Genomic DNA, 57671 nt, shown 5'->3' with positions numbered 1-57671 from the left:
AGACGCACATTATTTTCGATTGCAGTGGAAGACGGGGACTCTTGCGGGAACAGCATGAGCTGAAAAGCCATTTTTGATTAGTACTACAGGCTTGTGATAATAGTATAGAATTAGAGATTGATAATCATGAATTTGTGAATGAACAAGTTTTGGTTTGAGATGCTTATAACATTAACATTCCAATTGCAACAACTAAGCACATTAAAAATATGTATGTGGATTCACTAAATGGTAATAACACAGAGAATTGAATGAAGTACCTGACCCTCAGTGCGTTGCAACTTCACCGTATTGGGGGCTAGGTACTTTTCTTTAAAAGGACAACAAGCAGTTAAATTCCGCTGGTTGTCCTTTGTTTTGCACAAAACCCTTTTTAAAACTGTCCCTACGAATTCATGAATAGATTGCATGAATATCCGCAAACTACTAAAAATGAATCGTATGGGATTGGAGTTAGCTTATATGGATAACAATGAATATCGGGATCAGATCTATCAGAAAACGGAAGAAATGAACCAAATAATATCAACATATTGGAATGATTATTCTCATATGGGTACATGGCAGTTCTGGTCGGTTGTTCTGATCTTGGTACTTCCGCTTATCCTTCTTATAATCTTGGTTGACAGAGAACGTATATTTGAAATTTTTTTCTACGGATACACGATTCATATACTGTGGACATACGCTGCTAACTTTTTAGAAGGCTACAATTTTTTAATCCACAATTATTTCTTGACACCATTTTTGCCAACATCGCTGAATATGACAGCATCGGCACTACCAGTTGGTTTCCTGTTGGTCTACCAGTACAGTACGAATCGCGGGAAAAACTTTTATCTCTATGCGGTTATCATGTCTGCTCTGTTTGGAATTGTTTTTGCCACTGTATCCGATTGGATCGGATTAATAACATTCAGTAAAGGAATGAATCAACTTTACCTCTTCTCCATTGATATTGCCATTGCCTTTGTAGCGTACTGGTTCACTCGTTTTATTAAGAGAGTGCGGGAGAATGCAGGATAGAGAGTAGAGGGGATCTGAGAATTTATGTTTATAATAATGATAATGAGTTTTTGAATTACCTTTGTGAATTGATAATAGCAAACTAAATAGTAGAGAATCAATAAATGAAGGTTACCTTTTGAATTTTTCAAGGTATCCTTTTTTATGTTCATGAAGTTAATGTTTAATTTTGTTGAGTCTCAATGGTTTTGAAAAAATCATTAGAACCGTCCCTGTGAATCCTGTGAATCCTGCGATTTTCTCTATCCTTCATCATCGTCATCATCGTCTTCTTCTATCAAATCTATTACTTCTTCTAATTTAAATAATAATATCATCTCTTTTTTTATGACATTTTTTAAAGTTTTATTCATCTCCTTGTTGAGCTCCAATAGCTCCTCATATGATACATCCTTTACTTTTAAATTTGGGAGTGTGCCTAAGGATGATTGAATTTTTTCCGCTTCTGCATGGAGAATGTGAGCCAAGCCCAATTCTTCATAAGCGATGGATAATAATAAAAGGTTGATTGTATCATCCCTGTCCACACGAATCTCTGGTTTGATATCCGGTACTCTTGAAAAATCCATAAGAAAACCTCCTAATACATTTGCGTTATTTTATGCTATTCGTTGTCAATTGATTGGGCAAAACACTTAATTTTTCTATTCCCCTTCGATCAAGGTGGAATGTCTAATCTGTTTTTTTAGATAAGCATAAAATATTAGAAAAGTTCGTACAGGAGTTGGTTGGAATATGGTTCGTATACAGTTAAATAATAAGAAACTGGGCAACAACTGTTATTTATCATCTGAAAAAATGGAAGAACTTCAGTTAAAGGAAAATGGGAAATATACTCTTTCTCTAGGGAAAGATAGTAGGGAAGTGATTTTTTATGAACTCAAAAGTGAGCAAAGTACTTTAATTATCTCAAAAGAGTTATTCAGGGATGTTAGTTTGGACAGTGCTGAACTGAATATATGGAAGCAGGGGAATACAATTAAGTTAGGTCCAGTAGTAGCCGTTTTTATGAATGAAGGCTACACGACAGCTATAGGTCGGGGAAAAGTACCAATGTTTATTCATAACCATGAGAAAGCTTCTATGGAATCGAAATGTATGAGCTACTATTTCAGTATTCATGATGTGGATTGGACAAGAGAAAAAATCTACGGATACAGATGGATAAAGGATGAATGGAAAAAGGAATGGATGCCTCTTCCCGATGTCCTTTATGATTATGGTGCCTCCTTTATGCCATGGGAAAAGGAATTAGTGAAAGAAATTCGGACAAAACTGAAGTCACAAATTGATATTCGTACGATTAACAGCAAAGACTATTTAGGGAAATGGAATTTATATAAAGCACTGGCAGCGCTTCCTGAAGTACAGGATTATTTGCCTGAGACTAAAAGATATCAAACCTTTCAAGACCTTGTTTCTATGCTAGAAGAGCATAACTATATTTTTCTTAAATCCTATTACGGAAGCAGGGGACTTGAGGTCATGTCAATTGAGAAAGTGCAGAATAAATATATAGTGAACTTTCTAAAGCAACAATTGGAAATAGAAAAACTGGAAACTCTTGATGAGCTAAAAAAATGTATTGATAACTTCTTAAAAGAAGATAAGCGATATATTATTCAGCAAGGCATTAAGGTTCTTAAATACAAGGATAGGAGATTTGATATTCGCGTTTTAATGGAAAAGGACAGGAAGGGACAATGGGTTGTGGGCTATGACTCTGTGAATCTTGCATTACCTGAATCCACCATCACCACCTTTAGGGGGGACGGAAGGAACAGCTATTGTGATATTTACGATGGGCTACTAGAACAAGAGAAGGATATTCCTATACCTTCTGAAAAGCAAATTCACGACCTAGCGACATCGTTGTGCTTAGCTATTGAAGAACAAATAGGCTACTTTGGAGAACTAGGATTAGATATGGCTATTGATGAAACTGGTAAGTTGTGGTTTATTGAAGCGAATACAAAGCCAGATAAGTTTCCTTATCCTGGTCAGGCGATCCATGCTGACGTAGGGACCCGCCCCTTTTTGTGTACCTTAGAGTATGCGAAATATTTAAGTATGGGGATGCCTAAGAATCGGAAGGCTAAGTATGATAAATTAACGATCAAAAAAAGGGAGAACGATGGTGATGTGAAGAGAACCATTGGGTTACCAAAGGAATGGCACCGTTACCTTTCACCAACGAAAGCGTGCTTATTAAAGATTGGTATGTTCAAAACAGAGGTACAGTGGGAAGAAAGCTCATCGGAGGATGTTTTAGAGTTTTCCAACGATATCATTGAGGAATTTGACGGATTGTTAGATAAAAAGGTCAACGTAGAACTAGTGGGGACTACCCTACGTATAGGACCGGTAATCGGTGTTTTTATTAGCAATGGTAATGTTCGGAGAATGAAGAGACAACGACCAAAGTTTCGTCAGATAGAATTTATGAAGGCGAATAAAGATAGTAATACGATCCTGTATTTTTTTTCCATCAAGGATGTCAATTTCATTCATAGAAAGATTTATGGAATGTATTATAGTGAAAAGGATAAAAGGTGGCAGCGCCTCTCATATCCCTTACCGGATGTACTATATGATCGAGGAGGTGGTGTTTTAAGTAAGCAGATTATTAAGTCAGATTATATAAGAGAACAATTAAGGCTTGAGAAAAAGATGAAGAAGTTTAATCCTCAATACTTCTTTGATAAATGGGATACTTACAAAAAATTAGTGAATCAGCCTGAAATGGCCCCTTATTTACCGGAGACTGAGATTTATAACGGTATTGATTCTTTAAAAAAGATGCTTGGAAAACATTCCACAGTGTATATTAAGGATTGTCATGGCAGCAATGGAAAAGGGATCCTTCGAATATCAGAAACGGCGGAAGGATACAAGTACAGTTTCGTGAAGGACAAAGAGACTTACACCGAGTCTGTAAAGAGAATAGAAGACTTAATACCAAAAATAAACCTAAATCTATATGATAAAAAAGTAATCATCCAACAGGCAATCGATCTCTTAACCCACAAAGGAAGGATTATTGATTTAAGGTCAACGGTACAGAGAAATGGCGCAGGGGAACTAGAAATGATATCTTTTCCAGTCCGAATTGGTAAGAAAGGATCACCAATAACTAGTTCTCAATCGGGTTCGGAAATTTATGAAATCGACTACTTTTTCCTTAACTATTTAAACTATTCTCCTATAGAACTTAAGGCCTTTAAAAAAAGAATAGAGGAATTTATTAAAACGAGCTATGTATCTATTGAAAGGGAATATGGGGTGTTCGGTGAAATCGGGATCGATTTTGCCTTCGACAAGGATAAACAAATTTGGTTTATTGAATGCAATGCAAAGCCTGGTTATGATTGTATGTACAAATCATATGATGAAGACACCATTCGCAGGACGTTTAGTAACCCACTTGAATATGCTAAAAATATTACTAACTTTCAAAGCTAAAAGGGATAAAAAAACAGCCGTAAGGCTCCTTATTGTCTAGGGGAGCGATTACGGCTTTTCTTTTTGTTGAATGACATTTGTTGATGGATATTTATTAGTGGGGGTGCAGGCTCTGGATAATTTTCTTGTAGTCGGAGTGCTATTTTCCTTTTCATATCATAAAAATTTTCCATTTCCACAAGTTGGGAAGTTAACAGTATCACTTCTCCATCATAAAAGTAGTGAGAGGATAGGATATTTTTATACTTGGTAATGGTATCTTTTAGTAATGTTTCGAGCTCCTTATCCTCTTTTTCAATTCCTGTTTTTGAATGGAGATAAAGCATAGTGAAATGTTTGTTTAAGAGTAGCTTCTGAAGATAGAGAATATTGTTATGGAACGCGGAATGCAAATAAAAGCTGTCCTTAAAGTCATCTTGGATCATTTTTTTCTCACGAAAAATCGTAATCCATAATTGATGATAAAGGTGCACGCAGTTCACTATGGTTTTCTCCAGGTTGACACTTGATTCAGAATGTTTTACTAATACATTCTCAATCCTATTTGTCATTTTTTCTTTTCCTTTCTGCACTCGTCGCAAGCACAGCCAGGTGGACAAAGAGGCGGGCACTTCTTCTTCTTAGGCTCCTTTGGTTCACTTTTTGGTCTTCTCTTTACATCCTTTAATTGGAGTGTTGTTTCGAGCTTCCTTAATAATAGAAATTCCTTCATAACGATAGAACTTAATGTGCTATTTATCGTCTGATTGAAGGTAATCAGATCCTGAAAATCAATATTATCAGAATGAACGTATTTATAAAGGAAAGCTTGAACTTTTTCTGCCTCTGCATTAAGTAAGTGAGATAACGCAGTTTCCTCTAAAGCAATGGACTCCAACAAATCAATCAATGTTTCATCTAGATCAGGGCGGTATGGTTGTTTTGGAATACTTGGCATACTCATGTGCTTTAATCACCTCCGCAATATAGTATGGGTGAATATGTAAAAAGGTTCATTAAATTATTTATACCTATAATCAAGTAATAGAAATAATACGACCTAATTCTTAAGACATAAGGAATGGTATTGCTAATATATACCTAGATTTAGTGAAAAAAGAGAGAAACGTCTATACAACCCATGCTAAAAAGAATAATTTATAGAAGGATAAACATCAGCAAGAATAGCTATATTCTGTGCGAGAGGTGGATAGTATGGATGTGAAAATTGAAGAGGTATCTTTCTATGAGGTTTCTACCCTCAAGAGTGCCTACAGGAAAGAACGGATGAGGTTAACTAGTGACGAAGGGGCGATCTGGTTAGGTGCTAAATTACATGGGGAATTAGTAGGGGTTTGTGCGTATTTACCTACGAGGTTGGGAGTCATGTGTAAAAGTGATTTAGTGCTAGAACAATATAGAGGGTTAGGAATATATCGTAAATTATTTAAGGAACGGATGAATCGCCTGAAGCCCCTAAACCCAAAGAAAATCTATGCGTATTGTACTCCGAACAGTGTTCAGATGTTTTTTAGAAATGGATTTAAGGAAAAAAGAAAGATTTATAGTATTACCTTAGTGGAAATGAAGTACCCCTTTCGGAACGAAAAAATAGAATTTTACGACTTTTGCAAGTGTATCAATGGAAAGGTTGTCCATGGACCTAAGGAAATGATAATACATCAATTCTCTTATTATATGAAAGCTATAAATAATCCTGGAACCGTTTTATTTCTTCTAGGAAAAAGTGGTGAAAAGTTGCAGAGTCATAAGGGTAATGGAAATTGCGCTATTGTTTTTCAAAAGGGTCATGTAAAGGAGTACTTACCAGATGTGACGTATATTGAAGTGGAAAATGTAAATAATGCATATCGAGAGTTTATTAATTTTTACCGTAATAGGTTTGATATCCCCGTTTACGCCATTACAGGAACCTGTGGTAAAACAACAGTGAAGGAAATGATTGCCCATATATTACATGAATATAGTGTCGTATCAACGATGAGAAGTAGAAATACGCCCCACAGTAACCTTCATTATTTAACGGAAATAACAGAAGAGACGGATGTGGCCGTCTATGAGACCCCGGTAAACGGTCCGAGATTATTGGAAAAAACGTGCGACTTTTTTCAACCAACTATAGGTATTATTACGAATATTGGTGTCGATCATCTGAATCTATGTGGAACGGTGGATAATTATATTCAAGCAAAGGGTAAAATGTTGAAAGGACTTGGCCACTCTGGAACACTCATCATAAATGCAGATGATGAAAACACAAAGAAAATATCGTTAGATAAATTTAAAGGGAAGGTAGTCACCTTTGGTATTGATTCTCCAGCCGACTACAAAGCATCCCACATCAAGTATGAGAAGGATGGAATGAGTTTCACGCTTCATCTTCAACATATGAAGTATGATGGATTTGTACCGGGATATGGGGTGCATGAGGTGTATAATGCATTAACGGCTATTGCAGCGGCCCATCAAATTGGATTCGGTGTACGTGAAGCGATCGAACAGCTCAGGTCATTTAAAAATATTGAGAAACATATGGAAACATTCGTAGGATACAATGAAGCAACGATAATTGATGATACTTGGAATTCCAACCCTACATCCGTGGAAGCAGCGGTAAAAACATTTCATGAGATGGGAGTAGGGAAAAAGAAAATTTGTGTGATTGGTAGCATGTCCTTTTTAGGCGAAAAGGAAGCTAAGATTCATGAATATGTAGGAAAATCCGTTGCTAACTATCCGGTGGATACATTCATTGCCTATGGGAAATACGCTTACGAAATTGCCAAGGGTGCAAAGGATGTAGATGCTGTAGGTAACGTTATAGTCTGTCATTCCGTTGACGAGTTAGAGGAAATCCTTTTACCTCAGTTAAATAAAGAAACAGCATTGCTTTTTAAGACATCCATGAAAGACAGGTCCTTAGGTCCTTTATTAGCGAAATTGCGAAAAAGATAAGGTTGTGATGAGACGGGGGAACAGTCCCTCGCCTCTTTTTATCTTCTAAAAAAAACTGAGGGACAAGGAGGGGGCCACGGTACGTTGGAGCAATAGGATTAGGGTTAGCTGTTTCATTTATAGCTGGTCAAAATATAGGAGTAGGAAATGGGAACGTATACCTCAAATTACTCGTTCAAGCATCGTCATGACTACGCTTATTATAGATTATTTATGTCTTATGATATTTCCCGGATTTATTAATTGTCTGGACGATGGAAAAAAAGTATCTATAGTAAATGACAAGAAAGAAAAGGCAATGTGAAAGATGTACCATGGTTCAGTTACTTCTACAATAGAAAGGGTCGTTATAAAGGATTAGATTAAGCACATAATAGAACATAGCACCGTTGAAACAGGAAGAGTTTATTCCGGCAAACGAAAACCGTCCACTTTTGCCGTATAAAGGGAGTGAGAAAATGGCTTATTCACTAGAATCAATAGCACATCTTGATCATACAAGAGAATTCGAGCAGCTGAATCAGAAATTTAAGCGTTTTAATCCATTTAAAGTATTAAAGGTGGAACGTTTCGAGATTAGACACTCTAATTTCCTTGGTTGGCTGTTAGACCCGAATGAAAATCATCAGTTAGGTGATTTTTTTGTGAAAAAAATATTATCTCGATTGGTAACAAAACCTGAAAATGATGAGAAAATAGCAAATGCTGATGTGTTACTGCATATGTACCGTTCATTTTGGGATACTCAAGTTATGCGAGAGGTCAAAACAAGTATGAACCGATCTATAGATCTTTTATTAAAAATACCATCTCAAAATTTAATTGTTATTATAGAGAATAAATTCTACTCAGGGGAATCCAAGGGACAGCTTGAAGATTATCTAGCATATGCAAGAGAAGAGTATTCAGGTTATGAGATTATACCTATATTCCTTACTCTTTCTACTGATGAACCTTCATATGAAGATTACTTTGTATTAGATTATAAAGATATTTTAGAAATTATAACGCAATACATTGAACTACATAAAGATGCTATTTCCCATAACGTTTATCATTTTTTAAGATATTACACAGCAATTTTACAGGAAGAGTTAGTTGATGATGAGGAAGCTATTGAGCTTGCTTTGGATGTCTATCAGATGAACCGATATGCTATTGATTTATTGTACGTTAGTCAACATCTTGAATATCATACAAAACCAAGATACATGGAATTGAGTAAGCAATTAGAAAGCTTCCAAAAAACAGAAAAGGACTTACTAAATCAACTTTATGAAAAAAATAAAGAAACAATCGATTACGTGTTCAAAATAGGAAGCAATGTTATTAGAGAGGCTTTCCTGGATTTTGTCAAAAATGAAGAGATGCCTGAAGAAGTATACAAAGCACATGTCTCTACACCTAATTTTATTTTACCCGACTGGTCTGACTTTGAAGAGGTTATTGGTAAGCCAGAGGAAGACTACTGGCTTGGTCAAGGGTTAATCATCTGGTTTAAACGAACATGGGATGAACGTTTGAAAATAAATGTTGAAGTGGGTCCAATTCCATATGAAAGTAGATATAGGTTATTAACTGAATTGGAAAAACAAGGAGTTTCTTTCCAATCTAGTGGCAAGCTAGAAGGAAAAAAGTATACAAAAGTTTATACAAATACTATTAATATTGTGGATTGGGCAAATAAACAAGAAATAGTAAACGGTATGGAATCTCTCTATCATGATCCTGATATAAATAACGTATTTAAACAAATTGCGGTGGCCATTGAAAAAATGGAAGAAAGTGAGGAAATACATATTTCACAGACTCGAACACATATACAACAAAGGGAAGGAGAGTTTCCAAAGGCTCCTTTTAAAAAATTTAGTAAGGCATATAACATTCATGACGATGACTACCGTTTTAAAAAATATAACGTATCATTTCTTGTTGCGGCATTTAGGGAGTTGGAAGAGATTTATGGAAAAACACGAGAAAAATGGTGGTGGCATGATAGTACGTTTACCTATTGGTTTGAAAGATTAAAGGATGACCGATTGAAGTTAACTTTAGAATTAGGTCCATTACAACCTGAACAACGACAAAAAATTATCGAAATGTTAGAGGAGCATCATAACGCTTTTCAAAGTAGGGCAAAGCTTCCTACTGCTAAGTACACTCGTTTATTCTCAGATTCAAAGGTTATCACAAATTGGGAGGATTCAGAAGAAGTATTCCAGGCAATGAAAACTTTATATGAAGATTCGATCAATAGGAAACTGTTAGCTGATATCTCAAGTTTAAAGGATTAAAATAGTAAGCGGCATCTTTGATTGAAGTGAATTTTAGCTGAACAGAACTAATGGACAATCAAAAACAGACTATGGACAAACATGTATAGCCATGCGTAACACAACCCCAAATAGACAAGGCATAGTCATCATTTTCCGAACCAAGTCAATATTCTTGAATAGATTAGTACAAACTAAGAGTTTACTTGGAAAGGAGAATGTGAAATGAAAAATAAAACAGAGACAACCCTTAAAGAACTATTAGAACTACCTGAGATAAAATCCGATTCAGGATTATGTGATTTAATTGAATCACTATTAAAAGACACTAGTAAGATTAATTTAATAAAACCAGTGCTAGAGAAACACCTTGACATAGAATCATTATTAAATATCAATAAGGACGACATTTCACCAGATCTAGATAATCTAAGAAGGTTTCTAAGAAGAATAGAAGAAAAAATTGAAGCCGTATTAGAAAAACTATTGTCTTTGCTAAAGGAACTTAAAAAGAAACATAAAAAATCGAAGAAACTCGATCCGCAATTAAGAAAGCTATTGCTGAAATTGATATTTTCTTTAATAAATCTCATAAGCCTAAAGAATCTGATTGAAAGATTGATAGGTGAAAATGAAGAACAAGAACAAGCATAATGATTCATCGAGGTTCGTGGGGACGGTTCTCGCGATGCGATTTGCTTCTTATCGGATTGCATTTGCATCGTGAGGACCCACCCGGTTGGGATTTAGCTTACTGAAATGGTGAGAGTAATCTGGTTTATTCCTTTAATAAATTATACATATAGTTGCTTTATATCGAAGAGGGAGAGTGCGTTTGACTCAAGAGAACCGTCCCCACGATGCAATGAAAAATGCAACGGCTAAATATAGGCACAGGGGACTGTAAATGAATGTATCGTATTTGGCGAAGGTGGAATGTTTTATCCTTTTAAAGAAGCCAAGATACTGAAAATCACCGATGGATCTTATTCCAAATACGAAAGTAAATACTATACAAACCCATTTCGTAAATGTGTTTGGTTCCATAAATGGTATTAGATTATATTGAACTAATAAAATAAAGGCTACAACTAATAACCCAACTGCAACAAATAGAGTAGCAAATTTACTTGGTGTGAACGTTGCACCTCCACTTGCTTTTTCAGGTACTGCTGTTTGGATCCCCACTTTCCCACCTAGAACCCAATAAAAATGCATTAAACTAACAAAACTTAATAGCAGAGCAGAGGAATAAATAAGAAATAAAAACATTTACTTACCTCCTAGTAGATACAGTTTGTATCTATTTTTTCTCGATCCCTTCCCAAACAACTTCAAATTGTGAGTTAAAAATAATTTCTAAGTCTTCATCAGGTGATTCTGATAAAGACCAGGTAATAAGTGAATTAAAATAGATTCCAACTAGTACAGAGGAAATGGTTTTCGGGTCAAAAGCACTTTGGAATAACCCTGTGTTCTTTGCATCAATGAACATGTCAGTAAGAGTATCAGTTAAGGTAAGGATGTTAGCTGATTCTGCTTTTAAAGCAGATCGTATCGTTTCTGATATGGTAAGTTTTAGTAGGTCAGCGTGTTGGGAGTAGGTGGCTAGCAGCTCTCGAAAAATATGGTGTACTTTACTTTTGATATTAGAACATTGATGTGTTTGTATTATCTCTTTAACCAGGACAATTTGAGAACTTCCAAGATGTAATAGGACATGCTCTTTTTTAGGGAAATAATTAAAGAACGTTCCTTTGGCTATTCCACACGCCGACGCAATCTTTTCTACACTAACATTTTCATATCCATATTCTTTAAATAATTCTATGGATTTTAAAAATATGTCCTTTTTTAATTCTTTTTTTCGTTCTTCTCTTAACACCGCAGTTATCCCTCCTTAGTTTATAAAAATGACCTAAGTCAACTAGTGACTGTGGTCATTTTAACATCAAATCCGTTTGTTTACAACTTATTAAACCCTGATATAACAAGCTTGATGGTAGTAATTAATGATTATATATAAACTTTGCCTCTTTGAGCAAAGAAGAAATAAATTTAAACAATAAACCAATAATAAAATGTATGAAATTTTCGGGAGGTAAAAAAATGAAAAGATATGATTTTCCTAACGTTTTTTTATGGGGTGGTGCAACGGCAGCTAACCAAATTGAAGGTGGATTTCATGAGGGGAATAAAGGTTTGAACATTGCAGATGTTCTTCCAGGGGGTAAAGAACGATATAACATCCTATTGAAGCCAGGCTTTAATTTTGAAATTGATCGATCGAAATATTACTATCCAAACCATGAAGCTATTGATTTCTATCATCGATATAAAGAGGATATTGCATTGTTTGCTGAGATGGGCTTTAAAGTTTTTCGCATGTCTATTGCTTGGACAAGGATATTCCCAAAGGGTGATGAGTTAGAGGCAAATGAAAAGGGCTTGGCATTCTATGATCGTGTGTTTGATGAACTGCTTAAATATGGGATAGAACCTGTGGTAACGATTTCTCACTATGAGATGCCATTAAATCTGGTGAAGGAATACGGAGGCTGGAGAAATCGTGAAGTGGTTACCTTTTTTGAAAGGTATGTAAATGTCCTATTTCATCGTTATAAAAATAAAGTGAAATATTGGATGACGTTTAATGAAATTAATAGTGGATTTGTGATGCCGATCCAAGGCCTTGGTTTTTCCATTCAAAAAGAGGAGGATAAATTCCAGCCAACCTTTCAGGCGTTCCATCATCAGTTTGTCGCAAGTAGCATTGCAGTAAAAGCGTGTCATGACATTATTCCTAAGGCAAAGATAGGATGTATGATTCTATATGCACCAGTGTATTCCTATGATTCCAATCCGGAAAATATCATGTATGCCCTTCAAGAGGAAAGTCTTTTTAATAATTTTTGTGCGGATGTTCAGGTGAGAGGGGAGTACCCTTCTTTTATAAAAAGATATTTCAAGGAAAACAAGATTGATTTGGATATGGAAGAGGGAGACTTACAGTTATTAAAAGAGGGGACTGTTGATTATATAGGTTTTAGTTATTATATGTCTCGGACGGAAAAGAAAGAAAAGACTGATGAAGAAGCTTCCCAAGGAAATATTATTGGTGGCATTAAAAATCCATTTTTAAAGGCAAGTGATTGGGGCTGGGAAATTGATCCGACAGGTCTACGTATTAGCTTAAACCAATTGTATGAACGCTATCAGGTTCCTCTTTTCGTTGTGGAAAATGGACTAGGTGCTTATGATAAAGTGGAGGAAGACGGATCCATTAACGATGACTATCGGATTGATTATTTACGTGAACATATTAAAGCAATGGGAGAAGCCGTTGAAGATGGAGTTGAATTAATGGGCTATACAAGCTGGGGCTGTATTGACTTAGTTAGTGCATCTTCAGGGGAGTTCTCTAAACGGTACGGGTATATTTACGTAGATAAGCATGATGACGGCAGCGGTACATTAGAACGGAAAAAGAAAAAGTCCTTTTACTGGTATAAAGACGTGATAGCCTCCAATGGAAGGAACCTGTAATGGATTGTGGTGGTTCAGGGGTTCGTGGGGACGGTTCTTTTGACCCAAAAGAACCGTCCCCTAGGTCTTCCTCATAAGAAGAATCAATGATAAAAATGAAAAAATCTTATTTCTCTATTCATACCATGTAGTTGTAGCTTTATTATTTGTATTCATCTATACACACTTCCTTTTAGAACTACAGTTAGGACAAAAAGTAGGAGATGGTATTTTTTATATGACGAGGTATAACAGCATCTATGAAGAGTATGGTAGAGAAATGAGTCATGGGTATACAGAGCAAACTGGACTAGGCATCATTACCGTACCACTATTAATAGGTGTGTTTCCAACAACAATATATGTCTACGTAAAAGCTATCATCAAAAAGAATAGAAAAACAATCACTACAGATTAAGAAACAATATGTTGAGAGTCTACAAGTACATTCTATGAAATGAATTAACTTTTCCAATTACATCCATAAACATTCCCCATCATACAGAGAACAAAAATTTTGAATCTCGTTTGGTTGCTAGAGTATTTTCACTTATAATGTATGTGTAAAGGTAGGTGAGAGATATGACTGATACGAATGATAAAGAACTAGAAGAAACGATGTTAAAAGCACTTAATGGACTGAAAGAACTAAGAAGAGAGAAGGAAGAAAAACGGGATAAGCGCAACTGGAGTGAAATAGAAGTTCCTTTTACCCTACATGATGGACTCAGTAGTTTTACGAAATACGAGCTTGATACTATTAGAAAAAACTTAGGGATTAGAAATGCCAGTAATCTGAAAAAAGCAGAGCTCACGGAGTTGTTACAGGAGAGAATACCAGAGTACCTTGACCAACTTTACCTTCTTTGGGATACAGATCGATTTAAATTACTAACACAAATAGCTAGTAGGGGTGGTCAAATTCCTTCACCAAATAATATAGAAGCTGATCAAATTGATTATTTTAGAGGAAATGGCTTAATTTACACTGGGGTTTTTGAAGGGAAGAAGGTATTGATTATACCTAATGAATTAATCGAACCAATTAATGCCTTAAAAAACAATTTTAGTGTAAAGAAAGCAATAAATAGAAATACAGAATGGATAAAGCTTACACGTGGACTATTGTATTATTACGGAACGTTGAGTGCAGAAGAGCTTATTAATATGATAGAAAAATACACTGAGGAATCCGTAAATTTCTCTGAGTTCAGAAAAGTAATAGTAGATGCAAATTCTTATCATAAGGAAATTTATATTAATGAAGATGGATTCTCTAATGTTCGAGTTTTTGATTCAAAAAGAGTGAAGCAGGAACATAGAACTAGAGAAAGCATAGATTTCTATTCTTTTAAAAAACAACAGCTCCTTACTGCTGGAGAGCCAGATTTTGTGGAAAAAAATGAAAGCTATAGACAATTAGTTCGTTTCCTTACAGATCACTTTGATATGGACAAGGTAGAAGCAGATAGTATTGTAGAAGAGTGTGTCTTTGCAACGAGGATTGGTCATGGACCTAATGAAGTGCTTCATTTTTTAAGTGAGACTTTAGTATTTGACTCTGAAGACATTATTTCACTTTTGATGGAGAAAGTTATTTACTTGATGAATAACACGAGAGAATGGTTCTTGAAAGGCCATACGGCGAACGAGTTACATGCAGAAGAGAAAGATTTTTTTCAACCATTTCCTACACCAGTTTCCACCGCAAATAAAAATCAAAGTAAAAAAGTTGTAAAAATAGGTAGAAATGAACCGTGTCCTTGCGGAAGTGGGAAAAAGTATAAGAAGTGTTGCGGTCGATAAAGACGGGTTAGAGCTGTGGGAGATTGGTCATTACCTTTTGCAGTCGATACAACTAATTTAGATAAAACAATGATCACGGATGGCTTTCATTCGAGAGAAGATGTTTATGGGGACGTAGATAGATAGAAGCTTAAATCATAGAATAGTGTATGCAACTTGCAGGACTTAATGCCGTTAAAACAGCTAGGATGTCCCCATAGTGTATTGAGATTAAGGTTTACAGAAACAAAGGGTTCTAAGCGGAACGAATATCCCTTTAGAAAAGTTATTTCATAGAGTTAGTGGGACGGTATTTTCTAACGAAAAAGAACCGTCTCTTTCGTTTGTCTGTATACCGATTAGTCAAGAGGATGCACTTTAATATTAAGGTAAATGGTTAACAGGAAACATACAATATAAAATAGTACGCCAGTAATCGAGGTTGCCGAGAAATATTCGAGAATACCCATTGTTTACCTCCTTTCATATTTTGAAAGATGGACCTTGGTTAATTACATCGTATTACGATATAAGTGGACAGGGAAATAGACAAAAAAACGTAAATTTGTATTTAAATTATATCGTAGTATGATATAAAGTTCAACGACATTTAACTGAAAAGTCAGATAATATAGTTCTTGTATATTATGTGCTTATTTTTACATTCCAGTAATGTATTCTAGATATCCATTAATTTTTTGATATTAAGTAACTAAGTACTAACCTTTTTGATCTTCTGTTTTAATGATAATATTGATAAAAATATGGACTTTAGGAGATTGATTGAAATGAAAAATCATATGGATAAGGAAGTCTATGAATCACTTGCAGAATTTCGGTATCAGTTAAAAAAATTCCTCCATTTTAGTGATTTAGAAGCACGGAAAGTAGGGGTTACTCCACAGCAACATCAATTACTCTTAGCCATAAAAGGCTTTCCTGGCCGTGAATATGCAACTCCAAGGGAATTAGGAGAACGATTATTTATTTCACATCATGCTTGTGTAGGACTTATTGATAGGTGTGAACAACTAAATCTTGTGACTCGAAGGAAAAATCCTGATGATGGCCGAAGTGTGCTAATTGAAGTTACAGAAAAGGGAGAGGAATTATTAGAAAAATTGTCTGAGATACATTTAAATGAAATAAAGAGAATACACGTGTTCCAAGATGTACTCATAAGGAGTGAATGGAATTGAAGGAGAAAGTAGGACATTGTAAAATTTGTGAAAAGGAGATTTTTTGTCTAGATGGTTTCTTTAATGGAATCATTGATTCAGATGGGGTAGTCACCTGTTTTTCATGTAATGAATCCACTGAAAATAGTTTGAGTTAATAGAATTACGAAATGGATTCATAATAGAATTTATTTGGGAACATGGTGTAAAGTGACCATGTTCCCAAGTTGTCGTGACACTAATTAATATTAATAGGCGTTGGAAATGACAAAGGCGCTGACAGTGTGTGGAGTGCTCTTAGCCACATTTTCCCTTAAGACCAATAGAAATAGAGGAAAAACCAGTAAGGAGGACGAGATGAAATCTAAGCTGTTCTGTATGTGAAATTTATCCTCTGCCCCTCTTCGATTAAAAGTACTAGAAAAACTTGATTTTGTACTCACATTCTTGATCACCATTCACATTACATTTTACTTCTCGAACATTAATTCTACCTTTATAGATGGTAGATAAAGCGCCTTCAAGAATAGCTCCTTCCAAGTCACAAACCATATTCCCCTCATGTACAGGAAGACCTTCACAGAAGCAATCTTCAATTGCTATATGCATTTCAGCATCTTTTTTTTCTATTACTCTCGGTATTCCAATCTTTAAATCTTTAAATAACTGTAGTGCTTCTTCTACAGATTTCACTGCTAAACTTTCACCAATTTTTTTCCCTACAACTAACGTAGTGCTTTTTCCATGCATTGGCAAACCTTGATACATTCCAATTAGTCGAACGGAACGAAAAAGCTCTAAAGGAACATCATTACCTAAGGTAGGGCGTTGTATTTTTTTCATATCATCGAATTTGAATAAGTTCATTGTTCATGACCTCCATTTTTTCTCTATCATGACAGAAAAAAAATTCCGTTACCTTGATTTAAGTCAATTACACTTACAACTTTTGTGTTTATGCTAAATTCATACAAACGAAAAATCGGAGGAAAAGATCATGAATGTAGCTATAGCAGCAGACATATATAAGGAAGCATTAATACAATCTCATGATGGTATCGTTCTCATAAACAAACTAGGGGAAATTGAGTTTGCCAATCCCACTTTTCTACAGTGGATTGGTCTTGAGGAAAAGGAAGTTATTAAAGGAAATATAAATCGTTTTATCACATTACCAACTTCTAAAAACTGGAAAGGTGTAATGGAAGTTACTTCGATGAAACGGGAAAAGCAATCTGTGTGGCTTGTTGTAAACTCCATTGAAAGGAAAGGAGAAGGAGAGATTGATCTTCAAATACTAACGTTTCGCTTTTTTCAAAAAAGTGGATTAGACCCCCTGACGAAATTACCTAATCGCTATATGCTGCAGAGCAGGTTGGACGAAATGATTGCATGTTCCTTTTATCATGATACTTGTTTTGCTGTACTTTTTATTGATCTAGATCGATTTAAATTTGTGAATGATACGTTAGGGCATTCTTATGGTGATTTACTTCTCCAGCAGGTAGCGAAAAGGCTTGTGCATTCTATAGGAGAAAAGAACATGCTATTTCGAACAGGTGGAGATGAATTTATTTGCTTATTGGATAATGTAACCGGAGAAGCGAATGTAGTGGAAAAAATAAATAAGATCTTAAAGGCATTCACCATTCCATTTCGCCTTGCTCAAATGGAGATTCATGTTACGATCAGCGTTGGAATGAGCATGTATCCATATGATGGTAATGATGCAGAAGTGCTAATTTCTACTGCTGACTCAGCTATGTATAGGGCAAAAAAGAAAGGAAGGAATCAATTTGAAAAGGCGAATGTAGAAGTGAATGCCGGTGCATTTGAGAGGTTAGTGATTGAAAATTATTTGCGTAAAGCCTTACCTAATGGAGAATTTTTAATAGACTACCAGCCACAGGTTGATTTGAAGGAAGATAAAATTATTGGATTTGAAGCATTGTTACGGTGGAATCAGCCTGATCTTGGAAGGATACCTCCTTCTGAATTTATTCCTATAGCGGAAGAAACAGGTTTGATTTTGCCAATAGGACAGTGGGTATTAGAGAGGGCGTGCTTTCAGATTAAGGAATGGGAACAAGCTGGTGTCTATTCGGTGAAGGTTGCTGTCAATATTTCCACGCAACAATTTCTTCAACGAAATTTTGTAGATACGATTAAAAGTGTTATTAATAAGACGAGGATTAATCCAAAAAAACTAGAGTTAGAAATTACCGAGGGAATGATAATTCATGATATTGATGCTGCGATCTCTATACTGCAGCAATTGACGGATGTTGGTGTGAAAATTTCAATTGATGACTTTGGAACAGGATATTCTTCTTTAAGTTATTTAAAGAATTTACCGGTAAATACCGTAAAGATAGATCGATCCTTTGTTTTTGATATTGATACAAACCCTAGTAGTAAAGCATTAACCTCCGCTATTACTACATTGGCTCATGATTTAAACTTACACGTTGTTGCAGAAGGGGTGGAATCCTATCAACAACTGTCATATATAAAAAGGTCTTCCTGTGATGTTGTTCAAGGATTCTATTTTAGTAAGCCTATTCCTTCTACAAAAGTAGTTGATTTTCTCAAAAAAATGAAACAGGTGGTGTAGTGAAGTGTTAAAGGTAAAAAATGAAGGTAACAAAGCAATCATAGATGTACGTGAACAAATTAAAAACGGCGAACATCCTCGAAAAGAAATTGTTCAATTTGTTAAACAATCGCCATGTGGAACGATATTTGAAATACATTTACCAGTACGAGCAGAGCCGTTACTAACTGTTCTTTCTTCCTTAGGGATGTCAGCTGTAATTAATGAACTGGCACCTGATCATTTTAAGATATTGGCTGTAAAACTAGATAGCCATTCTTAAACGATTGGAACATTAAATTTCAGCAATAGCTGTCAGTTTCGTAGAATCAACTACTCTAATATCTCTACGGTTTTTTAATTGTATTAGTTGACGATCTGCAAAGGAAAATAATTTTCTACTAACAGTTTCAGGGGTTGTGCCTAACATGGAAGCTAAATCCCGTTTACTAATTGGGAGGGTAAAATAATCGTCTTCTGTTTCAATCTTATGAAAGAATAATAAGATAATTTTTGCTAAACGTTTCTCCACATCCATTAGTGATAGGGCAGTCATCCATTCATCTGCCGTCATTAATAAGGTGTTGAGAGTAGTAATTAATTGCAAGGACATTTTAGGATTTTCTTCTAAAATTTCGATGAACGTATCCTTTGCAATAATGCAGATTACCGTTTCTTCTAATACTTCTGCATTGGCGTAGTGGACGTCATTTTGGAGAAGGGCAAACTGTCCTAAGAAATCACCTGGAAAAAGTAGTCGGATAATTTGTTCTTTTCCATCTGCAGACAGTTTGAATAGCTTTACCAATCCTTTTTTTACAACAAAAAGTCCGTTTGAAATATCTCCTTCTTGAAAGATGTAATTTCCCTTGTGAAACGTATGACTTTCCGTTGCAGATTGTAGAGTGTGGATAGCCTTTAGGTCTAAGCCTTTAAATAAAGGTACACGGGACAAGCAAGATTGTTTTATGTCACAATTATTTGAGCATCCCAAAATTGATTCACCTTCTTATCACTTCTTTTTCTATTACTATAATGGAAGAAAAGGCGACGGGATGTGATATAAGTCATGACGAGAGAAGTTTTGAGAAAATAACAACGTGGTGACTATCATTATTGTTCACCTACGTTTCTTGCGGATATAAACGTAATATGGTGATATAGATCATAGTCCTAGATCTGATAAACATTATAATGGAGGTGAATATAATAGAAAGGTGTGGTGAAATTGGAAAATAACAGGGGATACCTTTATACAGAAATTGGTGGGCAAGATACGATTGAAAAATTGGTGGATGCATTTTATCCAAGAGTGTATGCTGATCCAGAACTAAGGCCGCTGTTTGAAGGAGACATAGAGGAAATTAAGAGAAAGCAACGGATGTTTTTACCACAATTTTTAGGAGGACCTGCCCTATATAGTCAGGAATTCGGACCCCCAGCCATGCGAGAACGTCATCTTCCTTTTGAAATCACGCCAAAAAGAGCAAAATGTTGGCTTAGTTGTATGAAAGAGGCATTTAAGGAAGTAGGGATCCATGATACACCTGCTGGAAAAGCTTTTTATTATCGACTGGAACAAGTGGCGGAAATAATGGTTAATAGTCCAGATAAAGGATAATTTTTTTAGGTGTGAAGGCTAGTTTATTCCTAAAGCCATAATACAATTACTAATTGGAAGTATTGGAACCGTGATGATAGATGCATCAATGAATAGTTTATTTGGAATAGAACAGGTTAAAAAAACTATGCAGATTGTATCATTTATTTCCTGTCTGATTTATTGAAGGCACAACTGGTAGTTTACCAGCATGTTGTGCTTTTTTTTGAATGATAAAATGATGACTGTACGTAAAGTGCCTAGGAGACAGGACATCGATGATTATACCGATTGCCTATAGGGTTCTTAGGGTAGATGTGGGTGTCTTGCTTTTCTAACTTTAATAATCTTTTTAACTTGACTAATATACTGAAACAATATTATAAAGTGAATCGTATATATAATAATCGGTAGCATTTTTAAGTCTGTTCTATCTGGATCGCCTCCGATGATGTTAATTTATTCCGAGGTGGTAGACATGCGATCAATTATTCTTATAATCTCAGTTGTATATTTCCTTTCATTATTGCCAATCGCTACTTTTATATATTTTAAAAATAAAAGGGAACCTCAGGAAGAAAAGATGAATATGTTCCTTTGGCTTTTAGTTTCTATTATTCTCGCATTCCCTCCAACAGTAGTGATTGCTTTTTTCCTACTTGTTTTGCTTGGTACCACCAATATTGTCGATATGCTGTTTTCCCTAGAATTGAGTATGAATCAACTAATTATGCTTACTATTTCCATACTTGTTTATTTATTTACACTTGATAGTGTAATAGAAAAACTCGTGAAATATATGACAGAAAAAAATAAATTTTATTTATTTATAGTATTGCTAACTCGCATTATAGCTTTCCATCTTATTGGTATGATCATTGGTTTAAACCAAGCAAATAGCTTAGTCATTTCGACCGGAGTAGCGTTGATTATCATGATTCTAGAAGTACTTTACCATTATCAAGAAAGACATAAAGGATAAAAATTACACCATCCAGGTGTAAAAAATGAGAACGAAAAATAGGAAGTGCATTAACTGAAAGAGCAAAATGGTGAGGGGTTACATTACTTTATAAATATTTATTTGCCGTGCTTAGGTTAGGAACTTTATTTCCGATTTTCACAAAAGAATATTTATCTTATACTAATAGAAGATGGATTTTATCTAGAACTGTCATAGTCTCGAGTATTAGAATGGAGGAACAGCAATGAGATTACCGAAGTGTTGGTCTTGCAAACACAGCTATACATACATGGAAGCTTTGCGATATTTATGGTCGAAAGAGTGTCCAAAATGCGGAAAAAGACAGCATCTCACCCCACAAAGTAACTGGAAAACAATGATTCCTACTGGAGTTATCTTATTATTACCTGGCTATTTCATTCGATTCTATTTAGAAATAGGCTTTCTCTCATACGTATATATTGGAATAGGACTATTTACGATCGCGATGTTAGCTACTCCATTTTTCTTTGAATTTACGAATAAAAGGGACACGCTAATGGATTCGTAGGGACGGTTCTTTTGACCCAAAAGAACCGTCTACCTTCTTTCCTTATAACTCTACTTCAAGAGGTTGGTGATTAATGTGCCAAGTAAAAAGAATATATATATTGTAGGTATGCTTCCCTTTTTGACTGGACTCTTAGCCATTAGTGTTGGAGAATCAAATCCACTATATTCTATCTTGTATTGGGTAGTGATGACAGTTTTAATAACCGTTAGTATCTATGGTTATATATTAGTAAAACATGAAGATAAAAAATGGCACATCCTATATTTGGTCATTTGTGGAAATCTTGCGAGTTTCTTTTTGATCGTGACTTCTTGGAGACTTTCAGGAGAAGGAATTTTCTTAGGTGTTTCGCTTCTGATTGCCTATATTTGTACTGTCTTGTATATATTTAAAAATAGTAAGAAGGTCGCAAATGCCATCTATACTCCGACAAAAAATGGGATGAGATTTATTTGGTGTGTCATTATTTTAATTTGCTTATCTCCAACAACTTATGGTGCTGCAAGGTTTAGAGTAGAAGTTTTGGGAAGAAATATTGATTTTATCTATTCCATTTCTTTCCTTGCATCCGCCATTTTTTTTGCAACCATCTTTCTAAGTACAGTACACAAATTAAAAGAATAGATTCGTAGGGACGGTTCTTGTGAGTCAAAAGAACCGTCTGTCTACTTCTGAGTAGCTCTGTTCTACCGATCATGAGGAGACGACCCAACACCCGCCAGTGATAGAAGTGCAGATGGTCTTAATTAAATATGTATTTCTTTAAGTATCTAACAAACTCTTCTTCGTTTTTCATAAAGATAACCATGTGCCTGTTACTAATTAAACACATAAAAGTAACTTCAAAGATAGGTCTATTATCAGAGTACCGATTCTTATTCCCGAAGTAATACTAATAAGTATAGTAAAAATTCATTAGATTAATGTTTCATACTTCTTTCACAAGAAAAAGAAGGAGCAACTAGTAGATTAAACTACTAATTGCTCCTTCAATCAATTAAAATACTCTAGTTTTTTATTAGTAGCGACTCCACTGGATGATTTGTTTAGCAAAACGAATGATTCATGAGAATCGTCCCCATCCACCAATCAACTTCGTCAAATCCATCACGATTACAGCTGCAACTGATAGGCCAGCTGCTATTAGCCATTGGTTAAAGCCGAACGCTTCTGGAATGGCAAAAACGTCTCTGGCAAATGGCATAATGGTAATGCTGTATAAGGTGAAGCAGAATAGGAGAGCACCTAGTACATATTTATTAGTAAAGAAGCCTACCCCAAAAATTGTTTGTGTGGTGGATCTAGCTGCTAATGTTTGTAATGTCCTCGTAAGTATGAGTGTTGTAAAGGCCATTGCTACTCCCATTTCGTCGGAATGCTGTAGACCAATATAATGGGAAATAATAACGGCTATCCCAATTAACGTTCCCCTTATAACGACAGCACGTAAGGTTTTTCCTGTAAATATCCCTTCATTCATTTTCCTAGGCTTTCGCTTCATTACATCTGGTTCCTCTTTTTCCATGCCAAGGGCAATGGCAGGAAGGGAATCGTTAACTAGATTAATAAATAGAAGTTGCAATGCTGTGAAAGGATTAGCCCAATTCATGACAACGGCAAAAAGTATGGCAATGATTGCTCCTAAGTTACCGGCAAAAAGATAACTAATTGCTTTTTTAATGTTATCAAAAACGGTACGGCCTACGCTTACGGCATTAACGATGGAAACGAAATTATCATCTGTTAAGATCATAGCAGAAGCATCCTTTGCTACATCTGTTCCACTTCCCATCCCAATACCGATGTCAGCTTGTTTTAAAGCAGGGGCATCATTTACCCCATCACCTGTCATTGCAGTAATCTGGTTCTTTTTTTGCCAGTGCCGAACAATTCGTATTTTGTTTTCTGGTGATACGCGAGCATAAACAGATATATGTTCAAGTCGTTCATCTAATTCTTCATCTGACATTTGATCAAGCTCCATACCTGTCACTGCCACATCACCATTTTCCATAATCCCAATTTCTCTTGCTATAGCTTGCGCTGTTGTTTTATGATCTCCAGTAATCATTACTGTACGAATACCTGCATCTTTCGCTTGAGCAATGGAATCATAAACTTCATCTCGAGGAGGATCTATCATGGCCAGTAATCCAACAAGAACGAGACCCTGCTCGTCTTCAATTCCTACCTCATATTTTCTTTTATCTACGTCTTTATAGGCAAAAGCTAGTACACGTAATGCTTGTTCGGAAAAATCTTCGTTTGCTTTATTGAATTGGTTTAAATATTCTTTCGTAAGGGGCTGTACCTCTCCATTTATATAAACACGATTTACAAGGGAGAGAACGACGTCAGGTCCACCTTTTATATAAAGTCTTTTCTTCCCTTTCACTTCGTGTAGGGTAGACATTCTCTTTCGATCGGAATCAAAAGGAAGTTCACCTATCCGTGGATAGCTATTTCGAATTTGTTCCACATTGTACCCTTTTTTATTTGCAAAACGTACGAGTGCAACCTCTGTAGGATCGCCAATTTCCTTTCCATCCTGCAAAATTGAAGAATCATTACATAGTATAGCAGTATTCATGAGCTCAGCTTCTGTTGCTGTCCATTCTTGAGGTTTTTCAGGAAGACTAACGCGATAATGACCAAGGTTAAAATGCTCCATGACAGTCATTTTGTTCTGTGTTAATGTTCCAGTTTTATCTGTACAAATAACGCTTGTGGAGCCTAAGGTTTCAACTGCTGGAAGCTTACGGATAATGGCGTGACGCTTTGCCATCTTGTGTGTCCCTACGGAGAGGACTATCGTTACAATTGATTGAAGTGCTTCTGGAATAGCGGCAACAGCAACAGCTACTGCAAACATTAATGCTGAAAGAATAGCTCCTGCTGTATCTGCTGTTGCAGGTCCAAGCCAAATTCTACTAACCTCTACTAAAAAAATAAAGATACTTAATACTAAAATCGCAATTCCTAGTTTTTTACTAAATACATCTAGCTTTCTCTGTAATGGTGTTTGCTTTGCTTCTGCACGCTGAAGCATATCAGCAATCTTACCTATCTCTGTATTCAAGCCTGTAGCACTAACCACAACGGTAGCTCGTCCATACACAACTAAGGAGGAGCTAAAGACCATGTTTAGACGATCACCTATTGTCACTTCTTCTGAAATAATATTTATCTCCTTGCTTACTGCTTCTGATTCTCCAGTAAGCATTCCTTCATTCACTTTTAAGGAACTGTTTTCAATGATTCGTCCATCGGCAGGAACGTAATCACCAGCTTCTAATAGAACGATATCACCAGGGACTAACTCTCTTGCAGGAATGGTTTCCTTTACCCCGTTTCGTATAACTTTTGCTGTGGGAGCAGACATTTTCCGAAGTGCATCTAAGGAGCTTTCTGCTTTTTTTGTTTGAACGACACTGATGATGGCGTTCATGACTAGAACAATAAAGATGATTATAGATTCTACATACTCTCCTAAAACGAGTTGAACTCCTGCAGCAATGAGTAGTACTACTACCATTGCATCCTTAAAGCTTTCTAGGAACAACTGCAAAATGGAGGCTTTTTTCACTTCTCCAATTTCATTGTAGCCGTCTCTTTCTAGTCTTCTGAAAGCTTCTTCCTTTGAAAGGCCTTCTTTTGAAGAATGAATATCTGATAGGACTTCTTCTGCAGCTTTTTGATAGACGATCATCTCACATTTCCCTTTCTAACTATCTATTATTTTGATCCCGCCTTGAGTGAATAGATATTAAGCTTTACCACCTCCTGCGTGCTTGAGTTCTTTTTTATACAAAAAAAACGAGACCTTTGCCTGTCCAAAATGGAAAGACAAAGGTCTCGCTAAACATGTTAGGTCAATAAAGCCGATGATCCATTAGATCATGTCATGACGACTTTATTTTGGAATGAATGAAAATCATTCCAACGCTACTCCCCTTTGTATATATATGTATATAAAAAAATAGATTAATATTTTCATATAATAGCACAATTCAAAAAATAATAAAGCTAGTTCACAAAAATTTAATATTTTGTGGTGCAGCGGGACGGTTCTCATGAGTCGTTTTTATGGAAGTTATGTAAAGCAAGATGTGGATTCTAAGCTTTAATAAAAATCGGCCTTTTGAATCAGTTGTTTTGTAAAATGAATAACTAAAACAAACAAAACCACAATTTTCCAATTATATAGTTCCAATTTATACATGTTTATAAAAAGGGTTTAAATGGAAGTGTTGGGAGATCGATTCAATTGTACATAGTTCACATTTACTATATATTGATAATGAAAACGTTAGAAATAATAAATGGAAATTTTGTAAAAATGTTGGGGTGTAGATATAGTTGTGCAACATGAAATTTGCTATAAAAAACTAATCGTAATTTATTTTTATAGCTTTTTAGATCTTTTAGTAAAAAAAGATTTAGGGGGATGACCATGTTTTTTAAGAAGAAAAACAATAGTAATTCTGATTTTAATTTTGAAAGTCAACATGGAAAGATTATAATTCCAAAAAACAGTGAGTTAGAAAGACAGGTTCAAATGATAAATCTTACAGAGGTTGACTTGAACATTATTTATTCCATCCAGCCTTTTGTGGAGGAAAACATTGAAAGCATTGTTAAACAATTTTATAAAAATCTCGAAATAGAATCAACATTAGTTTCAATGATTAATGACAATAGTTCTATTGATCGCTTAAAGAAAACGCTTAAAATACATATTACTGAAATGTTTAACGGAATAATTGATGAAACCTACTTTTCAAAACGTACAAAAATTGCACAAATGCATGTGAAAATTGGACTACAAACGAAATGGTATATGAGTGCATTCCAAGATTTACTATTATCCCTTGTAGACATTATAGATCAGAATATATCGAATAAAAAAGACGCCTTATTAGCAATAAAAGCTGTATCTAAAATATTGAACTTAGAACAACAGTTAGTTCTTGAAGCTTATGATAATGAGTCTGAAAGATTAAAAGAGAAATTAGAGGAAGGAAAGAAACAAATTCGGAGCAATGTTGCAAATGCTTCGGAAAATTTAGCAGCAATTTCAGAACAAACAAATGCATCCTTTCAACAATTGGTGTCACAGTCAGGAGAAATCACTTCATTAGCGTGCACAGGTACACAGCTATCTTCTCGAGCTCAAGAAAGAGCAGAGAAAGGGAAAAATCGAGTACATAATCAAACGAAAAACATGTTGAATATATCTCAATCATTGGACAATATTTCAAAAGATGTTCATGTATTATTAGAAAATTCAAAAGAGATGCAGGAGATCGTAAATATCGTTACTGGGATTGCAGATCAAACAAATCTATTATCATTAAATGCTGCTATTGAAGCAGCCAGAGCAGGTGACGTAGGACGTGGATTTGCAGTGGTAGCAGGTGAAATTCGTAAATTGTCTGAACAAACAAAGAATTCTGCAACAAATGTAAATAATTTAATAGGAACAACAGAATCACAAGTTGAGGAAGTAACTGAATCGTTGGAGCAGATTAGGAATGTTATTATGATTGGTAATGAATCAATGGGGAAAACATCAGAGGAGTTTGAAGAGATATTAAGTACTATGGAGAAGACGAAAAAACATAATAGTAAAATTGAGAATGAGTTAGCCTCATTTGTATCTATCGTAAACGAACTTGGTGGTGCTTTTGATGAGGTAGCTGCTTCCGCAGACCATTTAACAATAGTAACAGAGGAAATGCAATAATCAATTCCAGGCTATGTTTATCAATAAAGAACTATGAAAGAACTAATTTTGAAAGAAAAAAGACAACTGAGTGTAAGTAGTTCGGATAACGTGGAGAAATGTTATACAACACCATATAATTTCATATCAAATATTAATTTACATACTAAAATACTTACAACCACGCTTGGGAGAAATCCAAGCGTGGTTTAATTCTTTTTATTTATTTGCTTCAACTAAAAGCTCAATCAGAAATATTTTAGCATTTTGGCTAACCTAATAATAGGTAGGGTGTGTTAGTACAAGAACAATGGGATTATGCCTTAGTTTTTTTAGATAAAATTTCTAATGTACTGTGATAGTGTGGTTGACCGTGGGTAATGTCTAAAAAACGTGATTTAACCAAGCTGATAGTTTTATAATCTCCCACTAAATTTTCTAGCTCGTCTTGAGTAAAATAATGATGATACATTTTATTTTTCTCATCGTAATATGTAAAATCAGCTACCTGCTTACATCTTTCTTTTGCTTTCGCTATACTTGGTTCTTCATTGTCAAAGACATTTATATACACTAAGCCATTTTCTTTTAACCCATTCTTCAATTTGGTAATTATTTCACTAATATCGTTATCAGAGAAAAAGTTTAGTACGTTAGATAGAATTATTAGGGAATACACTTCATTCTTAATATTATATTCTCTAATGTCATCAACTTTAGCATGGATATTAAGATTGTATTCTTTTGAAAGTTCCAAACACCTACTTATTGCAGTCTCAGAAATATCTATTCCTTCTACCTCATATCCGTGCTTAGCAAAAAATAGGGCATTTCTACCTTCTCCAATACCAATATCTAATATCTTTCCACTTTTAGGAACAAGGTCAATGTAGTTTGACAACATATTGTTTGGAGTAAATCCCCATAAGTTATCAACATTTCTATATTCTTTTTCCCAAACCCCTTGTTTCATTTTAATCACTCCATAAAAAATTAAAATAATTATTACACATTAATCTATTGTTTTGTTAAGTTATCCTGCCCCATTTCCTTTAGAACTTTTCTTCACGAACTCTGTTCTTATAAATTACCTTATAATTATTTGTGAAATTAACATACAAATAGCAACCCGATTCTCACTACAATTAGTGCAGTGACAATGTGTTAATAATAATGTGATTTCATATGTTAATTTCAGCTCAAACACATACTATTGTTCATATCCCGACAAAAAAATAGTGCTAAACATAATGTTGTTTAGCACTATTTTTATTCTTTTATTCAATTTTTCTACAAGAAAATTGAATTACTTAATCTTGGAATGACTCATGAGAACCGTCCCCACGAATTGCTTGTTGCCAAATTTGGTCTGCTTTTGCTTCTGCATTTGGGTCTGGGATTAATGGTGGTGCGTGATGTGGCTTTGTTCGTGCATCAATGATCACGTTGTCACAGCCCCAATGCTTGTTGTCGTAAAAGCTATTTATACCATACATATCATGGGATGGGTTACTTCGAGTAAATGTTACCCAAAGGAAATTACTTAATTCTTCGCTTAAAAATTTACTATCATCACATAAGATGATCATTGGACAGGAGGTTAATTCTCCTTTTGCCGACACTGCGTCAGATAAACGCTTCATTTGTTGTTCTGTGTCTTCATAGTTTTCAAATTTAGGTCCTTCTACAGCTACAATACCTGGCATGACCAGTTGTGCTTGTCCGAATTCTCCTAAATCCTTTAAAGGATCTGGAACTTCCATACATAAGTCACGTTTTTTGTCACCACAAGCGGCAAAGACTACTTTACTTCCAGTATTCAAGCCTGTCCCAGAATAATCTAATGTATCAATTGTCGTGTTTGTTTGAAAATGAATGTCTCGGTGAAAGTCCATTCGTTCTAGCAAGTACGATAAGAATTCTTCCTCTTTATGAGTATCAAGAGATTGATTCTCTTCAGCAGCAATAAACAAATACTTCGCTAAGCTTAATTGCCCAGTTCCTAAAATACGGTTTGAAATAGTAAGAAGCTCTGCTGGCTGCTTCACCTTTTGATAAGGAGTATATCGTTCACTTCCAATAGCAAAAAGTAAGGGGTGTACCCCTGCTGCATCAACGGCATGAACTTCCTTTACCCCAGGTATTTCTTGTTTAATTGCTCCTCCTGTTAATTCATGAATAAGGTCACCAAAGGCTGTGTCTTCTTGAGGAGGACGACCAACAACGGTAAATGGCCAAATAGCATTTTTTCTGCCATAAACCTTGTGAACTTTCATTAACGGGAACTCGTGAACTAAACTATAGTAGCCAAGGTGATCTCCAAATGGGCCCTCTGGCTTTGTCTCTCCAGGATGAATTTCACCAGTTATAACAAAATCAGCATCATGACTAATACAATAGCCATCCATATAGCTGTACCGAAATCGACGTCCAGCTAGCATTCCAGCTACAGTCATTTCCGATAACCCTTCTGGTAGAGGCATAACAGCTGCTAATGTATGGGAGGGAGGTCCCCCAATAAAAATACTGACCTTTAATGGTTTACTTTGTTTTGTTGCCTTATGCTGATGGACCCCTATTCCACGATGGATTTGATAATGAAGTCCTATCTCTTTGTCCATCTCGTATTCGTTACCACTTAGTTGAACTCTATACATTCCTAAATTGGCATTCATAATTCCTGGCTTTTCAGGATCTTCTGAATACACTTGAGGCAAGGTGACAAATGCACCACCATCATCTGGCCAATGATGGATAAGTGGTAGATCAGATATATTAATTTCTTCAAAATGAGCTGGTATACCCTTTGATTTTTTCATGGGAAGTGCTTTCGTTGCAGTAACCCCACTATTCATCTGTTTAAATGGATTTTTTAATGCTTTCATTGGGTCATTTCTTAAGGAAATGACGTTTTGTGTGGCTTCCCATGTCTTTTCAAAAATAATCTTGCTTCTTTCCACTGTTCCAAATAAATTGGAGACTGCCTTATATTTTGATCCTTTAACGTTTTCAAATAATATTGCAGGTCCTCCAGCTGCATATGCCTTCATATGGATTGCAGCCATTTCTAGGTAGGGATCAACTTCCTCTTTAATACGAATGAGGTGTCCGTTTTTCTCTAAGTGAAGGATACATTCTTCTAAATTACGATACATAATCACTAGCTCCTATTTTAGTCGTTTCTTTTATTATACTTGTTATAGCATTATATGTCTCTTTTTGCTGTAAGCCTTTTAATTTTGTTGTTACACGTTAACCTTCATGAAAAAATGAAGGCGCTTCCGCTTTAATTAGCAGAAACGCCCTTTTATTCTACATTAGCTCTCGTTCGTTTATTAAATCATTTTTTATTGCTACTCTCATTAATATGGAGTTTATTTCTTTCACGATTTGATTTTCTCTATAGCACAATGATTGCAGTAAATCGTTCTCTTCTTTATAGTTTATTCCTTCATATTCACTTTTACCATTTATCTCAAGCCAATTTCTTATTTGACGAGCTTTTGCTGCAAATTTCTTTTGATCAGCAAATAATTTTTTTAGTCTATACATATCCTCTACCAACATTTTTTCTGGGATTAATACAGAAACATAGGCAAGAATGCTATTTAATTTGCATTCATTTGCTAAGTATGAACGACGGTTACCTTTATTTCCTACAGTATATTTTAAGTTTGGTAATCGTATTAAATGTATAGAATGAGGGTGCTTATTAATCCACCCTTTTTTCTTAATATAGGATCGTAGCCTTTTTAAAGTAGTGTCTTTTTCAAGCTCTTTCTGTGGAATAGATAATCCGATTATATCGTTTGGATTAACACTTGTAATGCCTATGTCAACAGTGAAAAATTTCCCGTAAGGAGAAACTAATTCATCATATTCCATGAACCTCTTATTTTTTATAAATAAGCTAATCAAAAAAAACACCTCCCTTATTAAAAAGTATAGGGAAAGGAGGTGATTTATTCTTACAATTTAAGCTTTTCCTAATATCAATTAAATTGTAGGTTTATTGTAATGAAATTTCTGAAAGCTTAAGCTTAATTGATGTGCAATTTGCTCGTAACCTTTACCATTTGGATGGATTCCCCACGCTAAAAGCTTTTTCCCATGAGACATAAATAGTTGGTGCAAATCAATATAGTGAATATTTGAAGAAGTATAAGAATAAAGAACGGAGTTAAATTGATAAATCCAATAATCACTATAGGAGAGTTTTGGATATGGATTATATATACCGATTAATTGGGCGATATAGGATGAATCATTTGCTGCCTTTTTTATTTCTGATATTTTATATAAGATTTGATTTATGGTTTGATTGAAGTAGCCATGTACATCTTGAAAAACAGCTGGGTTTTTCATTTTTTTATACATTCTATTTGCTCGAATTAAATCGTTTCCCCCAATAGAAATGGTAATAATTTTAGAAAAATAAATGCTCCTTTGAATTTCAGGATTAGATAGCATGTGTAATAGTTCAGTAGATGTAATTCGAGGCTTTGCATACATATTCGTTACAACTGGTATACGGTAATAATATTCAAGAAACTTGGCATACCTTTGAACAAAACCGGATTTATTGAAGGACCCAACCCCGGCGGATAACGAGTCTCCTAAAGCTGTATAATAGATTGGTGCTTTCATTCTCTCCACCTCATTACTATCCAAGCTATAATTATTTATATGATTCGTGTAGAAATTTGTTACTGCTCATCTATTTGGAAGGTTGAATGGAGTAGGTATGAAGTAAATGAATGAAGTATGTTAAATGCTTTTTTAAAAAATTGTCTACCCTGAAAATAGCTGTTATAAAACTTAATCGTATTAGCAAATAAAGGTCAGGTTAATCATTCGTTCCAGCCCACTTCGCTTTCACCCCAAGGGTATAAGTGCGACATCTTCACTACATTCGCAATCGCAGTGTCTATCTTTACCGCGGGCAACGCCTCAGCCTCACCCTTCGCACACTGTGCCGAAGTGCGGGGTCTTCACCTGTTGCTGTTCCCACAGGGAGTCTCGTAGGATTCCACTCATTCCAATTGGATTAAAATTAATTTTCATCCAACATGGTGCAAGTGTTTTCTTGCATGGGCAGTATATCCTGAAAATAAAACTGCTTCAGGAGTGAAATACGGTAGTCAAGAAGTGTTCTAGACGACTGCAAAGCAGCAAAAAGCAATAACAAATTTAACAGAGCTAAAAATTAAGTGTATAGAAATGAAGGATATGTATATTTTATAAAATACACCTTGTATATGGTTGGAGATTGAAACTAAATCTTAGGGGGAGAGAACTGGATATAGTCGCTGCAGTAGCTACTTTTGATTTCTGAATCGAAACAATAAAAAAGATAGCCTCCATGTATAAGGAGGCTATCATGAGGGTTAAGTAAACGTATTATTTAGTTGTTGTTATTGTTGTTGTTGCGATTGTTACGGTTGTTTCTGTTATTTTGGTTGTTGTTGTTAAATTCATTTTCGTTTGCAAACTCCGCATTTACGTTATCTACATTTAATTCTTGGTTATTGTTTTCATTATTGCGGTTGTTGCGGTTACGGTTGTTATTATTATTGTTGTTAGCCATTTGATATCACCTCCATAACAGTAATTTTTCCAAAAAGAATTTTTTCATACCAATTTTTTTTCTTCAAAAGATAACAATTTTATAAAAAAGTTACCCATTTACAATTTTCCCACCATTAACATGGATTACTTGACCTGATACATACGATGAATCATCAGATGCTAAGTAAACATAACTTGGTGCAAGCTCTGCAGGCTGTCCAGGTCGTCCCATTGGTGTATCAGTTCCAAAATTACTCACTTGGTCCGCTGGAAAAGAGGCAGGAATAAGTGGTGTCCAAATTGGACCCGGTGCCACTGCATTTACTCGAATGCCGTTTGATACTAAGTTTTCTGATAATGATCGCGTAAAAGCAATCATTGCTCCTTTTGTTGAAGCATAATCCATTAAAACAGGATTGCCTTTGTAGGCAACGATGGAAGCAGTATTAATAATCGTACTGCCTTTTTTAAGGTGGGGCATGGCAGCCTTAGTTAAATGAAAGCAAGAAAAGATATTTGTTTTAAATGTCCGTTCTAACTGCTGTTCGGTAATGTCCTCAATTTTTTCTTGATAATGCTGCTCCGCTGCATTGTTGATCAGGCAATCTAGCTGACCATAATGATTGACTGTTTGCTGAATTATCTGTTCACAAAAGGATGAATCTCCAATATCACCGGCAAGGAGCAAGCATTCGCCACCGTACTTTTCTACTTCGTTTTTTGTTTTCTCTGCATCCCCTTGTTCGTCTAAATATGTGATAGTGAGCTTAGCACCTTCCTTCGCAAATGCAACTGCTACTGCTCGTCCAATACCACTATCTCCACCAGTAATGATGGCCACTTTGTCTTTTAATTTCTCACTCCCTTTATAGTTTGGATCGTCATAAATTGGTTGCGGGTTCATTTTACTTTCTGTTCCAGGCTGATGCTGTTGTGTTTGTGGAGGTTGTCCATTGGATTGACGACTCTTTACATCACTATATTTCATTGCCTTTCACTCCTCTTTTTTTATATAGTATTAGAATGTGGATTTATTAAATGGAATAACCGAAATTTTATATAAAAAACATAGTTTTGTTGCAAAGAAAGATCAATGATAGGTTACATTTTTCGGAGGATGGAATTTTGTCACAGTATTTGACAAGAGACAGTTGTTAGTAGTACAATACTGTCACAGTAAATTTTTAATAATCAAGCGGGTGTAGTTTAGTGGTAAAACCTCAGCCTTCCAAGCTGATGTCGTGAGTTCGATTCTCATCACCCGCTCCAAATACGAAAATATATATAAAGTAGTGTTTCTAAATGAAGCGCTACTTTTTCTCATGTTTAATGAGACGGTAAAATAGCAAGAGCATTGATAATTTAAGGGAATTGTATAAAAAAATTTGAATAAAAAAAGAAAGTAGGTGGAAACTGTGGCAAATGCCCAGCTAAAAGAAGAAATTGTTGCATACAGTAAGCATATAGGCATCGATAAAATAGGGTTTGCCTCAGTGGACCCTTTTGTTGCGTTTAGACAACGCCTTATAGAACAGGGGAAATTAGGATTTGAGTCTGGTTTTGAAAAAGGAACGGTTGAAGAAAGAACAACTCCTACATTACTTTTACCTGAAGCAAAAACAATAATATCGATTGCTTTAGCTTACCCTTCTCGCATAAAAAATCCGCCACGTTCTATAAAAGGTGACCGAAGAGGGATCTTTTGTAGAGCATCATGGGGAGAGGACTATCATCATATACTCCGAAGAAAATTGGAAGCTATCGAGAAATTTATTATAAACAAATTTCCAGAGGCTAAATGTGTTTCCATGGTTGATACTGGTGAATTATCAGATCGGGCAGTTGCTGAACGAGCAGGGATAGGCTGGAGTGGGAAAAATTGTGCAATCATTACTCCAGAGTTTGGATCGTATGTTTATTTGGGAGAAATGATTACGACCATTTCTTTACCTGCAGATACGCCAATAGAAGATCAATGTGGAACCTGCAATAAATGTGTTGAATCATGTCCCACGGGAGCCTTAATTCAAGGTGGACAGTTAGATTCAAATAAATGTATTGCATTTTTAACACAAACAAAAGGATTTTTAGCAGAAAAATATCGTAAAAAACTTGGCAATCGGTTGTACGGTTGTGATACGTGTCAAGTTGTTTGTCCAGAAAACAAAGGGAAGGACTTTCACGAGCATAAAGAAATGGAGCCAGATCCTAACATTGCAAAACCGAAGCTGTTACCATTACTAACAATAAGTAATCGCGAATTTAAGGAGAAGTTTGGTCATGTGTCTGGATCGTGGCGAGGTAAAAAGCCCATTCAAAGAAATGCTATTATTGCTTTAGCTCATTACAAAGAAGAAGAGGCGCTACCAACTTTATATGATCTTGTGGAAAATGATCCTCGTCCAGTTATTCGAGGTACAGCAGCATGGGCCTTAGGTGAAATTGGTGGGAAGGAATCAGAAGACGTATTATCGCATGCAAAGGAAAAGGAACAGGATGAGGAAGCCTTAAAAGAAATTATGAGCAGTTTAGAACGTTTAGCAACAGTAAAAAAACTCAGTTAAAAGAAGTGTAATTTTTATTATTTATCAATTATACTAGTTTGTAATATTAATGGCAGTCTAATTATAGGGATAACTGGACTGAAAGTGGGGGTAAAAATGACGAAGCGACCACACATTTACTATGCTGAAATGAACAGTCCAATTGGTACATTAACAATTGGTAAATCCGAACGGGGAATATGTTTTATCGAATTTGGTTCAATGAAAGATGTTTGTTCCGTTGTGGATACGTGGCTAAAAAAATGCTTAATGAATGTGGAGTTAATTAATAATGAAGTAGAATTACAAGAGGCTATTCAACAGTTAGAAGAATACTTCCGTGGGGAAAGAATGTCATTTGATCTTCCTTTAGATTTAGTTGGAACAAAGTTTCAAATTCTCGTATGGAACAAAGTAAAGGAAATTTACTACGGAGAAACGAAGTCCTATAAACAAATTGCTACCGAGATAGGAGCACCAAAGGCCGTTCGAGCAATCGGAGGAGCAAATAACAAAAATCCAATCCCAATTATTATTCCGTGTCATCGGGTGATTGGTACGAATGGTTCCATGGTAGGTTACGGTGGAGGGATTGATAAAAAGGAATATCTCCTAAAACTTGAAGGGGCAATTGAGAAAATATCATAGTAAACAAGAGAGGATGTAACCTTTAAACGATCATTTACGATGATCGATAAAGGAACGTCCTCTTTTTGTTTTGATAAAGGGGAAGTCTACGGCTGAAAATAGAAACGGTTCAGACGACCGCAAAGCAGTGAAAAAAGCATATGCGGTACTCAAGAAGGGTTCTAGAAGCCCACAAAGCTGTGATAAATACAAATGCGGTACTCAAGAAGGGTTCTAGAAGCCCGCAAAGCTGTGGAAAATTCAAATGCGGTACTCAAGAGACTTTCTAGAAGCCCGCAAAGCTGTGATAAATACAAATGCGGCAGCCAAGCAACGATCTAGACGACTTCAAAGCAGCAAAAACATGAGAAGTGGTAGCATTGAAAGAGTATTTTCATCCCACATGGTGAAAGTGTTTTCTTGCATGTGAGGTCTACCCTGAAAATAAGCGTTAGTTCAGGAGTGAATGCGGTGACTCCAGCGACGAGCATATGCTTCACGAATAAGCTTCGAGTTGTCTCGACGCATATAACATCAGAGCAACACTTGCAGAGGCAGAGACAGGACAATGTACTTTAGCAGTATACAAAATGTATAGTGTGGAGGCTGAGGCATTGCCCGGAGCTAGGATGGCGACATTACGCCGTTGCCTACAGGACGTAGGCGGTACTTAGGCGTAATTGGAGGATGGCAGGATTATGCCGTTGCCCACAGGACGTGGGCTGCCCTTAGGCATAATTGTTCCGCATAGAACGGATGAACTTCTAGATGAGTATTTTCATCCTCCATGGTGCAAATCTCCACTTGCATGGGCGGTCTACCTTTAAAATACAATTAGTTCATGCATGAAGATCGACAACCCTTGTGGAAAAGCAATGGAAGCATACTGAAAGCAGATGTTTTTATCATCTTAAGGTATAAAAAGAAATTAGCTAAATTTTAAGTCATTTAAACAATGTTTTACTGAATAAGATGTAAGAGAAGGGGAGGGGAAAAATGGATTCACAGATTAATAAAGTAAAACGATATATTAGAGACTGTCATCAGAATTTTGTTAATGGAAATCGATCAACCTCGTATATACGCAATGACGAAATGGAGGCACTAGAAAGGAAGGAAAAGAGACTATTTGAACGAAATGCTGAGATTGTAAAGAATATAGTGGATGGTTATGTAATTAGTGAGAAATCATTTGGTGATCGAGGGATCATTGATTATGGGTTAACGATTCAGAATGTAATACGACAAAACCTAAAATTTTATATTGAAGAACAAATTCAATTGAGACGTGCTGTCGTTGAAGATGATGAACTTATTGACGACTATTTAATTCATGAAGATGGGAAAAATGACATAGAGCAAGGAAATCAGTATAGTCGAAGAGAATTAACCAATGATTATGGTCGAACTGCCGTAAATTATCAATATGACAGATTAGCAGTCGTCCGTTATGCAGAACGATGGTGGAATGATTATAATCCTCAATATCATCAGTTTGAAAATGATTGTACCAATTATATAAGTCAATGTTTACATGCTGGTGGAGCACCAATGATAGGACAACCGAATCGATCCAATGGGTGGTGGTATGTAAACAACAATTGGAGCTATAGCTGGTCTGTAGCTCATGCCCTTCGATGGTATTTTAGTAGTACAGAAAGAGGTCTTCAAGCGACGGAGGTTTCAAGTCCAGAGCAGCTGATGAAAGGGGACGTCATCTGTTATGACTTTAATGGTGACGGAAGATGGCAACATACAACTATTGTTGTAGAGAAAGATGAGGACAGAATGCCTCTTGTGAACGCCCATACAACAAATAGTAGGATGCGGTACTGGGCATATGAGGATTCAACAGCTTGGACTCCTAACATAAAGTATAAGTTTTACCACATATTAGATAATGATTAAGCTTAATTAGCAATTAGGATCGGTTGAATTTTATCGTAATAAATATAAACTAGGTTGATTCCTGGGTGGGTGTCGACTAAATTATTGTCACTTGAGAATAGGATAAAAAACTAATCAACGTTCTACTTTAAGAGGATGTTCAAAAAGTCCGGGAAAAATATCTGTCGAATCTCTGCGTTGGCTTGCTTTTCCGTTCCTCACGTATTAAAAGCATACACTGCGGTACTCAAAGCTACGCCGCCTTGATCTTTCGACGCACAGGACGTGCTAGTGTCGGCGTTGCAACAGGACGTTGTGACTTTAGCCGACTCGGCTATTTTTATCCTCCTTTTTGAACACGCACTTTAAGTAATCTTCCTTTTCTATGATGGAAATGGTATGATTACGAATGAATGTTTATCAACAGTTGAGGTGACCAAAGTGGCAATACATGTCGTATTACATGAACCAGAAATTCCAGCTAATACAGGTAATATTGCACGAACATGTGCAGGAACAAATACATTTCTTCATCTTATCCATCCTTTAGGGTTTTCCACAGATGATCGAATGTTAAAACGTGCAGGCTGTGATTACTGGCCAAAAGTGAATATAAACCATTACGATTCAATTGAAGAGCTTTTTCGAGCTTACCAAGATGGAGAATTTTTTCTGATAGAAACGTCAGGTGAAAAATACTATCACGATTTTGATTATTCTAATCCTGATAAGGATTATTTTTTTGTATTTGGGAAAGAAACAAAAGGCTTGCCTGCCGATCTAATAGAAGCTTATAAAGACAGATGTTTTCGAATTCCACAAACAGAGCATATTCGTTCCTTAAATTTGTCAAATACTGCAGCTATCATTGTTTATGAAGCCTTGAGACAACAAAGCTTTTTACAGTTAACTTAGGATAAAAAGATTAACACGGAAATTTGCAGTCCAATAGGGCTAAGTAGAATCATTTCATTTGGACAGATAGATTAATGGACGTTGAGCAACTGTCTGAAACGAATAAGCAGTAGCATTTGATCAAGCAAATGGTAATATAAGGGCATGGAGACCATTAATCTCCATGCCCTTATTAATGTGTAAAAATAATTATTATTTACCTATCGTTTGAAATGGTATTGCCTCTGTTGGTATTTTTGCTGGTGGGAAATGTTTACTTAGAAATGTAATTGTTTCTGCCCAAGCTTTTTCTCCAGCCTGAGCACTTTTGTGTATCAGGTCATCTGTGTGAAGGAGAGAATTATTAGAAAATAAGCATGGTAAGTAAGGATAAGTAAAGGAATGTCCAGTAAATTCAAATGATGAATGTTGGACCAGGTACGGAAAAGAATTTTTTATTAAACGTTCTTTTATACTTTCGGCCATGGAATAGGAGGGCCAATAAGTATCTTCTTTTCCACTTAATAACAGGACTGGACCGTTAATATTTTCCACTTTAATAATGGCATCGGTCCGACCTTTTTGTTTATATTTATTTAGACTCCGTTCATAAAGTTCGTTCGTTGACTTCTGATCTTGCTTTACTTTTTCTTTTAATGATTGAAATAACATAGAGAAGGAGTTGGAAAGAGGAATAAATGGGACTCCTTTCCCTTGTTCAGTCCAAGGAGATTGACGCCGTTTAGAGTGTAAGCTTTGAAAGACGTGAGTCGATGGACAAACGGCAATAACCCCACGAATATTTTTATCTTTTGAAGCAGCAAGTAATGCAAGTTCCGAATTTTTTGATACACCATAGAGAACAATCTTTTCTTCATCTGTGGATGGGTGGTTCTTTAACCATTTCACCACTTGTTGAACGTCTTCAATGGGAAGCTGGCTCTGTGACTTTTTTGTTTGTTCACCATGGACAGTATCCCCTGCTAAACTTAATCCTATAGCTCCATAGCCACGAGAGGCAAACAAGGCTGCTAAATGATTTGCTGTAAGTCCACTCGTGGATCCCAGTATGATTAAACTAGGTAAATTACGTTTTCTAATGGGATAAAAGTAGGTTCCAGTTAAATGTAAATCTGTCGGCAATTCTTCCTCTGCAACATAATCTTCTTTAAAAATGCGGCTAATTGTTCGTGATTCTGTTCGTTGACTACTATTACCTTCTATGTCAATGTGTAGGTTCAATGTTGTTTGCTCTTTTGAAAGGGTATAAGGTTCAGCATTTTTTCCATCGATAGGGCGAAGGTTCCAGATTAACTGAGAAAAAATATTTTCTTCCGTCTGTTCATTGTCTCCAATTAATAGCTTCCCATGGTTGTCTGCTTTAGTTATGATCGTGGAATTCCACATGCCATTTTTTTCATCATCCATTCCCATTCGAATTGTTACATGTTCATTAGCCTCAAGACCATCCATATGAAGCTGAAGGGCTTCATCAACACGTCCAATATCTGGAAAAAGGAAACATTTCATAAATTCTCACCTCATTTATTATTCCTTATTACATATATTCGGACATGCATTTAATTAAGACTAAAATTTTGTGTAAAATTTAAAAGTTTGAGGGAAATGAAAAACCACCTACAAACCATGTGATTATGGTTCATAGGTGGTTCCTCAGCTTAATTTTTGTTTGGATTGTCATTATATCCTGCAGTAAAGATTGCAGCAAGGAATGCCAAGCAAACCCCTAAAATTAAAATTGTTCCCATCAAAAAATCCCCCTTTGATGATCTCTAAAAATCAATATATCATGTTTTAAAGGGAAAGAAAAGAAAATAAGAGTATCAATAACTATTTTGTATTTCGAAGCTTTGCAAAATCGGAACAGTATACTAAAATTAAAAAGGGAACAAAGAGGGCTTTTATTATTTAAAAGATAATTTATAAGTTTTTTCTAACGTTGTCTAGGAGTCAGGACGACGATGAATTTAGCCGTTCCCTACAGGATGTAGGTTATATCTAAGCTTGGTTTGGGGGCCTTGCGCTTTTCTTATATAAATCATACACCATACGATACATACAATTTAGGAGTATAGAGATGAAAAATACCTATTTAACAAGTCATTTCCCACTATTTTCGATAGTTCTTTTTAGTCTTTCCCTATCTATATATAGTGAGGGGTGGATTACAGCATATTTAAGTGAAATTGGTTTATATTCTGGAATGATTGAGTTTTTTTCTGAAAGAGGTATCCAGCTAACCTTATTATTTTTAGCTTGGCTATTCTTTTTTATGTTATTTTCTGCATTAAAATTAATTGCTGACACGGTAAATGAACTGTCACTTCTTTTCTTTTCAAAGGACGAAGAAGGAAGTGATTTAAAAGGATTGCGCGGAGGTTCATGGATTTTTCTAATTAGTAGTGCCTTATCTGTTGGATTCGCTTTTAATATATTTTTCTTAATGGCTTTATTTTCTATTGCATGTATTAGCTATTTTGTTTTCTTTGTCTATAAAGTTAGTCATTCCTTGTCCTTTTTTTCATTATTAGGGATCGTTTTCTTTCATACCTTTTTTTGGTTTTCCTTTATTATCGCTGTTACCTTTGCTTTACTAAAATTATATAACAGTATCATTGCAAGCTTGCCAATTTAGACTTAAGAATAAGAAAAAGCTAGGATAACGACGATTTTCCTAGCTTCCATTTTATTTATAATCGGACTATACCTTCTCTAATGAACGATCTTTGACATATATGATCGCCAGATTTCGAGGTGTAGTCTTTGGTTAATGTGTGACATGGATGTAGGTGAATCGTACCCAATCCAGATACCTGATGTGTAAGTATCTGTTGATCCAATAAACCATAAGTCATGATAATTATTTGTCGTTCCAGTTTTTCCACCTAAATAACCTGAGGTAGAAAATTTAGCGTTTCGTCCTGTTCCTTCGTTAACTACTCTACGCATCATTTTTCGTACTTCATTATTTGTTCTTTCACTCCAAACTCTTTCGCTAGCATGATCCCAAGAGTATAGAATGTCACCATTCTTATCCAATACTTGTCGAATGGCCTTTGGAGAATGGTATTCGCCATTTGTAGCAAAGGTAGTGTATGCTCGTGTCATTTCTAATACAGAAACTCCTGTAGTAAATCCACCTAAGGCAGCTGGTAAAATGATATCCTTTTCATCTACTCCTTGAAAATCGAAATGATCAAAATAGGAAAAAGCAATTTCTGGATCGGTTCTATCGAATAATCGAACAGCAGCTGTATTATAGGAATGTTTAAAGGCTTGTTCCATTGATACCCTTCCATAAGTAGCTCCCCCATAATTTATAGGGGTGTACCCATTTTTATTAAATGGAGATGCGTCAATGGTTGTACGTTCATTTGTATTTGTTTCCTCTATGTAAGGTGCAAATACTAAAAGCGGTTTAATTGCTGATCCAGGTTGACGGTACGCTTGAAATCCACGGTGAAAATGAAATTTCTCATAATCTTTTCCCCCTGTTATAGCGACGATTTCATTTTTTTTATGGTCGATTATGGTTGTTGCTGCCTGTAGTTGAGAATTTCCTATATAGGAATTGATGGAACGAACAGCCTGCTCTTGAATGTCATTGTCCAAAGCCGTTTCGATAATAATTCCCTGGTTTAAAACTGCGTCCACTCTTTCATTTAATTGTTGCAAAATAGTAGTGCGACTTGCTTCATTTTTCGCAGTGCTCAATCTTTTCGAATACCCTTCATTATCACTTATAAGTTCTTTTAATTCATGATGGATATAGGTTACATAGTCTGGGTACTCATCAATTTTATGATAAATATTTAACTCAATGGATTCGTTTAATGCCTTGTCATATGTTTCTTTCGTTATTTTTTCTTCTTCTAACATTTTTAATAAAATCCATTCTTTACGTTCGTGAGTATGTTCTATGTTTGTTAATGGGTTGTAACGATCAGGATGATTGGGAATAGCGGATAAAAAAGCAGCCTCAGCTACAGAGAGTTCGTCTGCCGTTTTATTAAAATAAAAACGGGTAGCAGCTTCGATACCATATACTCCATTTTTAAAATAGATGGCATTAATGTATAACTCCATTATGTCTTCCTTTTCCATCAATCTTTCCATTTGATAAGCATATAGCAACTCAGATAGCTTCCGTTCGTATGATTTTTCGTGTGTTAAGTAAAGATTTCGAACGAGCTGTTGGGTCACTGTGCTTCCGCCTTGCTCGATGGAGTCATTTTGCAAATTAATGATTAACGCCCTTGCAATTCCTTTCATATCAAATCCTTTGTGCTCGAAAAAAGATTGGTCCTCTGCTGATAAAAAAGCATCCACAACAATTTTTGGAATCTCTTTATAAGGTAAATGAATACGCTTCTCAGCTGCGTAAACATCCGATATTACTTCCTTATTTTTATCTAAAATGATGCTGGTTTCTGATAAATGAATGGAATCTAATATGATCTTCTCGTCTAATACCTCATGTATGGATTTTGCTTCATAAAATTCATCAACAGTAATAACAAAAAGGGTTGAAAATATTCCAATAAATAAAAAGATTAATAAATTTCCAGTCCACAAACGCATGTATGTCACATCTTTCTTATTTGTCTACTAACAGTTTACAGAATCCTTACGTTAAATGGAAACTATTTATGAAGATTCTTTTCTAAAGCTGTTACTTTTAAAAATAATATTTTTTTAGGTGGAGTTATTGTCTATATAAAGGCATTTAGAGGGGACACATTCTCTTAAATTTTAAATGAAATAGAATCATCCGTTAGGTGAATGCATAAGATGAACCATGGATGTCTAATAGTATTGACTTGGTGTTGAGAGGAGGACGAAATGGAAATCTTAAACAAAATTCAGAAACACCGGGAGGAAGAAGGACGTCTGAAGTGGGAAGGAACATTTGCTGAGTATCTTGACCTCTTAAGAGAGAGACCCGAAGTGGCTCAAACTGCCCACTCCCGTATTTATAACATGATTAAGGATGCGGGTGTAGAGGAAACGGACGGGCGAAAACGGTATAAGTTTTTTGAAAATGAAATATTCGGATTAGAAGATGCAATTGAAAGATTAGTAGAAGAATATTTTCATTCTGCAGCTCGTCGATTAGATGTGAAAAAGCGAATCCTACTTTTAATGGGTCCTGTAAGTGGTGGTAAATCTACAATCGTGACAATGTTGAAACGAGGACTTGAAGAATACACTCGCACTGATCGTGGGGCAGTATATGCCATAAAAGGATGTCCAATGCATGAAGATCCGTTACACCTTATTCCACATCACATGAGAGATGATTTTTACGAGGAATTTGGTATTCGAATTGAAGGGAATTTATCTCCATTAAATATGATGAAATTAGAACGAGAGTATGGAGGCAGAATTGAAGATGTACGGGTTGAAAGAATTTTCTTATCTGAGGATCGTCGTGTTGGTGTTGGAACCTTTAGTCCATCAGACCCGAAGTCTCAAGATATTGCAGATCTAACAGGTAGTATCGATTTTTCAACTATAGCAGAGTATGGTTCTGAATCAGACCCACGTGCATATCGTTTTGACGGAGAATTAAATAAAGCAAATCGAGGGTTAATGGAATTCCAAGAGATGCTGAAATGTGACGAGAAGTTTCTATGGCACTTATTATCCCTTTCACAGGAAGGAAACTTTAAAGCGGGGAGATTTGCCCTCATTTCTGCTGATGAAATGATCGTAGCTCACACGAATGAAGCAGAGTATAAATCTTTTATTGCTAATAAAAAAAATGAAGCTTTGCACTCGAGAATTATTGTCATGCCAATACCATATAATTTACGCGTGACTGAGGAAGAAAGAATATATGAAAAAATGATACAGGAAAGTGATATTTCCGACGTTCATATTGCACCTCATGCATTAAAGATTGCGGCAATATTTACAGTATTAACGCGATTGAAGGATTCAAAGAATAGTAGTGTAGATATTCTAAAGAAACTAAAGCTATACGATGGCCAAAATGTGGAAGGTTTTAGCTCAGCGGATGTGGAAGAGCTAAGGAAGGAATTCCCTGATGAAGGTATGGATGGAATTGATCCTAGATATGTAATTAATAGGATATCTTCCGCTATTATTCGAAAAGAACTAACGGCCATAAATGCATTAGATGTATTACGTTCTATAAAGGATGGCTTAGATCAACATGCATCTATTTCAAAAGAGGATCGAGAAAGGTACTTAAACTTTATATCTATTGCTCGAAAAGAGTATGATGAAATAGCTAAGAAAGAAGTTCAAAAGGCATTTGTATATTCCTATGAGGAGTCTGCAAAAACCTTAATGGATAACTATTTAGATAATGTGGAAGCGTATTGTAATAAAAATAAGCTCCGTGATCCTCTTACTGGTGATGAAATGAATCCAGATGAAAAGCTTATGCGTTCCATTGAAGAGCAAATCGGAATTTCTGAAAATGCAAAAAAAGCGTTTCGTGAGGAAATTTTAATACGTATTTCTGCCTATGCCCGAAAAGGAAAGAAGTTCGACTATAATTCTCATGAACGATTACGGGAAGCCATTCAGAAAAAACTGTTTGCTGATCTGAAAGATGTTGTTAAGATTACCACGTCAACGAAGACGCCAGATGAGAACCAATTAAAGAAAATTAACGATGTAATTGCAAGACTTGTTGATGAACATGGATACAACTCTGTGTCAGCGAATGATCTGTTAAGATATGTTGGTAGTTTGCTGAATCGTTAACTGACTAAAAAACAGTACATTTTCTTAAATTATCTGGACAATTTTCGTTAGTAATAGGATATTCATACAATAATAAAAGGTCTGTTCAGCTGTTAATAGCTGAATAGACCTTTTTGTATGAAAGAAGGCTTGTATAGATATGCAATATACTTGTATATTCCACAATAACATTCATTCTCAATTAGGTTTTTTAATTAATAATAGCTTGTCGAATTACATAGTCTTGTGTATACGCTTACACCTTTGTTACGCATAGATTTTTCAGATTATATTTATGTTACAAATGTTATTATTAAGTAATAATGGTTTAAATTAACCCCCGTTTGGATATATGATATTTATATAAACCTGTGAAATCTTGGAAGTGGGAGGTGGTAATTTGATAGTTGCAGAGCAGGTGCCGGAAAGGGATACTAGAAAGAAAGTTAAATGGAAAAAACGGGTTTGGAAATGGTCAAAAATCCTTACACTTGTTGTTATTTTAGTTATTGTTTTTCGGGCATTTTTATTTACCAATTATATTGTACACGGTAAATCCATGATGCCGACAATTCATGATGGAGAACGTATAATTGTAAATAAAATAGGCTATGAAATAGCAGAGCCGAAACGCTTTGACTTAATTATTTTTCACGCTACAGAAACGTCAGATTATATTAAACGTGTAATCGGAGTGCCTGGAGATCATATTGAGTACAAGGACGATATACTTTATGTGAATGGTAAATCGATTGAGGAAAGCTTCATAAATCATTATCGGGATGATTATGAGGATGGAACATTTACAGATGACTTTTCATTAGAATCCGTTACAGACTCCAATTATGTTCCAGAAGGTCATGTATTTGTTTTAGGAGACAATCGCCAAAATAGTGTAGATAGTCGCCACATTGGGTTTGTAGAATATGAAAAGATAGTTGGCAGAGTGAACTTCACTTATTGGCCACCAAATAACTTACGAATATTTGAATAACGAAATAACCATTTTAAAGTAATAATAAATATTATAACTACGCTTTTAAAAGACTGAAAATTTAAAATTAAACAAAAATTAATGACGAAATCAATAGGTTTTACGACTTTATTATAAATTTCAAAGAATAATAGAATTAAAGAAAAAGCTTAGAAAAGGATTTACGCCCCTTTTCTGAGCTTTTTTGGAAAGACAAAAAAATTTTCACTTTACGTACTGTCTAGGAGACAGGACGTCGATGATTTAACCTTTGCCCACAGGACGAGGGCGTTCTTAGGTTAAATTGAGGCGCCATCACCTCGTGTCAAATAACCTGTCCGCATATAAAGTAAAAATCACTTTTAAACGGCAAGAACATTTGCATATCGGTGGGAGACAGGATGTCGATATTACGCCGTTGCCTACAGGACGTAGGCTGTACTTAGGCGGAATTGGGGCGCCTTGCGCTTTTCTTAATGAAAAAAGTTTTAGATATTTTCATTCATGATGGTTGTGTAGCCTCGGACTATTGATTATGAAGGGTAATTATATGTCATCGCTATTTTCTAAAAATGTTCCTTTTCTTCCCTTGTGCCTTTCCACTTCTTCTTGGTCTTGAATTCCTAGCTCTTCTTTTATTTTTGAGAGATCTTTAATAATAATCCTTGTGTTGATCCATGCAGCTATTGATCCGATAATAGCAAAAATAAAAATTAAGAATAATAGAAAGTTAATAAAAATAGGGAACCTCCTCCTTTTTATGTTTCGTTTCATCTTAATACAATCTTAACAAAAATTATTTCCTATTTCTAAATAGTATGAAAAATTCTCACGTGAAATTTAATTGTATTACGATTAATTAGTATATAAATAATTTGTTTATGTATTAAGATGTGTTTACTTGAAAAGTACAGCCCCAGCCTATCATTTCACCGAAAGGGATATTTGCGTAAATATAAAAATCATAAATTAGGATAATTGGTGATAAAATCTTAAATGAAATAGGTAGTTTCACGAAGGGAAAATTAGAAAACATATTTAAAAAAATTTATTTATTTTTACAAATGTTTTAACTTAAAATTATTGTACGAAACCCGTCATCATCGTATTTATAAGGGGTTGTCCCATCTTTAAATAAACATATTTTTTAACTAGCTTGTATAATTATCTGATTTTTTTGTCAACTGAGTCGGATTTCTGCATAGTATAAAGTAAGCTTTTTTTTCACAACACATCAATGTTGTGAACGAACAAAAGTGTCGTCAAGTATATAGTATGAATTGTTAGCAAAGATGTGCAAGTCCAAATTTTATAAGGAGGGAAAAAATATGAAAGGCAGTTCAGGCAAAAGTTTTGTTGTCTCTCAAGAAAACTGGTCCCTCCACCGAAAAGGATACCAAGACCAACAACGTCACCAAGATAAGGTGCAAGAGGCCATTAACAGAAACCTTCCCGACCTAGTAAGTGAAGAAAATATTGTTATGTCCAATGGTCGCGATATCATTAAAATTCCAATTCGTTCGTTAGATGAATACAAAATTCGTTATAACTATGACAAAAATAAACATGTAGGTCAGGGGACTGGGGAAAGTGAAATCGGTGACGTGGTTGCCCAGGATGGTACCCCAAGTAAAAAGGGACCTGGGAAAGGTGAAGGGGCTGGAGATCAGGCCGGAGAAGATTATTATGAAGCTGAAGTTTCCCTTGCGGAGTTAGAAGAAATGCTTTTTCAGGAGTTAGAGTTACCGAATCTGCAACAAAAGGAAGAAGACAATATTGTTGTAGAAAATATTGAGTTTACAGATATCCGTAAAAAAGGTTTAATGGGGAATATCGACAAACGAAGAACAATTTTAGAAGCGTTAAAAAGAAATGCAATGAAAGGCCAGCCAAGTGTAGCTCCGATTTATAATGATGATTTAAGATTTAAAACGTGGGAAGAAAAGATTAAACCTGAGTCAAAGGCAGTTGTTATTGCGATGATGGATACGTCAGGCTCTATGGGACGTTGGGAAAAATTTATGGCAAGAAGTTATTTTTTCTGGATGACGAGGTTTTTACGGACGAAATATGAAACAGTAGACATAGAATTTATTGCTCATCACACAGAAGCAAAACTTGTATCAGAGGATGATTTCTTTATGAAAGGTGAGAGTGGGGGAACGATTTGTTCTTCTGCTTATCGGAAGGCGCTAGAAGTGATAGATCAAAAGTATCCTCCATCAAGATATAATATTTATCCATTTCACTTTTCAGACGGTGACAATTTAACATCAGATAATCAACGTTGTCTCTCACTTGTAAAGGAACTAATGGATGTGTCTAGTATGTTTGGTTACGGTGAGGTAAATCAATACAATCGACCATCAACACTCATGAGCTCCTATAAAAACCTTCAAGACGAACGTTTTAGATATTATATATTAAGGGAAAAGGCAGATGTCTATCGTTCGTTGAAGTGGTTCTTTAGGAAAGAAGAAGATGCGATCGTTCATTAAAATAAATTTCAAGAAAACGTGCGAAAAGTGCGGAACCTGGTTCCGCACTTTTTTTTGAACTTTTTTAAGTGTTCTATTCTAAATTTATGAAAATAATAGCGAAATTTGTAGTTTAACATTGGACGAACTCGGAAACAGGTTTATATAACTAATAAAGGAGGAGATAAAAAATGAAAAAACTTTCATTATTTTTCGCCCCCATTCTATTAGTAGGGATGGTATTTGGATTTTCTGGTTTGTCTGCCATGGCAAATACAACAACAGTTGAAGAAGGAGATACTATTTGGGGGTATTCACAAGAGCATGATGTAACGGTAGATGAGCTATTAGAATTAAACAGTGGAATTGACCCGTATGCTTTACAGATAGGATCTGAAATTCAGCTCGAACCTAGTGAAGGTGACGGTAACGGTAATGGAGATTCAAATGGAGAGACAGTAACACATGTTGTTCAGCCTGGAAACACACTGTCAGGTATTGCTACTGTATATGATGGTGTAACTGTTGATCACTTACTTGAATTAAATGAAGATGTTGATCCAAGAGCATTAACGATCGGTTCAGAGATTGTAGTAGTTGAACGTGACTCAACAGGAGACACTACTGGATCAGATGCTGTATACCACACTATTCAGCCAGGTAATACGTTCACTACAATAGCCTCAGTATATGATGGTGTTTCAGCAGAAGATATAGAGGAGGCAAACCCAGACTATGATGCTCATGCATTACCAATTGGAGCACAATTAGTTATTCCAACAAGCTAATGAAAAGAACAATTTAATATAAAAAGTTCACAAATCTGTGCGGGACCTGGTCCCGCACAATTTTGTGTTATAAAAATAGTTTGATTCAAAAGGCGGTTCAAAGGATTAACAGGACTTACAGTGGAAGATGAATCATAAGAATAGTTATGATTTTCTTTTGTTAATTTTTTATTATGTTCTAATTTTTTTGCAATGTATGAAACATTGCTCCCGAACTTATGCTACTTTAGTAGAGAACCAAAAAAATTTATTCAGATCGCCAAATGAAAACTAACATCTAATAAAAAAGCCAATTACAGTCACAAGATTGTCGGGAACCTGTTTCCTGACAATTTTGTGACTGTGTATAGAAGGGTTAACCATATGATAGGGAGTGAGATTGTGTCTATTTCAAATGAGGAGTGGAACAAGGAGAAAAAGCGGGTAGAAACGATTATTGATGTTATAAATAATAAAATAAATCACCTTCAAGAAAATGTAGGAACGATGAAAGAAGGTGTGATTGATTTACGTAAAAGCTTTTGGGAGGATGTCACTGTAAATTTAGACGATGCCCATGAGGTTGGAGAAACATTTACAAGTATTAAGCAGCAGGCAGAGCTTTTGTCTGAAAGGGAAAGAACTCATGAACAATTTTATAAAAAGATGAAAAATCTAATTAAATTAAGTGAATCTCCCTACTTTGGTCGAATCGATTTTTTAGAAAAGGGGGAAGAGGGGGAAGAGGTCGTATACATAGGGTTAGCCTCTTTAATGGATGAAAAGGATGAAAATTTCCTTGTATATGATTGGAGAGCTCCTATTTCAAGCTTATATTACAATTATTCTCCTGGCCCAGCTAAATACGAGGTCCCAAGTGAAGTGATTGAAGGAGAAGTGCAATTAAAAAGGCAATATATTATAAAAAATGGAAAGTTAAAAAGTATGTTTGATACAGGAGTTACGATTGGGGATGAATTGCTTCAAGAGGTATTGAGTAACAACGCTAATACACAAATGAAGAGTATTGTTGCAACTATTCAAAGAGAACAAAATCTAATCATACGAAATGAAAAAAGTAAGTTCTTAATCGTCCAAGGTGTGGCTGGTAGTGGGAAAACGTCTGCTGCATTACAACGAGTAGCCTACTTATTATATCGTTACCGTGGCCAAATTAATTCCGATAATATCATGTTATTTTCTCCAAATTATCTATTCAATAGTTACGTAGCGACCGTACTTCCAGAATTAGGGGAAGATAACATGAAACAAACAACCTTCCAAGCTTATTTACAAACTCGTTTAGAAAAAGAGTTTACGATTGAAGATCCTTTTTCACAAATGGAGTATTTATATACAGCAATTAAGGATTCAACGTATGAAACAAGAATGGCATCCATCAAGTATAAATCCTCGGTGGAATTTAAACATTTTATAGACCAGTTTATTCAATATTTATCTAGGGAAGGCATTGTTTTTAAAAATATATCCTTAAGAGGTAAGGTAATTATTTCGAATAAAGAAATTGAAAAATATTTTTATTCGTTAGATGAAACAATAGCTATTCCAAATCGAATGAATTTAGTAGCTGAATGGATACTCGTAACGTTAGCTAAAATTGAAAAAAATGAACGGAAGAAGGATTGGGTTATTGAAGAAAGCGAGCTTTTAGATAAGGAAGATTATTTAAAGACTTTTCAAGAAACGCAAAAAGGAAATCGTGCAAACGCTGATAATTTTGATGATTATGCATTAGAAGAAAAAATGCTAAGTAAGTTTGTTGTGAGAAAGTATTTTAAACCAATTAGAAATGCAGTTAAAAAGCTTCGTTTTATGGATACTTATTCTCTTTATAAAAAAATATTTGATAAAGATGCCTATCGTGCTTTTTATAGTAAGTCGTTACCACACGATCTGTGGGATGAGATTTGTCGGTTAACAATGAAGAAATTAGAAGGTCGAGAACTGATGTATGAGGATACGACGGCGTTTTTATATTTGAAGGACCAATTAGAAGGAAGAAAATCAAACACAATGATTCGTCATTTATTTATTGATGAAGCGCAAGATTATTCTCCATTTCAATTTGAATTTTTGAAACAGCTATTTCCAAATTGTAAAATGACTATTCTAGGAGACGTTAATCAAGCAATTTATGCTCACGGAAATGATTCTCCCACATTATTATCGGAACAACTATTTAAGGGAAAGGATCAAAGTGAACGAATTACATTAACACGGAGTTATCGTTCCACAAGACAAATCGTTGAATTTACGAAAGGTGTTATTCAAGGTGGAGAATTAATCGAACCTTTTAACCGTGATGGAGACAAACCTACATTAACAACGGTAAGGGATAGTAAGGATCTTAAAGTAAACATTTCTCATCGGGTGAAACTCTTAGAACAAAATGGACATAAAACCATTGCAATATTGTGCAAAACAATGAAAGAGAGTGAAGAAGCATACAACAATTTGAAGGATGATTTACAGCTTCAGTTAGTGGATAAAGATACGACTACCTTCAATAAAGGGGTCTTGGTCCTTCCAGCATACTTAGCAAAAGGGATTGAATTTGACGGAGTAATTATTTATAATGCTTCATCCATTGTTTATGGTGAGGAGCAGGAACGAAAACTATTTTATACTTCCTGTACACGAGCAATGCATGAATTACATTTGTTTACTGTAGGAAAGAAGAGTTATTTTTTTGATGATATACGTAGTGAAACTTATAATGAAATACAAATAGTTAACGAATGTAGTTAAAATTGAAAAGTTCACAAAATTGTACGGGACCATGTCCCGTACAATTTTGTGACTATTTGTCTTTTTGTATTGTTGTTATGTTATGACTTGGTAGAAAATTATTAATATTAATGTAGGCCCCTCCTAATAGTGTTGCTTGTTCTCGTAATTCAGAGGCCTTGATTGTTGTGTTGCGATTCACTGGAGTTGATAAATTGTCTTTGATTTTCTCGATAATGCCGTCCAACTCATTTGTGAATTTACTATTAATAATAATGACTTCAGGACTAAATAATTTTATAACATTGTTTAAACCTAGGCTTATGTAATATACGAATGAGTCTATAATTTCTTTTGAAGTTGTTTCACCAGCTAAGTAGTTTTTCTTAAAGTCTTCAAAGGATACATCTTCTCCTTTATTACTACCATACTCCATGAGTAAAACATGCTCAGAAGCATAACGTTCAATACAACCTAAATTTCCACATGGACATTTTCGCCCGTTAGGTACGACGATGGTGTGTCCAATTTCTCCGCTATAACCTTTCACCCCTTTATATAAGCTATTATCTATAATAATCCCAGCACCAATTCCAGAACTAATACTTATGCTCACTAAATTACTTAAGTATGTTGAAAAGTACCATTCCCCTAAAACAGATAAATTAGCTTCATTTTCTAATGTAATTGGAACTTTGTATCGATTCTGCAAATAGTCTGAAATATTCATACCAGCTAAATGATAATTTGGGGTAAAAATAATATTGTTTTCGTAAACAATTCCATGAATTCCTAATGTAATACCAACAATCCCATAAGGCGTTTTCGGCGAAATTTCAAAATATTCATCAATCAAAAGACATAGCTTTTCAAATATATCCTTTTGATTTATTTTCTCGTGTAACACTTCCTTATGTATAACAATTGTTCCGTCTAGATAAGTGAGGATTGAGGATAAATAATCAGATCCAATGTCAATACTTAAAGAAAGACCAGCTTTTTCATTAAAACAGTACATGACTGGACGCCTCCCACCTTGACTAATTCCGATACCCACCTCTTTTATTAACTTCTTTTCTGTTAAAGTAGACACGATGGATGAGATAGTGGCTTTATTTAATTCTGATACCTTTGAAATATCAGCTCTAGATATAATTTTATGTTGAATAATGATAGCTAAAACATTGGATTCATTCAATTCTCGTATAGAATATTTATCTACCATTTTTCTAATTCTCCATTCGTTTTAATTTTGTTCGTCTCCTTTTCATGTTTGTTTTCTTCAGAAGGAGTTATCATCTTTATTATTGAAAGCTGTTGCGGATCTCCCCCTCGTATCTCCTTGATCTGAATTTTAGTTATTTAAAATTGCAAGGGATCTTTCCATAAAAATTTCCCTTTACAGGACAGTTTTAATGAACTACAATACGATTATACACTTAGTTTATTTATTAAACAAACAAAGAATTGTAAGCACTTACATACACAAGAATAATAGGTTTATACTTTATTTCACTTAATAGATTAGTAAATTTTGTTTTGATATCATTCAAATGTCCGTCCAAAACTGTGTTGTAACGAACGACAACAATAATGCTATTTTTAGGAAAGCTTTTACTTTAAAAGGGGGATGTAATAATGACTTATTTTTCAGGTATCAAAAAGGTGAGGTTTGAAGGTAAGGATTCAGAAAACCCGTTTTCGTTTAAGCATTATAATTCGAAAGAAGTTGTTATGGGAAAAACAATGGAGGAGCATCTTCGTTTTGCAGTTGCATATTGGCATACATTAACGGGAGATGGATCAGACCCATTTGGTTCAGGTACGATGATTCGTCAATGGAATCATTTAAGTGGCATGGAATTAGCAAAAATTCGTGTGGAGGCTGCTTTTGAGTTTTTTGAAAAACTAGGAGTTCCTTTCTTTTGCTTCCATGATCGCGACATTGCTCCAGAGGGAGATAATTTAAGAGAAACAAACAAAAATTTAGATGAGATTATTGGAATGATCAAAGGTCACTTATCTACTAGTGATGTGAGGCTCCTTTGGAATACAGCAAATATGTTCACCAACCCTAGGTTTGTACACGGTGCTGCTACTAGTAATAATGCCGATGTATTTGCTTATGCAGCAGCACAGGTAAAAAAAGGCTTAGAAACGGCGAAAGAACTTGGTTCAGAAAATTATGTTTTCTGGGGAGGAAGAGAGGGCTATGAATCTCTTCTTAATACAGATTTAGAATTTGAATTAGATAATCTAGCTAGGTTTTATCATATGGCAGTAGATTATGCGAAAGAGATTGGCTATACAGGGCAATTTTTAATTGAACCGAAGCCAAAGGAACCGACGAAGCATCAATATGACTTTGATGCAGCTACTGCAATAAGTTTTTTACAGAAGTATGATTTACAAAATCATTTCAAATTAAATATTGAAGCAAACCATGCTACATTAGCTGGTCATACTTTCGAACATGAATTAAGAGTAGCAAGAGCAAATGGTATGCTTGGGTCCATTGATGCAAACCAAGGTGATTTATTACTTGGTTGGGATACAGATGAATTTCCTACAGACTTGTATGCTGTAACACTAGCAATGTATGAAATTCTTGAAAATGATGGATTAGGTAAAGGAGGCGTGAACTTTGATGCTAAGGTTCGACGAACTTCCTTTGAAGCAGAGGACTTATTCCTTTCCCATATAGCTGGAATGGATACGTTTGCAAGAGGATTAAAAGTAGCGGCTAAAATGAAGGAGAATCGTTTCTTCGATTCCATCATTGAGGAACGCTATAAGAGCTTTAAAGAAGGAATTGGCTTAGAAATCACTTCTGGAAAAGCGAACTTTAAATCACTAGAGGAATATGCATTATCAAATGAAAAAATAGAAAATGCCTCTGGTAGAATTGAATTTATTAAATCACGTATAAACGATTATATTTTTTAATCTGGAATATAAGAACACCTCATATCGTATTAAGGATTGCCCCTTTCTTTAATACATAGAGGTGCTTTCTTTATTAATAGAGAATTTATAAGTTTTTCAAACATTGTCTAGGAGTCAGGACGACGATGATTTAGCCGTTGCCCATAGGACGTGGGCGTTCTTAGGGTAAATTGATGCGCCTTACGCTTTTCTTAATAAAGAGGAGGAAAAGAAATATGGAATACGTATTAGGGATTGATTTAGGAACTAGCTCTGTAAAAGCTTTACTTGTTGATCAAGAAGGAAATGTTTGTAAGGAAGCTGTACAGGAATATACCCCTCTTCATAGTAAAACAGGCTATAGTGAACAAGATCCTGAAGATTGGGTATCATACACGCTAGAGGCAATGAAAGAAATAAGTGATGATAAGAATGTTGACGTAAATAATATAAAAGGGTTAAGTTTTTCCGGCCAAATGCATGGATTAGTTCTGTTAGATGAGGAGCATCACCCATTAAGAAATGCTATATTATGGAATGACACCCGGACGACAGATCAGTGCCGCCAAATTGAGAGTGTATTAGGAGATCGTCTTATTTCCATTGCAAAAAATCAAGCGTTAGAGGGATTTACGTTACCTAAACTATTATGGATAAAGGAGCATGAACCCCATTTATATGAAAAAGCAGTAGCCTTTGTTTTACCAAAAGATTATGTTCGTTTTCGTTTAACAGGTATTTTAAATATGGAATACTCTGATGCAGCAGGTACGTTATTATTAGATGTAGAGTCAAAAGCTTGGAGTAAGGAAATTTGTCAAGCATTGGATATCTCTTCATCTATCTGTCCTACTTTAGTGGAGTCAGGTGATTTCGTAGGTACCCTTTCCCCTCAAATTGCGGAGAAAATAAACTTATCAGAAACTACTAAGGTTTTTGCTGGTGGTGCAGATAATGCTTGTGGAGCTATAGGGTCCGGTATTTTGAAACAAGGATTAAGTTTATGTAGTATTGGTACTTCAGGTGTTTTATTGAGCTACCATGAGAAAGAGGACCAAGATTTAAAAGGGGAACTTCATTATTTTAACCATGCAAAATCAAATGCATGGTATGTAATGGGGGTGACTTTAGCAGCAGGAGATAGCCTTAGTTGGTTTAAAAAAACCTTTGCCCCTGAAAAAAGCTTTGAAGCTTTAGTGCAGGAAGGGGCGGATACGCCAATAGGAGCTGCAGGATTGTTGTTTACACCATATATCATGGGAGAACGAACGCCTTACGCTGATTCGCAGATTCGCGGAAGTTTTATTGGAATGGACAGTTCCCATGAACTAAAACATTTTACAAGAGCTGTAATGGAAGGGATTACTTTTTCTTTAAGAGATTCATTAGAAATATTAAAAACTACAGGGAATAAAGATATTAGCCAAATTGTATCCATTGGTGGTGGCGCAAAAAGTGAAGCTTGGTTGCAGATGCAGGCAGATATTTTTGGAACACCAATTATAAAATTAAAGAGTGAACAAGGCCCTGCGTTAGGAGCTGCGATGTTAGCAGCAGTAGGCTGTGGCTTGTTCCCGTCATTAGATGAGTGTGCTGAAACCTATGTGGAAATTGAAAAAGTATATACACCTGTTGAAAAAAATGTAAAGATATATGATGAATTATATGGCATTTATCGTACAGTTTATTGCAATACGAAAGAAATTAACGATAAAATCGCTTCCTTTAGGTAGAAACTGAATTTAAAATATTTAATATAAAAATGGCTAAGTTTACACATTTGTGAATCTAGCCATTTTTATTTTCATTCTATAAATGCACCATCAACCTATTCTAAGTACATGTTCAAAATACATTTCGTGTCTTATCATTAAATATATCTTCC

At 35.3% G+C, this 57671-nt stretch carries 46 protein-coding genes and 1 tRNA gene; 29 read left to right on the top strand and 18 right to left on the bottom strand.

Annotated elements, in window-relative coordinates; genetic code table 11:
- Positions 1-462 precede the first annotated feature (462 nt).
- Positions 463-1026 (top strand): hypothetical protein, encoded by a 564-nt coding sequence (locus tag QA612_RS15225; RefSeq protein WP_278284674.1) that lies wholly within the window; start codon positions 463-465, stop codon positions 1024-1026.
- A 242-nt stretch (positions 1027-1268) separates the two neighbouring features.
- Here QA612_RS15225 and QA612_RS15220 read toward each other — a convergent pair whose 3' ends face one another.
- Positions 1269-1595: an alpha-helical endospore appendage domain-containing protein gene (locus tag QA612_RS15220; RefSeq protein ID WP_278284673.1), complete on the bottom strand. Its 327-nt coding sequence runs from the start codon at positions 1593-1595 to the stop codon at positions 1269-1271.
- A 166-nt stretch (positions 1596-1761) separates the two neighbouring features.
- Here QA612_RS15220 and QA612_RS15215 point away from each other — a divergent pair, with 166 nt between their 5' ends.
- The gene (locus tag QA612_RS15215) at positions 1762-4488 is read left to right on the top strand and encodes a YheC/YheD family endospore coat-associated protein (RefSeq protein WP_278284672.1); all 2727 of its coding nucleotides are present in this window, start codon (positions 1762-1764) and stop codon (positions 4486-4488) included.
- 29 nt (positions 4489-4517) lie between these two features.
- On the opposite strand, the gene QA612_RS15210 is transcribed toward QA612_RS15215, so the two are convergent.
- Together QA612_RS15210 and QA612_RS15205 are read right to left on the bottom strand one after the other, a co-directional pair.
- Positions 4518-5039 carry a hypothetical protein gene (locus QA612_RS15210; protein ID WP_278284671.1) on the bottom strand — a complete coding sequence of 174 codons (522 nt, stop codon included), beginning with the start codon at positions 5037-5039 and terminating at the stop codon, positions 4518-4520.
- Positions 5036-5431 (bottom strand): alpha-helical endospore appendage domain-containing protein, encoded by a 396-nt coding sequence (locus QA612_RS15205; RefSeq protein ID WP_278284670.1) that lies wholly within the window; start codon positions 5429-5431, stop codon positions 5036-5038. Before QA612_RS15205 ends, QA612_RS15210 begins: the two co-directional genes overlap by 4 nt.
- Before the next feature lie 251 nt (positions 5432-5682).
- On the opposite strand from QA612_RS15205, the gene QA612_RS15200 reads away from it, so the two are divergent.
- The 3 genes from QA612_RS15200 (at position 5683) to QA612_RS15190 (ending at position 10370) form a co-directional block, all read left to right on the top strand.
- Entirely contained in the window at positions 5683-7443 is a 1761-nt protein-coding gene (locus QA612_RS15200; protein WP_278284669.1) for a UDP-N-acetylmuramoyl-tripeptide--D-alanyl-D-alanine ligase, read from the top strand.
- A gap of 458 nt (positions 7444-7901) precedes the next feature.
- The gene (locus QA612_RS15195; RefSeq protein ID WP_278284668.1) at positions 7902-9737 is read left to right on the top strand and encodes a PD-(D/E)XK nuclease family protein; all 1836 of its coding nucleotides are present in this window, start codon (positions 7902-7904) and stop codon (positions 9735-9737) included.
- A gap of 204 nt (positions 9738-9941) precedes the next feature.
- Positions 9942-10370 carry a hypothetical protein gene (locus QA612_RS15190; protein WP_278284667.1) on the top strand — a complete coding sequence of 143 codons (429 nt, stop codon included), beginning with the start codon at positions 9942-9944 and terminating at the stop codon, positions 10368-10370.
- Between the two features lie 186 nt (positions 10371-10556).
- Here the strand turns inward: QA612_RS15190 and QA612_RS15185 are convergent, their stop codons facing one another.
- Together QA612_RS15185 and QA612_RS15180 are read right to left on the bottom strand one after the other, a co-directional pair.
- Positions 10557-10988, bottom strand: coding sequence for a DUF3995 domain-containing protein (locus QA612_RS15185; RefSeq protein ID WP_278284666.1), 432 nt, complete (start codon positions 10986-10988; stop codon positions 10557-10559).
- A gap of 31 nt (positions 10989-11019) precedes the next feature.
- Entirely contained in the window at positions 11020-11601 is a 582-nt protein-coding gene (locus QA612_RS15180; RefSeq protein ID WP_278284665.1) for a TetR/AcrR family transcriptional regulator, read from the bottom strand.
- 224 nt (positions 11602-11825) lie between these two features.
- Between QA612_RS15180 and QA612_RS15175 the strand changes: the two genes are divergently transcribed.
- From QA612_RS15175 to QA612_RS15160, 4 genes are all read left to right on the top strand, one after another.
- Positions 11826-13262: a glycoside hydrolase family 1 protein gene (locus QA612_RS15175; protein ID WP_278284664.1), complete on the top strand. Its 1437-nt coding sequence runs from the start codon at positions 11826-11828 to the stop codon at positions 13260-13262.
- 217 nt (positions 13263-13479) lie between these two features.
- Positions 13480-13659 carry a hypothetical protein gene (locus QA612_RS15170; protein WP_278284663.1) on the top strand — a complete coding sequence of 60 codons (180 nt, stop codon included), beginning with the start codon at positions 13480-13482 and terminating at the stop codon, positions 13657-13659.
- 164 nt (positions 13660-13823) lie between these two features.
- Positions 13824-15047 carry a YecA family protein gene (locus QA612_RS15165; RefSeq protein ID WP_278284662.1) on the top strand — a complete coding sequence of 408 codons (1224 nt, stop codon included), beginning with the start codon at positions 13824-13826 and terminating at the stop codon, positions 15045-15047.
- 767 nt (positions 15048-15814) lie between these two features.
- Positions 15815-16225 (top strand): MarR family winged helix-turn-helix transcriptional regulator, encoded by a 411-nt coding sequence (locus tag QA612_RS15160; RefSeq protein ID WP_278284661.1) that lies wholly within the window; start codon positions 15815-15817, stop codon positions 16223-16225.
- A 396-nt stretch (positions 16226-16621) separates the two neighbouring features.
- On the opposite strand, the gene QA612_RS15155 is transcribed toward QA612_RS15160, so the two are convergent.
- Positions 16622-17071, bottom strand: coding sequence for a V4R domain-containing protein (locus tag QA612_RS15155; protein ID WP_278284660.1), 450 nt, complete (start codon positions 17069-17071; stop codon positions 16622-16624).
- Positions 17072-17201: 130 nt separating this feature from the next.
- Here QA612_RS15155 and QA612_RS15150 point away from each other — a divergent pair, with 130 nt between their 5' ends.
- Entirely contained in the window at positions 17202-18818 is a 1617-nt protein-coding gene (locus tag QA612_RS15150) for a GGDEF and EAL domain-containing protein (RefSeq protein WP_278284659.1), read from the top strand.
- A 4-nt stretch (positions 18819-18822) separates the two neighbouring features.
- Positions 18823-19080 carry an amino acid decarboxylase gene (locus tag QA612_RS15145; protein ID WP_278284658.1) on the top strand — a complete coding sequence of 86 codons (258 nt, stop codon included), beginning with the start codon at positions 18823-18825 and terminating at the stop codon, positions 19078-19080.
- Between the two features lie 12 nt (positions 19081-19092).
- On the opposite strand, the gene QA612_RS15140 is transcribed toward QA612_RS15145, so the two are convergent.
- A complete protein-coding gene (locus QA612_RS15140; RefSeq protein WP_278284657.1) occupies positions 19093-19791 on the bottom strand; it encodes a Crp/Fnr family transcriptional regulator in 699 nt (232 codons plus the stop codon).
- Between the two features lie 234 nt (positions 19792-20025).
- On the opposite strand from QA612_RS15140, the gene QA612_RS15135 reads away from it, so the two are divergent.
- The 4 genes from QA612_RS15135 (at position 20026) to QA612_RS15120 (ending at position 22538) form a co-directional block, all read left to right on the top strand.
- Positions 20026-20418, top strand: a complete 393-nt coding sequence (locus tag QA612_RS15135; RefSeq protein ID WP_481804447.1) for a globin domain-containing protein — start codon at positions 20026-20028, stop codon at positions 20416-20418.
- 457 nt (positions 20419-20875) lie between these two features.
- On the top strand, positions 20876-21379 hold the full coding sequence (locus tag QA612_RS15130) for a hypothetical protein (protein ID WP_278284655.1): 504 nt from the start codon (positions 20876-20878) through the stop codon (positions 21377-21379).
- Positions 21380-21605: 226 nt separating this feature from the next.
- On the top strand, positions 21606-21911 hold the full coding sequence (locus tag QA612_RS15125) for a TIGR04104 family putative zinc finger protein (protein WP_278284654.1): 306 nt from the start codon (positions 21606-21608) through the stop codon (positions 21909-21911).
- Positions 21912-21986: 75 nt separating this feature from the next.
- Complete coding sequence (locus QA612_RS15120) at positions 21987-22538, top strand: hypothetical protein (protein ID WP_278284653.1); 552 nt, start codon at positions 21987-21989, stop codon at positions 22536-22538.
- 439 nt (positions 22539-22977) lie between these two features.
- Here the strand turns inward: QA612_RS15120 and QA612_RS15115 are convergent, their stop codons facing one another.
- A complete protein-coding gene (locus QA612_RS15115) occupies positions 22978-25623 on the bottom strand; it encodes a cation-translocating P-type ATPase (protein ID WP_278284652.1) in 2646 nt (881 codons plus the stop codon).
- A 744-nt stretch (positions 25624-26367) separates the two neighbouring features.
- On the opposite strand from QA612_RS15115, the gene QA612_RS15110 reads away from it, so the two are divergent.
- The gene (locus QA612_RS15110; protein WP_278284651.1) at positions 26368-27660 is read left to right on the top strand and encodes a globin-coupled sensor protein; all 1293 of its coding nucleotides are present in this window, start codon (positions 26368-26370) and stop codon (positions 27658-27660) included.
- 295 nt (positions 27661-27955) lie between these two features.
- On the opposite strand, the gene QA612_RS15105 is transcribed toward QA612_RS15110, so the two are convergent.
- The 6 genes from QA612_RS15105 to QA612_RS15080 all read right to left on the bottom strand — a co-directional run bounded on the left by QA612_RS15105 (position 27956) and on the right by QA612_RS15080 (position 34195).
- Positions 27956-28612 carry a class I SAM-dependent methyltransferase gene (locus tag QA612_RS15105; RefSeq protein WP_278284650.1) on the bottom strand — a complete coding sequence of 219 codons (657 nt, stop codon included), beginning with the start codon at positions 28610-28612 and terminating at the stop codon, positions 27956-27958.
- Between the two features lie 337 nt (positions 28613-28949).
- The gene (locus tag QA612_RS15100; RefSeq protein ID WP_278284649.1) at positions 28950-30794 is read right to left on the bottom strand and encodes a UbiD family decarboxylase; all 1845 of its coding nucleotides are present in this window, start codon (positions 30792-30794) and stop codon (positions 28950-28952) included.
- A 157-nt stretch (positions 30795-30951) separates the two neighbouring features.
- Entirely contained in the window at positions 30952-31557 is a 606-nt protein-coding gene (locus QA612_RS15095) for a hypothetical protein (protein ID WP_278284648.1), read from the bottom strand.
- Between the two features lie 78 nt (positions 31558-31635).
- Entirely contained in the window at positions 31636-32286 is a 651-nt protein-coding gene (locus tag QA612_RS15090) for a GDSL-type esterase/lipase family protein (protein WP_278284647.1), read from the bottom strand.
- A 757-nt stretch (positions 32287-33043) separates the two neighbouring features.
- Positions 33044-33226: a hypothetical protein gene (locus tag QA612_RS15085; protein WP_278284646.1), complete on the bottom strand. Its 183-nt coding sequence runs from the start codon at positions 33224-33226 to the stop codon at positions 33044-33046.
- A 90-nt stretch (positions 33227-33316) separates the two neighbouring features.
- Positions 33317-34195 (bottom strand): SDR family oxidoreductase, encoded by an 879-nt coding sequence (locus QA612_RS15080; RefSeq protein ID WP_278284645.1) that lies wholly within the window; start codon positions 34193-34195, stop codon positions 33317-33319.
- Between the two features lie 207 nt (positions 34196-34402).
- Between QA612_RS15080 and QA612_RS15075 the strand changes: the two genes are divergently transcribed.
- The 5 genes from QA612_RS15075 (at position 34403) to trmL (ending at position 39179) form a co-directional block, all read left to right on the top strand.
- Positions 34403-34476: transfer RNA gene (locus QA612_RS15075), tRNA-Gly, on the top strand.
- 146 nt (positions 34477-34622) lie between these two features.
- A complete protein-coding gene (gene queG / locus QA612_RS15070; protein WP_278284644.1) occupies positions 34623-35771 on the top strand; it encodes a tRNA epoxyqueuosine(34) reductase QueG in 1149 nt (382 codons plus the stop codon).
- A 96-nt stretch (positions 35772-35867) separates the two neighbouring features.
- Positions 35868-36398 carry a methylated-DNA--[protein]-cysteine S-methyltransferase gene (locus QA612_RS15065; protein ID WP_278284643.1) on the top strand — a complete coding sequence of 177 codons (531 nt, stop codon included), beginning with the start codon at positions 35868-35870 and terminating at the stop codon, positions 36396-36398.
- A gap of 975 nt (positions 36399-37373) precedes the next feature.
- Positions 37374-38285 carry an amidase domain-containing protein gene (locus QA612_RS15060; RefSeq protein ID WP_278284642.1) on the top strand — a complete coding sequence of 304 codons (912 nt, stop codon included), beginning with the start codon at positions 37374-37376 and terminating at the stop codon, positions 38283-38285.
- Between the two features lie 420 nt (positions 38286-38705).
- Positions 38706-39179 (top strand): tRNA (uridine(34)/cytosine(34)/5-carboxymethylaminomethyluridine(34)-2'-O)-methyltransferase TrmL, encoded by a 474-nt coding sequence (gene trmL / locus QA612_RS15055; RefSeq protein WP_278284729.1) that lies wholly within the window; start codon positions 38706-38708, stop codon positions 39177-39179.
- 192 nt (positions 39180-39371) lie between these two features.
- Here trmL and QA612_RS15050 read toward each other — a convergent pair whose 3' ends face one another.
- A complete protein-coding gene (locus QA612_RS15050; RefSeq protein ID WP_278284641.1) occupies positions 39372-40688 on the bottom strand; it encodes an acyl-CoA thioester hydrolase/BAAT C-terminal domain-containing protein in 1317 nt (438 codons plus the stop codon).
- Positions 40689-41256: 568 nt separating this feature from the next.
- On the opposite strand from QA612_RS15050, the gene QA612_RS15045 reads away from it, so the two are divergent.
- Positions 41257-41814: a DUF5366 family protein gene (locus tag QA612_RS15045; protein WP_278284640.1), complete on the top strand. Its 558-nt coding sequence runs from the start codon at positions 41257-41259 to the stop codon at positions 41812-41814.
- Positions 41815-41891: 77 nt separating this feature from the next.
- Here the strand turns inward: QA612_RS15045 and QA612_RS15040 are convergent, their stop codons facing one another.
- Complete coding sequence (locus tag QA612_RS15040; protein ID WP_278284639.1) at positions 41892-43760, bottom strand: transglycosylase domain-containing protein; 1869 nt, start codon at positions 43758-43760, stop codon at positions 41892-41894.
- Positions 43761-44021: 261 nt separating this feature from the next.
- Between QA612_RS15040 and QA612_RS15035 the strand changes: the two genes are divergently transcribed.
- Together QA612_RS15035 and lepB are read left to right on the top strand one after the other, a co-directional pair.
- Positions 44022-45917 carry a PrkA family serine protein kinase gene (locus QA612_RS15035; protein WP_278284638.1) on the top strand — a complete coding sequence of 632 codons (1896 nt, stop codon included), beginning with the start codon at positions 44022-44024 and terminating at the stop codon, positions 45915-45917.
- A gap of 379 nt (positions 45918-46296) precedes the next feature.
- Positions 46297-46890 (top strand): signal peptidase I, encoded by a 594-nt coding sequence (gene lepB, locus QA612_RS15030; RefSeq protein WP_347568877.1) that lies wholly within the window; start codon positions 46297-46299, stop codon positions 46888-46890.
- 525 nt (positions 46891-47415) lie between these two features.
- Here lepB and QA612_RS15025 read toward each other — a convergent pair.
- Positions 47416-47643: a hypothetical protein gene (locus QA612_RS15025; RefSeq protein ID WP_278284637.1), complete on the bottom strand. Its 228-nt coding sequence runs from the start codon at positions 47641-47643 to the stop codon at positions 47416-47418.
- Positions 47644-48197: 554 nt separating this feature from the next.
- Between QA612_RS15025 and yhbH the strand changes: the two genes are divergently transcribed.
- The 3 genes from yhbH to helD all read left to right on the top strand — a co-directional run bounded on the left by yhbH (position 48198) and on the right by helD (position 52882).
- The gene (gene yhbH, locus QA612_RS15020; RefSeq protein WP_278284636.1) at positions 48198-49367 is read left to right on the top strand and encodes a sporulation protein YhbH; all 1170 of its coding nucleotides are present in this window, start codon (positions 48198-48200) and stop codon (positions 49365-49367) included.
- A 170-nt stretch (positions 49368-49537) separates the two neighbouring features.
- Entirely contained in the window at positions 49538-50134 is a 597-nt protein-coding gene (locus tag QA612_RS15015; protein WP_278284635.1) for a LysM peptidoglycan-binding domain-containing protein, read from the top strand.
- Positions 50135-50515: 381 nt separating this feature from the next.
- A complete protein-coding gene (helD, locus tag QA612_RS15010) occupies positions 50516-52882 on the top strand; it encodes an RNA polymerase recycling motor HelD (protein WP_278284634.1) in 2367 nt (788 codons plus the stop codon).
- A gap of 52 nt (positions 52883-52934) precedes the next feature.
- On the opposite strand, the gene QA612_RS15005 is transcribed toward helD, so the two are convergent.
- The gene (locus QA612_RS15005) at positions 52935-54086 is read right to left on the bottom strand and encodes an ROK family protein (protein ID WP_278284633.1); all 1152 of its coding nucleotides are present in this window, start codon (positions 54084-54086) and stop codon (positions 52935-52937) included.
- Positions 54087-54499: 413 nt separating this feature from the next.
- On the opposite strand from QA612_RS15005, the gene xylA reads away from it, so the two are divergent.
- Together xylA and xylB are read left to right on the top strand one after the other, a co-directional pair.
- A complete protein-coding gene (gene xylA / locus QA612_RS15000) occupies positions 54500-55807 on the top strand; it encodes a xylose isomerase (protein WP_278284632.1) in 1308 nt (435 codons plus the stop codon).
- 215 nt (positions 55808-56022) lie between these two features.
- On the top strand, positions 56023-57519 hold the full coding sequence (gene xylB / locus QA612_RS14995) for a xylulokinase (protein ID WP_278284631.1): 1497 nt from the start codon (positions 56023-56025) through the stop codon (positions 57517-57519).
- The last annotated feature ends 152 nt before the right edge of the window (positions 57520-57671 follow it).

This window comes from Evansella sp. AB-P1 (assembly GCF_029688925.1).
GTDB lineage: Bacteria > Bacillota > Bacilli > Bacillales > Salisediminibacteriaceae > Evansella.
The sequence above is the reverse complement of the archived record's forward strand: the minus strand, read 5'-3'. Positions and strand labels throughout refer to the sequence as shown.

Excerpts from the sequence above, each read along its gene's own strand:
- xylA (WP_278284632.1), top strand. The coding sequence starts at position 54,500 with ATGACTTATTTTTCAGGTATCAAAAAGGTGAGGTTTGAAGGTAAGGAT.
- QA612_RS15085 (WP_278284646.1), bottom strand. The coding sequence starts at position 33,226 with ATGGCTAACAACAATAATAATAACAACCGTAACCGCAACAACCGCAAT.
- QA612_RS15150 (WP_278284659.1), top strand. The coding sequence starts at position 17,202 with ATGAATGTAGCTATAGCAGCAGACATATATAAGGAAGCATTAATACAA.
- QA612_RS15100 (WP_278284649.1), bottom strand. The coding sequence starts at position 30,794 with ATGTATCGTAATTTAGAAGAATGTATCCTTCACTTAGAGAAAAACGGA.
- QA612_RS15205 (WP_278284670.1), bottom strand. The coding sequence starts at position 5,431 with ATGAGTATGCCAAGTATTCCAAAACAACCATACCGCCCTGATCTAGAT.
- QA612_RS15015 (WP_278284635.1), top strand. The coding sequence starts at position 49,538 with ATGAAAAAACTTTCATTATTTTTCGCCCCCATTCTATTAGTAGGGATG.
- QA612_RS15170 (WP_278284663.1), top strand. The coding sequence starts at position 13,480 with ATGACGAGGTATAACAGCATCTATGAAGAGTATGGTAGAGAAATGAGT.
- QA612_RS15165 (WP_278284662.1), top strand. The coding sequence starts at position 13,824 with ATGACTGATACGAATGATAAAGAACTAGAAGAAACGATGTTAAAAGCA.
- QA612_RS15215 (WP_278284672.1), top strand. The coding sequence starts at position 1,762 with ATGGTTCGTATACAGTTAAATAATAAGAAACTGGGCAACAACTGTTAT.
- QA612_RS15155 (WP_278284660.1), bottom strand. The coding sequence starts at position 17,071 with ATGAACTTATTCAAATTCGATGATATGAAAAAAATACAACGCCCTACC.
- QA612_RS15090 (WP_278284647.1), bottom strand. The coding sequence starts at position 32,286 with ATGAAAGCACCAATCTATTATACAGCTTTAGGAGACTCGTTATCCGCC.
- QA612_RS15175 (WP_278284664.1), top strand. The coding sequence starts at position 11,826 with ATGAAAAGATATGATTTTCCTAACGTTTTTTTATGGGGTGGTGCAACG.
- QA612_RS15195 (WP_278284668.1), top strand. The coding sequence starts at position 7,902 with ATGGCTTATTCACTAGAATCAATAGCACATCTTGATCATACAAGAGAA.
- QA612_RS15110 (WP_278284651.1), top strand. The coding sequence starts at position 26,368 with ATGTTTTTTAAGAAGAAAAACAATAGTAATTCTGATTTTAATTTTGAA.
- QA612_RS15035 (WP_278284638.1), top strand. The coding sequence starts at position 44,022 with ATGGAAATCTTAAACAAAATTCAGAAACACCGGGAGGAAGAAGGACGT.
- QA612_RS15040 (WP_278284639.1), bottom strand. The coding sequence starts at position 43,760 with ATGCGTTTGTGGACTGGAAATTTATTAATCTTTTTATTTATTGGAATA.
- QA612_RS15220 (WP_278284673.1), bottom strand. The coding sequence starts at position 1,595 with ATGGATTTTTCAAGAGTACCGGATATCAAACCAGAGATTCGTGTGGAC.
- QA612_RS15060 (WP_278284642.1), top strand. The coding sequence starts at position 37,374 with ATGGATTCACAGATTAATAAAGTAAAACGATATATTAGAGACTGTCAT.
- yhbH (WP_278284636.1), top strand. The coding sequence starts at position 48,198 with ATGAAAGGCAGTTCAGGCAAAAGTTTTGTTGTCTCTCAAGAAAACTGG.
- QA612_RS15025 (WP_278284637.1), bottom strand. The coding sequence starts at position 47,643 with ATGAAACGAAACATAAAAAGGAGGAGGTTCCCTATTTTTATTAACTTT.
- xylB (WP_278284631.1), top strand. The coding sequence starts at position 56,023 with ATGGAATACGTATTAGGGATTGATTTAGGAACTAGCTCTGTAAAAGCT.
- QA612_RS15115 (WP_278284652.1), bottom strand. The coding sequence starts at position 25,623 with ATGATCGTCTATCAAAAAGCTGCAGAAGAAGTCCTATCAGATATTCAT.
- QA612_RS15005 (WP_278284633.1), bottom strand. The coding sequence starts at position 54,086 with ATGGTAGATAAATATTCTATACGAGAATTGAATGAATCCAATGTTTTA.
- QA612_RS15160 (WP_278284661.1), top strand. The coding sequence starts at position 15,815 with ATGAAAAATCATATGGATAAGGAAGTCTATGAATCACTTGCAGAATTT.
- QA612_RS15065 (WP_278284643.1), top strand. The coding sequence starts at position 35,868 with ATGACGAAGCGACCACACATTTACTATGCTGAAATGAACAGTCCAATT.
- QA612_RS15080 (WP_278284645.1), bottom strand. The coding sequence starts at position 34,195 with ATGAAATATAGTGATGTAAAGAGTCGTCAATCCAATGGACAACCTCCA.
- QA612_RS15130 (WP_278284655.1), top strand. The coding sequence starts at position 20,876 with ATGCGATCAATTATTCTTATAATCTCAGTTGTATATTTCCTTTCATTA.
- QA612_RS15225 (WP_278284674.1), top strand. The coding sequence starts at position 463 with ATGGATAACAATGAATATCGGGATCAGATCTATCAGAAAACGGAAGAA.
- QA612_RS15200 (WP_278284669.1), top strand. The coding sequence starts at position 5,683 with ATGGATGTGAAAATTGAAGAGGTATCTTTCTATGAGGTTTCTACCCTC.
- QA612_RS15210 (WP_278284671.1), bottom strand. The coding sequence starts at position 5,039 with ATGACAAATAGGATTGAGAATGTATTAGTAAAACATTCTGAATCAAGT.
- QA612_RS15190 (WP_278284667.1), top strand. The coding sequence starts at position 9,942 with ATGAAAAATAAAACAGAGACAACCCTTAAAGAACTATTAGAACTACCT.
- QA612_RS15105 (WP_278284650.1), bottom strand. The coding sequence starts at position 28,612 with ATGAAACAAGGGGTTTGGGAAAAAGAATATAGAAATGTTGATAACTTA.
- QA612_RS15125 (WP_278284654.1), top strand. The coding sequence starts at position 21,606 with ATGAGATTACCGAAGTGTTGGTCTTGCAAACACAGCTATACATACATG.
- QA612_RS15045 (WP_278284640.1), top strand. The coding sequence starts at position 41,257 with ATGAAAAATACCTATTTAACAAGTCATTTCCCACTATTTTCGATAGTT.
- QA612_RS15185 (WP_278284666.1), bottom strand. The coding sequence starts at position 10,988 with ATGTTTTTATTTCTTATTTATTCCTCTGCTCTGCTATTAAGTTTTGTT.
- QA612_RS15050 (WP_278284641.1), bottom strand. The coding sequence starts at position 40,688 with ATGAAATGTTTCCTTTTTCCAGATATTGGACGTGTTGATGAAGCCCTT.